The sequence below is a fragment of the Pseudomonas sp. genome (assembly GCF_040514055.1).
Taxonomy (GTDB): Bacteria; Pseudomonadota; Gammaproteobacteria; order Pseudomonadales; family Pseudomonadaceae; genus Aquipseudomonas.
In genome coordinates this window covers 1-55,622 of record NZ_JBEVDL010000064.1, presented here as the reverse complement: position 1 = coordinate 55,622, position 55,622 = coordinate 1, and the positions used below count along the sequence as shown (strand labels likewise).

Below are 55,622 nucleotides of genomic sequence, written 5' to 3'. Positions count from 1 at the left end.
TTGCGCGCCAGCAATGCCCGGCCCTTGTGACGACCCAGGTAGTACCACAATTGGTCGCCGCTGTAGCTGCCAAAAAAAGCCGTCAGCAACACCAGGTCGATTTGCAGGTAGCCGCGGGACGCGAGAAAACCGGCCAATACGAGGATGGTTTCGCCTTCGAAAAAGGTGCCAAGAAACAGCGCCAAATAGCCATAATCCTGCAAAAGCTGTTCGAGCATGCTGGTCACGCTGAAAGGGAAGAGCGCGCAGCCTACGCCTTCCCGGCGTGGGGGAAAAGCTCTGGCCGTTTACGGCGGCGCTGGCCAGAAGGACGCGGCGTGTGTCCTTTGGGTCTGTCACCCCCGCTTGCGACATGCCGTCGCAGCTTCGTACACGTCTGTCATCCGATGGTCATACTGTCGGTTTATAACTGTCACACTCGCCTGCCGTGCGGGTTCTGGAGTCTGCCGTGAGTTCTGCCAACCGACTGTTTCCCGCCACCCGCCTGCGCCGTAATCGCCGGGACGATTTTTCCCGGCGTCTGGTGCGGGAAAACCGGCTGACGGTGGATGACCTGATTCTGCCGGTGTTCGTGCTGGACGGCGAAAATCGCCGCGAGGCCATCGACTCGATGCCTGGCGTGGAGCGCCTGTCCATCGACCTGCTGTTGCAGGAGGCAGAGGCCTGGGTGGCGTTGGGCATTCCGGCCCTGGCCTTGTTCCCGGTGACCCCGCTGGAGAAGAAGAGCCTCGACGGCTGCGAGGCCTGGAACCCCGACGGCATCGCCCAGCGCGCGATCCGCGCCCTGCGCGCGCGGTTCCCCGAGTTGGGGGTCATCAGCGACGTGGCGCTCGATCCCTTCACCACCCATGGCCAGGACGGTATTCTCGACGAACAGGGCTATGTGCAGAACGACGTGACGGTCGACGCCCTGGTCAAGCAGGCGTTGTCCCATGCCGAAGCCGGGGCCCAGGTGGTGGCACCTTCGGACATGATGGACGGGCGGGTGCAGGCCATTCGCGAAACCCTCGAGCTGGCTGATTTTTCCAACGTGCGGATCATGGCTTACTCGGCCAAATACGCCAGCGCCTATTACGGCCCCTTCCGCGACGCGGTGGGCTCGGCCGCCAACCTGGGCAAGGGCAACAAGGCCAGTTACCAGATGGACCCGGCCAACGGCAACGAGGCGCTGCACGAAGTGGCGGCGGACCTCGCCGAAGGTGCCGACATGGTCATGGTCAAACCCGGCATGCCGTACCTGGACATTCTCTGGAGGGTCAAGGAGGAATTCCGCGTGCCGACCTTTGTCTATCAGGTCAGCGGCGAGTACGCCATGCACATGGCGGCTATCCAGAACGGCTGGTTGAGCGAGGCGGTGATCCTGGAATCATTGACGGCGTTCAAGCGCGCAGGCGCCGACGGCATCCTCACCTATTTCGCCATTCGCGCAGCCCAACTGCTGAAAACGTCTTAACCCAGGGCCACCGGCCCTCTCAGGAACGCTCCGATGAATACCGAAGGACTCCCCCCCGCCGACCTGCCGGACAGCGCGCCCGTCGAGGTTCCTGGCGACGCCCTCGTCGCGGACAGCACGACCGTGCCGGCAGTGCTCGAGGCACCCGTGGCGGTCGAACCGGCACCGGTGCCGGCCGCCTATGTGGTGCCCGGCCTGGATGACAGCAGCCTGTACATCCACCGCGAGCTGTCGCAGCTGCAGTTCAACATCCGCGTGTTGGAGCAGGCGCTGGACGAGTCCTACCCACTGCTGGAGCGGCTGAAGTTTCTGCTGATTTTTTCCGGCAACCTGGACGAGTTCTTCGAAATCCGTGTGGCCGGACTGAAGAAGCAGATCACCTTCGCCCGCGAGCAGGCCGGCGCCGACGGCCTGCAGCCGCACCAGGCCTTGAGCCGCATCAGCGAGCTGGTGCATGAGCAGGTGGGGCGCCAGTACGCCATCCTCAACGATATCCTGCTGCCCGAGCTGGAAAAGCATCAGGTGTGTTTTATCCGTCGGCGGCATTGGACGACCAAGCTCAAGGCCTGGGTGCGGCGTTATTTCCGCGCCGAGATCGCGCCCATCATCACGCCCATCGGGCTGGATCCGACGCACCCGTTCCCCCTGCTGGTGAACAAGAGCCTGAACTTTATCGTCGAGCTGGAGGGCGTCGATGCCTTCGGTCGCGATTCCGGCTTGGCGATCATTCCGGCGCCGCGCCTGCTGCCGCGCATCATCAAGGTGCCGGAAGACGTCGGTGGACCGGGCGATAACTACGTGTTTCTCTCGTCGATGATCCATGCCCATGCCGATGACCTGTTCCAGGGCATGAAGGTCAAGGGCTGCTACCAGTTCCGCCTGACCCGTAACGCCGACTTGTCGGTGGACACCGAGGATGTCGAAGACCTGGCCCGTGCCCTGCGCGGCGAATTGTTCTCGCGGCGTTATGGCGATGCGGTGCGCCTGGAGGTGGCCGACACCTGTCCCAAGCAGTTGTCGGACTACTTGCTCAAGCAATTCGGCCTGACCGAAGCGGAGTTGTATCAGGTCAACGGGCCGGTCAACCTGACTCGCCTGTTCAGCATCACCGGTTTGGACAGCCATCCCGAGCTGCAGCACAAGCCCTTCACCCCGGTGATTCCCAAACTGCTGCAGAACAGCGACAACCTGTTCAGCGTGGTCAGCAAGCAGGACATCCTGCTGCTGCACCCCTTCGAGTCGTTCACCCCGGTGGTCGACCTGCTGCGCCAGGCGGCCAAGGACCCCCAGGTACTGGCCGTCAAGCAGACGCTGTATCGCACTGGCGCCAACTCGGAAATCGTCGATGCCCTGGTGGACGCGGCCCGCAACGGCAAGGAAGTCACCGCGGTAATCGAGTTGCGCGCGCGATTCGACGAGGAGTCCAACCTGCAACTGGCCAGCCGCCTGCAGGCGGCCGGTGCGGTAGTGATCTACGGCGTGGTGGGGTTCAAGACCCACGCCAAGATGATGCTGATCCTGCGTCGTGAGAGTGGCGAACTGGTGCGTTACGCGCACCTGGGCACCGGTAACTACCATGCCGGCAACGCCCGGCTCTACACCGATTACAGCCTGATCACCTCGGACGACGGATTGTGCGAGGACGTCTCAAAACTGTTCAGCCAGTTGATCGGCATGGGCAAGACGCTGCGGATGAAAAAGCTGCTGCACGCGCCCTTTACCCTGAAAAAGGGCATCCTCGACATGATCGCCCGCGAGACCCTGCATGCCAGCGAAGGCAAGCCGGCGCACATCATGGCCAAGTTCAACTCCCTGACCGATCCGAAGATCATCCGGGCGCTGTACAAGGCCAGTCAGACCGGGGTCAAGATCGACCTGGTGGTGCGTGGCATGTGCTGCCTGCGCCCCGGGATTCCCGGCGTGTCGCATAATATCCATGTGCGCTCGATCATCGGCCGTTTCCTCGAACACGCCCGCGTCTACTACTTCTATAACAACGGCGAGGAACAGCTGTTTCTGTCCAGCGCCGACTGGATGGAGCGCAACCTGGACAAGCGGGTCGAGACCTGTTTCCCGATCGAGGGCAAAAAGCTGCTGGTGCGGGTCAAGAAAGAAATGGAGGCCTATCTGAGCGACAACACCCACAGCTGGGTGCTGCAACCGGACGGTCGCTACCTGCGCACCAGCCCGACCGGCAACCAGCACGCACGCAACGTGCAGGCGGCGCTGCTGGACAAATTGACCAGCCCGGTGCTTAGCGCACGCTGAGGCGAAAACCGATCCGCGCCAGCCACTCCGCTTCCTGGGCAAAGTCCGCCAGGGTCAGCGGATTGGCGGCCAGCCAGCCCTCGGGAAAGACGATGTCGAGGTGCTGGGGGCCGGCTTGCAGTTGGACCCGGGGCATGGCCTGGGTGCCGCGGATATGGTGGAACAGGATGGCGAAGCGCAGCAGCACGCAAAGGCGAATCAGCTTGATGCCCTCGCCACTGAGCTCGGCGAATTTGTCGGCGGGCAGGTTGCGCCGATGGCCGCGCACCAGCAGGGCAAGCATCTGCTGGTCCTGGCGGGAAAAACCGGCCAGGTCCGAGTGCTCGATCAGGTAGGCGCCGTGTTTGTGGTAATGGTAGTGGGCGATGTCCATGCCCAGTTCGTGCACGCGCGCCCCCCAGCTCAGCAGCTCGCGGTGCCACTCATCGTCAAGCTCCCAGGCAGTGGCCACCTGTTCCAGCGCTGACAAGGCCTTGGCCTCGACCCGTGCGGCCTGCTCCAGGTCGACGTGATAGCGCTCCATCAGGGCGCTGAGGGTGCGCTCGCGGACGTCCTCGTGATGATGGCGCCCCAGCAGGTCATACAGCACCCCCTCACGCAGGGCGCCTTCGGAGTGGTGCATCTGTTGCAGGTCGAGGGCGTCGAAAATGGCCTCGAGTATCGCCAGTCCCGCGGGAAATATCGCCCGGCGGTCCGGCTTGATGCCCTCCAGGTCGAGTTTGTCCACCTCACCCAGCTTGAGGATCTTGCGCTTGAGCCAGGCGACGCCTTCGGCGTTGACCTCGCCATTGCCATGGCCGGCGCCCTTGAGCACCAGGCCGATGGCGCGGATGGTGCCGGAGGCGCCGACCGATTCCTGCCAGCCGAGGCGACACAGGCCGTGTTCGATGCCCATCAACTCCAGGCGGGCGGCGGTGTAGGCCTGGGCGTAGCGGGCTGGGGTGATCTTGCCGTCGCGGAAATAACGCTGGGTGTAGCTGACGCAGCCCATCTGCAGGCTTTCGCGCAGCAGCGGCTCGAAACGTTGGCCGATGATAAATTCGGTGCTGCCGCCGCCGATGTCGGCGACCAGGCGCTTGCCTTGGGCCTGGGCCAGGGTATGGGAGACCCCCAGGTAGATCAGCCGCGCTTCCTCGCGCCCGGAGATGACTTCCACGGGATGCCCCAGGATGGCTTCGGCCCGGCGAATGAACACGGCGCGGTTGCGCGCCTCGCGCAGGGCATTGGTGCCCACCACCCGCACCGCGCCAGCCGGCAGGCCGGCGATCATCTGGGCGAAGCGGCGCAGGCAGTCGAGGCCGCGTTGCATGGATTCTTCGTTGAGCTCGCGCTGATCGTCGATCCCTGCCGCCAGTTGCACCTTCTCGCCCAGCCGCTCGAGGATACGGATTTCGCCATGGTCGGCTTTGGCCAGCACCATGTGGAAGCTGTTGGAACCCAGGTCGATGGCGGCGATCAAGGCAAAATTCTCGGCTGGTGTATGGGGCATGGCAGGTTAGGGTCTCAGTGCTTAAGCGCGCATCCTGCCACGATAGGACCGCCACGCCAACGCGAGTCGCGGCACCATCGTGCCAGTTTTTTGCGGCTCGCAGCGGCGTTCAGTGTAACCCTGTGTTCAGCGGTGGGCGCAGTGGGCGCAGCGGATCGATACAGATTGGCCCCGGGGGCCATAGCGAAGCTCAATCGGCCGCGCCTTTCGGTCACAGGTCAGCCGGGCTATGATAGCGGTCACTTTTGCTTGCGATCCGGAGATTCCCATGAGCGAATTCATCACCAATGTCAGCGATGCCAGTTTTGATCTGGATGTGCTTCAGGCGGACGGGCCGGTGCTGGTCGATTACTGGGCCGAGTGGTGCGGCCCGTGCAAGATGATCGCGCCGGTGCTGGACGAAATTGCCCAGACCTACCAGGGTAAATTGAAGGTCTGCAAACTCAATATCGATGAAAACCAGGATACGCCACCTAAATATGGCGTACGCGGTATTCCGACCCTGATGCTGTTCAAGAACGGCAACGTCGAGGCGACCAAGGTCGGTGCGCTGTCGAAGTCGCAACTGGCCGCCTTCCTCGACAGCAATATCTGAGGCTACCCAGCCAAACCCCGTGCCATGCGGGGTTTTTTTGCGGGCGCGAGACTAGACGCTCCGTCAAGCCGATGTTACATTCGGCCTTGCGACGGTTTCTCCGTTGCCCCCTGCAAGCCGTCGCCGACGCATTCCTACTCGAATTTAGTACGCGATCCTGTCGCCTTCTCCGCGGCGCGGCCTCTTAAGCGAACCGCTTATTCCCCTCCCTTCCTGATTACGTCATTCCCTTATGAATCTGACTGAACTCAAGCAAAAGCCGATTACCGAACTGCTCGAAATGGCCGAGCAGATGGGCATAGAGAATATGGCCCGTTCGCGCAAGCAGGATGTGATCTTCTCCCTGCTGAAGAAACACGCGAAAAGCGGTGAGGAAATTTCCGGTGATGGCGTGCTGGAGATTCTCCAGGACGGTTTTGGTTTTCTCCGTTCCGCCGACGCGTCCTACCTGGCCGGGCCGGACGACATCTATGTCTCGCCCAGCCAGATTCGCCGCTTCAATCTGCGCACCGGTGACACCATCGTCGGCAAGATTCGCCCGCCGAAGGAAGGTGAGCGGTATTTCGCCCTGCTCAAGGTCGATACGATCAACTTCGACCGTCCGGAAAACGCCAAGAACAAGATTCTCTTCGAAAACCTGACGCCCTTGTTCCCCACGGTGCGCATGAAGATGGAAGCCGGCAACGGCTCCACCGAGGACATCACCGGACGGGTGATCGACCTCTGCGCGCCGATCGGCAAAGGACAGCGTGGTTTGATCGTGGCGCCGCCCAAGGCCGGCAAGACCATCATGCTGCAGAACATCGCGGCGAACATCACGCGCAACAACCCCGAGTGTCACCTGATCGTCCTGCTGATCGACGAACGCCCGGAAGAAGTGACCGAGATGCAGCGCACGGTGCGCGGCGAAGTGGTCGCCTCGACGTTCGACGAGCCACCGACCCGCCACGTGCAGGTCGCCGAAATGGTGATCGAAAAGGCCAAGCGGCTGGTCGAGCACAAGAAGGACGTGGTTATCCTGCTGGACTCCATTACCCGCCTGGCACGCGCCTACAACACCGTGATCCCGAGCTCCGGCAAGGTGCTGACCGGGGGTGTCGATGCCCACGCTCTGGAGAAGCCGAAACGCTTCTTTGGCGCGGCGCGTAACATCGAGGAAGGCGGTTCGCTGACCATCATCGCCACCGCGCTGGTGGAAACCGGCTCGAAGATGGACGAAGTGATCTACGAGGAGTTCAAGGGCACCGGTAACATGGAACTGCCGCTGGACCGCCGGATCGCCGAGAAGCGCGTATTCCCGGCGATCAACATCAACCGTTCCGGCACCCGTCGTGAAGAGTTGCTGACCGCCGAGGACGAGCTGCAGCGGATGTGGATACTGCGCAAGCTGCTGCACCCGATGGACGAGATCGCCGCAATCGAGTTCCTGATCGACAAACTCAAGGCCACCAAGACCAACGACGAGTTCTTTATGTCGATGAAGCGCAAGTAACCACCGTTGCACCACACAAAAGCCGGGGAAACCCGGCTTTTGTGCATCCGCAGGGTGCGTCATCCTTCTGAAAGACCGAGTTCGGCGCTAAACTTTGCGACCTTATTTGGCCCGCCCGACACGAGGCTCGAACATGCAGTATCGCGATCTGCGCGACTTTATCCGCGGCCTGGAACAGCGCGGTCAGCTCAAGCGCATCCAGGTGCCGGTGTCCCCGGTACTGGAAATGACCGAAATCTGCGACCGCACCCTGCGCAAGGGCGGCCCGGCGCTGTTGTTCGAGAAGCCCACCGGGTTCGACATGCCGGTGCTCGGCAACCTGTTCGGTACCCCCGAGCGCGTGGCGCTTGGCATGGGCGCCGAGGCGCTCAGTGAGCTGCGTGAAATCGGCAAGTTGCTGGCCTTCCTCAAGGAGCCCGAGCCACCCAAAGGCCTCAAGGATGCCTGGTCGAAGCTGCCGATCTTCAAGAAGATCATCGCCATGGCACCCAAGGTGCTCAAGGACGCGCCCTGTCAGGAGGTGATCGAGGAGGGCGAGGACGTCGACCTCGGTAAGCTGCCGGTGCAGACCTGCTGGCCGGGCGATGTCGGGCCGCTGATCACCTGGGGGCTGACGGTCACCAAGGGACCGAACAAGGAGCGGCAGAACCTGGGCATCTACCGCCAGCAGGTGATCGGCCGCAACAAGCTGATCATGCGCTGGCTCAGTCACCGTGGCGGTGCGCTGGACTTCAAGGAGTGGTGCGACAAGCACCCGGGTCAGCCGTTCCCGGTGGCCGTGGCCCTGGGCGCCGATCCGGCGACCATCCTTGGCGCGGTCACTCCGGTGCCCGACAGTCTGTCGGAGTACGCTTTCGCCGGCCTGCTGCGCGGCCATCGCACCGAGCTGGTCAAGTGCCGCGGCAGCGCCTTGCAGGTCCCTGCCAGTGCCGAGATCGTGCTGGAAGGAGTGATTCATCCGGGCGAGTCGGCGGACGAGGGGCCCTACGGCGATCACACCGGCTACTACAACGAGGTCGACCGCTTTCCGGTGTTCACCGTCGAGCGCATCACTCGCCGTACCCGGCCGATTTACCACAGCACCTACACCGGCCGTCCACCCGATGAGCCGGCCATTCTTGGCGTGGCACTGAACGAGGTGTTCGTGCCGATCCTGCAGAAGCAATTTCCCGAGATCACCGACTTTTACCTGCCGCCCGAGGGCTGTTCCTACCGCATGGCGGTGGTGACCATCAAGAAACAGTACCCGGGTCACGCCAAGCGCGTGATGTTGGGCGTCTGGTCGTTTTTGCGACAGTTCATGTACACCAAGTTCGTCATAGTCACCGATGACGATATCAATGCGCGGGACTGGAACGACGTGATCTGGGCCATTACCACGCGCATGGATCCCAAGCGCGACACGGTGCTGATCGACAACACGCCGATCGACTACCTGGATTTTGCCTCGCCCGTGTCGGGCCTTGGCTCGAAAATGGGCCTGGACGCGACCAACAAATGGCCGGGTGAAACCAGCCGCGAATGGGGTCGGGTCATCGTCCAGGACGAGGCGGTCAAGCGCCGGGTGGATGAGCTGTGGACCGAGCTGGGAATCGACTGATGCGCGTGACTTTGCAACCTTCCGGCGCGGTGCTGGAAACCCTGGCCGGTGAGCCGGTGCTCGAGGCGGCTCGCCGCCTGGGATACGACTGCCCGCAGAGTTGCCGAAACGGCAACTGCCACGTCTGTGCGGCGCTGCTGGTCGAGGGCAGCGTTCGGCAGAACGGCGCGCTGTTGACCCAGGGTGAGCTGCTGACGTGCCTGGCCGAGCCGGTGGAAGACTGCGTGCTGCACTGGGACGGGGTGCTCGCGCCCGGCGAGTTGCCGGTGCGCGAGGTGGTCTGCCAGCTCGCCGAGTGCCAGGCGGTGGGCGGCGACGTGTACCGGGTGCGGCTGCGCATGCCGGCCGGCAAGCCGCTGCGCTACCACGCGGGCCAATACCTGTTGCTGCAGCGCCAGGACGGCGAATACGCCGCCTTTTCGCTGGCCTCGGCGCCCCATGCCGGGCGTGAGCTGGAGCTGCATATCCTGGCGCGTGACGCGTCGACCCAGGTGCTGATCCAGTTCCTGCAGCAGCAAGGGTTGGCCCGGGTCAAATTGCCGTTTGGCGACACCCACCTGGCCGAGCTGCCGGCCGGTCCCCTGGTGCTGATCGCCGCCGGCACCGGCATGGCGCAGATGGTCAGCCTGATCGAGCATTGCCGGGCCGCCGGTTTCCAGTATCCGGTCCACCTCTACTGGGGCGCCCGACGCCCGGAGGATTTTTACGCCGTGCCGCAATGGGACGAGTGGCAGCGCCTGCCCAACCTCTTCCTGCACCGGGTGGTGAGCGAGCCTGGCAGCTGGAGCGGCCGTATTGGTCTGTTACACGAAGGGGTACGCGCAGATTTTGCCGACCTGCGCCACCTGCACGTCTACGCCAGCGGCTCACCGGCCATGGTCTACGCGACCCTCGATGCCCTGGTGTCCGCCGGCATGGACGCGCACCAGATGCGTGCCGATGTCTTCGCCTATGCCCCCCGCTGAGCGGGCGTCCGGCGCCGAATCGGTGGTCAAGGGCGGCGTGGTAGTGCCAGACATGTTTATTTTCTAGTGCCCGCTAAATAATTCTTGTCAGTAAGGGATGCCGGCGATAGCATCGTCTTCGAAGCAGGTTCGCTTCTAATTCCTACTGTTACATGCAGCGATAGGCGCCATGGATTTAAGCGGCGTTGAGCGGTGCATGTGGAATTCGCTGGAGGCACGGATGTCATGGCTAGCACCTTCCATTCCCGTAAAGACCTGGTCCAATTGCTTGAGCTGGCACAGCTCTGCATCAAGGCCAGTAGTAACCGCGACGATGTCGATGGCGTCATCGCCTCGGCCCGTAGCGTCATTCCCTTCTCGTCTCTGATCATCTGCCTGGATACGGCGCCGACGCTGCGGGTGAGCGAAAGGCGTCAGCTGGTCCACTATGGCTGTCGCGGCGACGCCATCGAGCATTATTTCGAGCGCGGTTGGCAGCAGCGCGATCCGGTCGTGCTACGGGCCCAGACGCAGACCCAGGCGTTGGTCTGGGAGGATGCCGCAGGGTCCGAATCCCGCCACCTGTTGAGTGGTCGCGGCCTGGCCTGTGCGGTCTCGGGGCCGGGGCGCAGTGGTTCGACCCTGATCTCCCTGGCCTTGCCCGCCTCCCGGCACCCGGACGAGTACCTCGGGGCGCTGGACTACCTGGCCCCGCACTTGCACGAGCTGTTCAACCGCCCCGGTGAGCTGAACCGCTGCGGCTTGATGGCGCCGGAGATCTCCCGGCGCGAGCTGGAAGTCCTGCAGTGGGCCAAGGAAGGCAAAAGCAACTGGGATATCTCGCATATCCTGAGCATTTCCGAGCGCACGGTGAAATTTCACTTCGGCAATATCTTTCGCAAACTGGATGTGCTCAACCGCTCCCAGGCGATTGCCAAGGCCATGCACTACGGGGTGCTGACCTTCTGAGTGACGACGGCGGCCGTTGGGCCGCCGCTTTCACGTCTGGTCAGTTGCGCTGGGCGGGCTGGGAAGCGATGGGGTAGTGGGGAAAGGGCGTATTGAACTGAATGTTCGGGCTCAGCTGGGTCATCAGCGGATTGACTTTCAACAGCGTGATCTTCCATTGCCCCGGGACGCTGGCCATCAGGCCCAAGGTATCGTTGCTGACGAACAGCTGCGGGCCTGGCGTCGGGTCGAACGGCTGGGGGTCGCTCGAGCGCGCGGTAATGTCCTGGTGGACCAGGGCGTTGAAGTTCAGGGCGATGCTGCCGGTGCCGATCCGCCGTCCGGCCTGGTAATGGCTGATATAGGGTGCCGAAAGCGAAAAGGTGGTGTTCTGGCGGATGGTGGCCAATCCCTGAGTCGCAATGGCCAGGGCCGCCGCCCGGCCGCGGGAGCGCTTGCCGCCAATGTCGATCTCGATGTTTTCATCGACGGTTTCGTCGAAGCACTTGCGTACCTCGTCCATCACCTTGGGGTCCAACTTGTGGTTGGAGGCCTCGGGAATGCACAGAAAAAAGCGCCGAACCACCTGGTTGGCCTCGAAATAGGCGCTCTGCTTGATCAGGCTCTCATTGAGCGCCCCCAGTCCGTTCAGCGACAGTTGCCCCTGAGGGCCCTCGGCGTGGGCCACGCCGGAGAGGCCCAGGACGGCGATGGCGAGCGCGGTGCGCAATGGTCTGTTCACGGTATGTCCTTATGTTGTGAGAAAAAGGCCGAACGAAGACGGCGGCGCGATGGTAGGGCTCGGCGTGCGGATACGGCTATTTCATGGGCTTTCAGGCGGTTGCAGCGGCGTCCCGACGGGCGTGTCGGGCGGCGCCAGCAGGATCCAGTCGCGGACTTCCTGTTGCAGCTGCGAATCCTTGAAAATACGAAAGTGAGCCACGTCCAGGCGCAGGCTGCCGACCCGGGTGGACACCGGTTTGCACTGGTCCAGGCCGATCGACTGCAGGGCGTGGCCAATCTGTTTCAGGGCCCGGCACAACTTGACGTTAAATTGCGCCTCGTTGTCGCCGATCATACGGTGCAGGGTTTCCCGTTCCAGCCAGCCCAGGCTGAGTGGGTCGGGCGGACTCGAGGTTGCCGCGCGCAGGCGCTGCTGCGTTTGCTGGTGGCAGTACTCGCGGGCCAGCAACAGCAACAGGTAGTGGTGAACGCGTTCACCCAGGTCCAGCTCGGTGTCGCCGGCCTCGATGCACAGGCGCACATGCCAGTCGTCACTGCTGACGCGAAAGACGAAACACAGCTCCTCGACGGTCGGTGGCAATGCGAGCGTGGTGGCGGCCGCCTGCAGGCCTGTCGGCCAGCTTGACGGGCGGGCGTGGCGACGACTGTCCAGGCTGCGGTAGGCCAGCCCATTGCGCTGACTGAGGAAATCCCGGTAGCGGTCCAGGCCGACCTGTTGCGGCGTCGGCAGGGCGAAGTGCTCAAGCAGCGCGACCAGCGGTGGCGGTTGGTCCTGTTCCACGCAGCCGACCAGGCTGCAATGGATATAGCGCGCCCCGGCCGCCATCGCCGCCACGGCATTGCCCAGCCCCTGACGCTGCGCGTTGCCAGCGAGAAACTCCAGGCTCAGTCCGCCCGCGGCCATGTCCGCGGCCCGTGGTTGCAGGACCCGGAACAGGTTGCTGACCCCGCGGGCGGTGAGCTGCGAGGCTTCGTCACTGAGGGTCAAGCGGTCGAAACCCTGCTCCAGGGCGAATGCCTGGCAACGTTGCAGTTGCAGGGCGGAGGCCGCGCCGATCCGGCTGAGCATCAGGCGTAACGGCCAGCCCAGCGCCTGTGCCAGGCGACAGGCGGGGCCGAGCTGGTGCAGCGCATCCTCCAGGGGCACGCGTCCTCCGGCCAGGTCCAGGCGCAGGTTCAACCCACAGCGTGGCAGGTCGTTGGCCAGTTGACGCAGTGTCGTTTCCGACGGCGCCTCCCCGGGCGGCGGACTCAGCCACACCCGCAGCGGGGTTTGCTGACGGCGCAACAGCTCCACGATGTCGCGGGTCATCGTCAGCGGTTCGAGCGGCAGCAGCAGGTCAGTGACCTGACTGAGCACCATCTCGCCCAGGCCCTGGCTGATTTCCTCCGGGCTGCTGCAGCTGTGCAGCAACGCCTCGAACCCGTGGGCCACGATACCGGCGAAATGCTCGCCGAGGGCCAGTCGGTTCCAGTCGCAGCTGGGGGTCAAGGGGTTGGCGACGTCGAGTTCATACTGGGGCATGTCAGTGCTCCGAATGGCTGGATTTTTCTACACCGGCTGACGTGTGCAGCGGCCCGAGTTGCTGCCACAGCAGCGTGCCCCAGATCAGGCCGAAACCGGCCATTTTCAGCGGTGACAGCGGTTCCTTGAACAGCACCACGGCGAGGATGAACATCAGGCTCGGGTTCAGGTACTGCAATTGACTGACCGTGGTCAGCGGCAGGTGCCGTAGCGACATCACATAAAACAGCATCGGCAGCGTGGTGACCGCCCCGATGGCCACCAGCACCCCGTACTCGGGCAGACCCAGGGCGTCGCTGGCCGTCGGGTCGAGCGACGCCAGGTAGACCGCCGCGGGCAGCGCTGCCAGCAATGTTTCCAGACTCAACCCTGCCAGGGGCGGTAACCCCAGTTTTTTCTTCAGCGCGCTGTAGCCGGCGAAGGTCAAGGCAATCGCCAGACCGGCCCAGGGCAACTGCTGCAGCCCGCCCGCCAAGGCGATCAAGCCGGCGCCCAGCAGGCAGAGGCCGATGGACAGCGGCTCGCCCGCCCGCCAGGGCTCCTGGAACAGCTGTTTACCCAGCAGCAGGCTGAACAGGGGCGCCAGGTAATAGCCAAGGCTGGCCTCCTGCAGGCGACCGACATCCACGGCCCAGATCACCAGCAGCCAATTGCTGGCGATCAGCAGGCTGCTCAGGGGCAACCACAGCCAATGAGCCGGCACCCGCAGCAGCTGATACAGCTCGCTGAAGGCGGCGCGTCCGCGGTACAGCAGCAACAACAGGCCGCAGAACAGCAGCGACCACACAACGCGTTGGGCGAACACCTGCCAGACCGGCAGGTGCCCCAGGTATTTGAACAACAGGGTGGCCGAGGCCCACAGCAGGTAGGCGCTGATGTTCAGCGCCAATGCGCGGGCAACGAGGCGAGAGGGGGGCATGAATCGGCTTCCTTGCTGAGACTGCGGAACTCAGGCGTGGCTGATACTGACCTTGCCCAGGGTGTCACCGGCCTCGGCATGGGCGTGGGCCAGGTGCACTTCATCGAAGCTGAAGCGTTGCGGGTCCAGCAGGGGTTGCAGCAGGCCGGCGTCCACCAGGCGCGCGATCTCGCGCAGGATAAAACCGTGGTGCTCCATGCCGACGCCCGTGGCCATCGGCCAGGTCATGTTGACGCAGTGCAGCGACAATTTGCGCGCCCAGGCCAGGGTCAGGTCGGTGTTGCCCATGGCCAGCGTGGTGATCACCTGACCACCGACCTTGGCGGCCGTCAGGCTGTCCTCCAGCACCTGGCCGCCAACCGTGTCGACGATCAGGTCGAAGCCTTCGCCGCCGGTGCAACGTTGCACATAGTCGGCGACGGTCTCTTCGCGGTAATTGATGGTGTGGTCGGCCCCGTACAGGCGTGACAACTGGGCCTTTTTTTCCGAGCTGACCGTGGTGAACACCTGAGCGCCGCGCCATTTGGCCAACTGCGCGGCGATATGGCCGACACCGCCGGTGCCGGCATGCACCAGGACCTTGTGACCGGGCTGGATATCCACCCGGTCGATCAAGCCTTCCCAGGCGGTGATGGCGACCAGGGGCAGGGTGGCGGCCTCGGCGGCCGACAGGCTGGCCGGTTGGCGGGCGATCAGCGCCGCATCGGCGAGCATGTATTCGGCCAGGGCGCCTTGGCGACCGCGAATGCCACCGGCACAGCCGTAGACCGGGTCGCCGACCTGCAGGCCGTTCACCGCGCTGCCGACCTCGACCAGGGTGCCCGCGAAATCGCTGTGCAGCACGGCCGGGAAATCATGGGTGAAACCCGGAAAATCACCACGGCGCAGTTTGTAGTCCAGCGGGTTGATGGCGGTGGCGGCGACCTTGACCAGTACCTGGCCCGGCCCGACCTGGGGCATCGGCAGTTCGGCCTGCTCGAAGACGTCGCTGCTGCCGAAGCGGTTGATGACAATGGCTTTCATGCGGCTTTCCTTAAAATGTGCGCGACGAAATGGTCGAGCAGGTCATTGAAACGTGTGGGCTGCTCGACGTGCGGGTTGTGCCCGCACTCCTCGAACAGGCCGACCTCCAGGTCGCAGCCGGGAAAACTGCCCGGGTCGACACAGTAGCGCCAGTCGATAAAGCCATCGGCCGTGCCCTGCAGCAGCAGCGCCGGTACCCCGCTGTCACGCAGCAGTTGGCATTCATCGGCGAAGTCGCCCGCCGCCAGGCTGTTGCCGAGCTGGCTGCGTACCTGCGGGTCGGCGGCATGGATAAACGCCTCGACCTGTGCCAACAGCGGGCTGGGCAGGTGGGCAGCTTGAACAAAGGCCCTGGCCAGGCGATTGACCTGGTTCAGTTGCAGGTTGGCTTGGAAGACCAGCCCTTCGCTGGGGTCGGGCAAAAAGGTCTGCGCGGCGCTGGCACTGTTGAAGGGCGGCGCGGCCACCAGAATCAGCGCCGACAGCCCCGGCAGGCGTGGCAAGGCTTCCAGGGCCGCATGGCCGCCAAGGCTGTGGCCGATCAGGCAATAGCGGTCCAGCCCCAGCCCTTCGACGAATTCGACCAGGGTCTGCGCGAAGCCGGCGAAACTGTAGGCCTGCTGCGGATCCTCGGCCGGCGGCGAGCCCCCGTGGCCGGGGAAATCCAGGGCGATCAGGCGATAACGCTCGCTCAAGGCGGCAAATTGCGCGGCAAAGGCTTCGGCGGCCGAGGAGTTGCCGTGGCAGAACAGCAGCACCGGGCCGTCTCCCTGATTATCCAGGTAGCGGACGCGGCCGGTGGCGAGGGTCAGGTGATTATTCTTCATGGCGCAGGCCTTCCTGGCGATTGCTGAATGCGAGCAGGCACGCTTGCAGGTGCTGACTGAGGGTGAGAATGCGGGCGGGCTCGATCAGTGGGCTGACGTAGGTGAAGCTCAGGTTGAGGGTGTCGGCGAAGCTGGTGACATGCACCGCGACGGCAAAGTTGCCGGCATTGCGGCAGGCCACGTTGAGGTAGTCGTGCAGGCTGAACGCGCGACAGGCCGGCATCTGGATAAGCCCGTGATTGGTCAGTGCGATGCCCTGGGCGAACCGGCTGCCCTGGGTCAGCAGCGCGCCGCGCTGGCGCAGGACGGCCGGGCGGACATCGGGGTTGGCGTGCCTGGCCAGTGTCAGGGACTCGCGCAGCTGCCGTCGGTAGTCGCGCGCCAGGTCCAGCAGCGGCCGCCCGGCGACCGTCAGGTCGTTACCAACCACGCCGATAAAGCAGCCGAGCAGGTCCGCCGGTACCGGGCGTTCGGCGCGCTGGCGCAGCGATACCGCGGTATGCAAGCGGATCCGTTGGCCGAGTCCGGCGGCGCTGCTGGCTTGCAGCAAGGCGGCGCCCAGCAGGTCGTTGAGGCTCAGCCCCAGCGCCCGGGTGCGGCTCTGTAGCCGATGCAGCTGAGGGGCCGGCAGTTCCAGCAACAGCAGGCGGGTTTGGCGTTGCGCCAGCGGCGCACGCTGGTCGTAGCGCGGGGCTTCGAGGTCCTGGCTTGGCTGGGGCGGGGCTGGCGGCAGCAGGAAATGCTCCAGCGCCGCCGGCAGGGGTTCCGCCGTTGGCGTCGCGACCTGGCCCTCGAGCAGGGCTTCGCAGTAGCCCAGCAGCTCGCCGAGCAACAAGGCGAGGCTGACCGCGTCGACAATGGCGTGATGACAGGTCAGCACCAGGTGGTGGCGGTGGCCGTCGGGCTCGCTGAGCAGCGCCAGTTTCCACAAGCCGTGTTGGGCCTCCAGGGGGCTGTTGAGCTCCTGTTCCAGCGCCGCGCACTTGTCTTCGGGGGTGTGCAGCGCTACGGCACGAAGCACCACCGGATGGGCGGTCTGGGCAAAGTAGAGGCGCTCGCCGTCGTCCTGGATACTGGCTTGCAGCAGGCTGTGTTTTTCCCAGAGCAGGGCGGCCGCGGCGTCCAGCAGGGCAATGCTCATGGGGCCGCTCAGGCTCAGCAGGCTGGCCGTCTGAGTAGTACCGGCCAGCTCGTGCTGACAGGCCATGCGGGTTTCCAGCGGACCCAGGGGACGCAGATAGGTCGGTTGCATCACGGCTCTCCCTATCCGGCCTGGCGCGCGGGCTGCAGCGCGGCGGTAAAGCCGTGCAGGTGCAGCAAGGCCTGCCAGAGCGGCTCGGTCTGCTGCAGTTGACCGCAGCTGGCCACGTACAGGTCTGGCCGGACCAGGATCCAGTCGCCCTCACTGAGTCCATAGGCTTGGCGCAGGCGTCGCTGTTCGTCGTACAGGCACAGGTCCGGCGGCAAGGCGCGTCCGCTGTGACCGGCATCGGTCAGCAGGCGAGGCCGGATCAGGCCCTGGCCAGCGTGCTGGAGTCGCTCAAGCAGGAGCAGGGCCTGGCGTATGCCGGCCTCATCGGTCGGCGGCACCAGGAACAGGCTGTGGCGGCCGTCGCCGAGCAGCGCCAGGCTGTCGCTGCCGGGAATGCCCGTGTCGGCGACATAGGGCAGCTGGCGGCCGGCCTGCAACGCCTGGCCGGGCAGTGGCGGAGCATCCGCGGGGCCATAGGCCAGGTTCAGCCCCGAGGCCTCCCAGGGAAACAGGCGAGCGAAGGCCCGATTGCTCATGCGCGGCAGGTACGCCTGTTCGTCGGCCGGTTGATGACGATCCAGGCGGGCAATCAGCGAGGTGGAGCGGTCGGTCTTGCCCAGCAGTTTTTCAGTGTTGCGGTGGCGTTCGTCGTGGTAACTGTCGAGCAGTGCCTCGTTGCCCGCGCCGTTGAAGCTGTAGCCCAGCTTCCAGCCCAGGTTGAAGGCATCGGCGATGCCGGAGTTCATGCCAAAGCCGCCGATGGGGCTGAACAGGTGCGCCGCATCACCGGCGATAAACACCCGCCCGCGGCGAAAGTGCGGCGCGCTGCGGTTGTAGAAAGGCGCGCTGGACAACCAGATGGGGTCCTCCACCTCGAGGTCGGCGATCTGGTAGCGGGCGATGTACTCACGAATCTCCGCCAGGGTCGGCTTGTACCCCGGTGGACACTGCGCGTTGGCCTTGATGACGATGCGGTGGTAGCCGCTCTTGAGCGGCAGCAGGATCAGAAAGCCGTCGTCGCGGACGAAGTAATGCCCCTGGTCGTGGTTGCCCGGCCAGCGGATGCGCAGGTCGGCCAGGAGGAAGTGCATCTGGTAGTCGTAACCCTCGAACGGCAGCCCGAGGCACTCGCGGACCTTGCTCAGCCCTCCGTCGCAACCGGCCACGTAGGCGTAGGTGCGCACTTGCTGGCGGCTGCCCTGGCGCAGCAGCACCTGCACCTCGTTGGCGCGGGGATCCAGGCTCAGCAGTTCGCAATCACGTTCAACCTGGTACCCCAGCTGGTTCAGGCGCTGTTCCAGTATCTGTTCGGTCTCCGGCTGCGGCAGCATGAGGAAGAACGGGTACTTGTGCTGCAGGCGACTGAACCGTGCGCGGGTCAAGGGGCGGTTGCCATACAGCAGGTTGATCACTTCGGTCTTATGCCCCAGGGCGACCAGGCTGTCGGCCAATCCCAGGTCGTTGAGCAGCTGCAGCGAGGCCGGGTTGATGCTCAGGGCCTTGGAGGGCGAGGGTTCCGGGCGGCGCTTCTCGATGATCCGAAAGGGCACGCCGTACCGGTGCAACTGCAACGCCAGCGTCATGCCGGTGGGCCCGCCACCGACTATCAATACGTCCTGTTTCATCGCGCAAATTTCCCTACTCTTGCGATTGATGACCCTGGCCGGACACGACCGTCAAGGCGGCGCGCGTGGCGCACCGCCCTGGTCCGATCAGTCTCCGGTTGGCAGGCCTGTCAGAGGTTGGTGCCCTGGAGGATGGCGTCCGGGTAGCGTTTTCCGGCGATGGCGGTGGGGTCGAAGATCTTGCCCAGCATGGCCGACGCCGCGCCGTCCAGCTTGACCTGCTGGGCTTCGAAGTTGCCGGCCAGGTAGGCGATGCGCTTGGTGCCGGGGATGACATGCAGGTGTGGGTACTGATCCAGCAGCCAGGCCAGGGCCAATTGTGCCGGGGTGCAGGCGAGTTCGGCGCTCATCGCTTCCAGCGCCTTGACCAGTTCCAGGTTGCGGTCGAAATTCTCACCCTGGAAACGTGGCAGCTTGGCGCGGAAATCCGCCGCCGCATCGGACTGCTGGATCTGCTCCTTGTCCAGTTTGCCGGTCAGGAAACCGCGTCCCAGTGGGCTGTACGCCACCAGCGCGATGCCCAATTCCTCGCAGACCGGCAACATGTCCTGTTCCAGGTCGCGCGACCACAGCGAGTACTCGCTTTGCAACGCCGCGATGGGGTGTACCGCATGGGCCTTGCGCAGGGTGTCGGGGGCCATTTCCGAGAGGCCGATGGCGCCGATCTTGCCTTCCTGGACCAGCTCGGCCAGGGCGCCGACCGTTTCCTCGATCGGGGTGTTGGGGTCGCGGCGGTGCACGTAGTAGAGGTCGATCTGCTCGACTCCCAGGCGTTTGAGGGACGCCTCGCAGGCACGTTTCACGTAGTCGCGCGAACCTTCGATCAGCAGTTTGTACTTGTCGCTGGGGTCGCGATAGATGCCGAATTTGCTGGCCAGCAGGATCTCCTGGCGGCGCGCGCCGATGCGCTTGACGAATTTGCCCAGCAGCTCCTCGTTATGCCCGCTGCCGTACATGTCGGAGGTGTCGAAGTGGCGGTAGCCGAGGTCCAGGGCCGCTTCCAGGGTCGCCAGCGATTGCGCGTCGTCGGTCTCGCCGTAGAATTCGCTCATGCCCATGCAGCCGAGGCCGACTGCCGGTACCGATTTTCCAGCCAAAATCCTTTTCATGGGGTGCTCTTCTCTCGTGGTGGGCCAGAGGTGTGGCCCGGGGTGGTCATAGGGGTAGCGCTACGGCACAGGGCGACAGGTTAACGGCCCCGTGCGTGGCTCATCACTGTTCGCTGGTACAGGTGGCGGTTGGCGCGGCGCCCCTGGGCGCCGCGCGACCTAGGCGGCCGCGATGATCGGCCAGCGACGGTGCTGGCTGATCCCGCGCAGGGTGGCGTCCGGGTTGACCGTCACTGGAAAGCCCACGCTTTCGAGCATCGGCAGGTCCGACACGTCGTCACCGTAGGCGTAGCACTGGGCGGTGACGGCCGGATGCGCCCGCAGGTAGGTACGCATGCCCTCCGCCTTGCCCTGGCCGATGGTCGGCAACCCGGTCAGCTGCCCGGTGTAACGTCCAGCCTGGATTTCCAGGGGTGCGGCGATCAGGTCGTCGATGCCCAGCTCGTCCGCCAGCGGCTGCAGGATGGCGGCAAAGGAGCCGGACACCAGCACTGTGCGCAGGCCCTGCCGCTGGTGGCGGCGCAGCTCTTCGAGCATGCGTGGGTAGAACAGGCCCTCGCGGCTGCGCACCTGGCGGTACCATTGCTGGCCCAGTTGCGCCACCAAGTCGACTTCCAGGCCGGTGTACAGGCGGTAGTAGAAGCGATTGATCGCCTCTCGCGGCGCCTGGTCGGCGATCATCTGCTGCAGCTGCCGGCGGTAGTCGCGGGTGGACTCCTCGATCTCCAGGGCCTCGACCAGGAAGTCGAGGAAACTGAACATGCTCTTGATGCTGATCAGGGTCCCGTCGACATCGAAGAAGGCGCAGCCGCGGCCCGGCTCAGGCGCGTTTTTCATGCTGGGCCTCCCCGTAAAGTTCCTGCTCCAGCGCGGCGCGGGCCAGTCCTTCCTCCTTGCTGCTGATAAAACTGTCGGGGTAAGTGCTGAAACGGGTCTTCACCACGCAGCAGACGGTTTCGTTCTGGATCACCGACATGCTGACCTGGAACCTGTGGGTGTCGCGTTTACCGGCCTGGTAGTCCTCGATTTCATAGAGGATGCTGATCGGCAGCGGGAAGACGAAATGCAGGTATTCGGTGTCCATCTGGTTGATCACGAAATAGCTGCTGTGTGGCGTGTCCTTGAGGTAGAACTCCTCGGTCACGGCCAGGAACGCCTGGCGGGTGGCTTCCAGCAGGACCATGCCCTGGATGTGCTGGCCGGTCATGTGGTCGCTCAACTCGGCGCAGTCCTCGTCCAGCCAGACATCCAGGACGAAACTGCTCGGCCCGACGCGTCGCGGCAGGCTGATCATGCTGTTGCGCGGATCATGCTTGTGGGCCAGTTGGCGGCCAGCTTTTTCCGGCCGGTCGAAGGCCAGCAATTGGCGCTTTTTATGGCTCTCCGCCAGGCCCAGCAGACCATCGAGGCGGGGGCTGGAAATGCCCTGGCCCAGCTGCAGGCGCAGGTTGTGGTCCAGTGTTTCGCCTTGCAGCAAGGCCTCGGCGGCGCTGATGGAAAGCACTTGTGGGTGTTGTGCGAATTGTTCGAAGCGATCACCGACGATCAGCATTCTGTTCTGCGACATAACTCAATCCCTCGAGGGCAGTGGCCCTGGCAATATCCTGATTAACCGTCCTGGTTCGGCAGTGGTACTGCATGCAGCCGGCGCCCGTTCCGATAACCGTCGTGAAGCGGGCTGGCGACGTGCACGGCCAGCGACGACCGTGTCGTTAGCTAGCGATTGCTAAACTAATCCTTCGGTCGGCCGGCTGTACATTGCAGGATATTTCAGCGCCTAACACGGCGCGGGGAGGGGACTTTCAGCGGACGGCGGCGGGCCAGGATTGCAGAGCCTGTTCGGCGATCGCGATCAGGCTCGCTTCGTCGGCACCGTCGCGGGCCTGGACCGACATGCCCTGGATGACCGCGGCATAGAAACCAGCCAGGTCGGCCGGTTTGCAGGCCTGGCTCAGCTCACCCGCGCTGCGGGCCTGGTCGATGCGCAGGGCCAACACCTCGCGGGTTTGGCTGCGCAACCCGGCCACTTCGCCAGCCAATTGTCGATGGGCGCTGGCACTGGCCACCAAACCGGTCGCGATCACGCAGCCCGGCGGGTGATGGCCGTTGGCGAACTCGCGGGCGGCGTCCAACAGCACCCGACGGATAAAGCCCAGCCCCGTGGATTCTTCGTGCAGGGCCCGACTGACGAAATTGCCCGGCCCCGCCACGTACAGGCGCAGAGCCTCGAGAAACAACTGTTCCTTGGAGCCAAAGGCGGAATACAGGCTGGGTGGCGCGATGCCCAGGGCCTCGACCAGTTCGGCAATCGAGGTACCCTCGTAGCCGTGGGTCCAGAACAGGGTCAGGGCGGTTTGCAGGGCCTGCTCGCGATCGAATTGTCGCGGCCGGCCGCGTTTTGGCGGAGCAGAGGTGTTTTTCATAGCGGTCATTACAAATGGCTTGACGAGTGCCGTCAAGGGGAGGCAATTTATTTAGCAGTTGATAAAGAAAATGGAGTTTCGTCATGACCAGCAACCTGTTTCATCCCCACGGTACGGCCTCGGACAAAACCCTGCAGCGCTGTGTGCGGTTAAGTCGGCAAGGACGCGGCCTGGTGCCGGTTGCGGGTCTGTCACCCTTGCCGGAACCCGGTCCGCACGAGGTACTGATCTGCATCGAGGCCACCAGCCTGAATTACCGTGACCTGTTGATCGCCTGGGGGCGCTATGGGGGGGTCGAGGAGGGGCGTATCCCGCTGTCCGACTGTGCCGGCGTCGTCCTGGCCCTGGGCAGCCAAGTCAGCGAGTGGCAGAAGGGCGATCGGGTGATGCCGGGGTTTTTCAAAGACTGGCTATCGGGCCCTTTCAAGCCGGCCTATGGGCCCTCGGCCTCGGGCGGCGAAAGTGAGGGCGTGCTGGCGCGCACCGTGGTGATGCCGGCCAGTGCCCTGGTACGGGTGCCGGATTACCTGGATGGCCAGTCGGCCGCGACCCTGCCCTGTGCCGCGGTAACGGCCTGGCAGGCCTTGTTCGAACGGGCGCGCCCGCTCAAGGCCGGCGATACGCTGCTGGTCCAGGGCACCGGTGGGGTGGCCCTGTTCGCGCTGCAGCTGGGCCTGGCGCAGGGCGCCCGGGTGATAGTGCTGTCGTCGTCGGATGCCAAGCTGGAGCGGGCGCGGGCCATGGGCGCCTGGGGCCTGATCAACTACCGCGACGTGGCTGAATGGGATACCGAGGTGCTGCGCCTGACCGAGGGCGAGGGGGTCCAGCACATCCTCGAACTGGGCGGCGCGCAGACCTTCCAGCGCTCCCTGAACTGCCTGGCCTATGGTGGGCAGATCGCCCAGATCGGTTTGCTCAGTGGCAGCTTCGCGCGTCCGGACCTGGGCCGGCTGCAGCGCCTGAATGCCACGCTGGAAGGTATCGCGGTCGGTTCGGTCCAGCACTTGCAACACCTGGTCCGCTACCTGGAGACCCACCGTATCGAACCGGTCATCGACCGCGTCTTCCACCTCGACGAGGTCGAGCAGGCTTACGCCTACCTGGCCTCGGGGCAGCACTTCGGCAAGGTGGTGATCCGCGTCTAGTGGCCTGTTTGCCTAGTTCGATTAGTTAATTTCGCCGCCTGACGTCCTGATACGGCGTTGCTGCTCCTCGCCATAGCCGGCTATGACTCGTCGCAGCGCCTTGTCTCAGAACCCCAGGCATCCGAACTTAAGTTAACCAACTAACCAAACAGGCCACTAGTGGCCTGCTGGGCCCGTTCGTTAGCCCTTTCCGGCGCGAAGGTTCTGGCGCTGCTGATGCTTGCCTTGGCGGGCTATGCGTCGTTACAGCGCCTGACCTCGAACGCAGGAGGCTGGCGGCGACCAGGTGGGGCCACGTAGCTGAGCGAAGCGATATCCATGGGGCGTCCAACGGGACGTCCAGCCCACTTCGCGGAGCCTATGCGCTGATGGGTATCGCTTCGCTCAACGCCATCCTACATACCCCTACGGGACCTCCTCAGAGCACCTGGTCGATCTGGATGATGGGTTGCAGGTTGGTGTATTTGGGGATGTCCGCCAGCACCCAGTCGGCGTGGTCGGCCATCACCCGCTGGAAGTCCTCGGCCGAGCGCACGTGGGTATTAAGCAGACAGTGAAACACCGCGGGCGCGCCGTCGACGGCCTGCAGGCCACGGCGCAGCTCCATGCCCTGGACGTTGTCGCCCAGCAGTTCGAGCATGTGCGGGATATGCACGTTGCGGTAGTAGTCGAAATCGAAATGGCCGTCCGCGGCGTTGGGGTAGAGCACGGTGACGCAGTACATGGTCAGACTCCTGCAGGTAAGGGCGAACCAGTATCGAGGGCTGTTCGAGGCCCGCACCAGTGGCCAAAGGGACAGCTTGTCCCTTTGGCCGTCACACCCTGCCCGCGCCTAGCGAATCGCGACCACCACCTTGCCGACCGCCTTGCGTTGGCCCAGGGTATTGATGGCGTGGGCCGACTCGGCCAGGGGAAAGACCTGGGACACCAGCGGTTTGAGCTGGCCTGTGGCAAACCAGCTGAACAGTTGCTGGAAGTTAGCCGCGTTGTCGGCCGGCTGGCGCTGGGCAAAGGCGCCCCAGAACACCCCAACCACGGCGGCGCCTTTGAGCAGCGCCAGGTTGACCGGCAGCTCGGGAATCCGTCCGCTGGCGAACCCCACCACCAGCAGGCGGCCGTTCCACGCGATCGCGCGCACCGCCTGGTCGAACAGGTCGCCGCCCACCGGATCGTAGATCACGTCGGCGCCCTGGCCGCCGGTCAGGCGTTTGACTTCGTCCTTGAGGCTGGACTCGCTGTAGTTGATCAGCTCATCGGCACCGGCCGCCTTGGCCACGGCAAGCTTCTCGGCGCTGCTGGCGGCCGCGATCACCCGGGCGCCCATGGCCTTGCCGATTTCCACGGCGGCCAGGCCGACCCCGCCGGAGGCGCCCAGCACCAGCAAGGTTTCGTCCGGTTGCAGCGCGGCCCGTTGCCGCAGCGCGTGCATCGAGGTGCCGTAGGTCATGCCGAACGCGGCGGCGGTGGTGAAATCCATGCCCGCCGGAATGGGCAGGACGTTGTAGCCGGCCACCGCCACCTGTTCGGCGAAGCTGCCCCAGCCGGTGAGTGCCATGACCCGGTCACCGACCTTGAGGTGACTGACCTTTTCGCCGACCTCGCGGATTACTCCAGCTGCTTCGCCCCCTGGCGAGAAGGGAAAGGGCGGCTTGAACTGATAGTTGCCCTCGATGATCAGGGTGTCCGGGAAATTGACGCCCGCGGCGTGGACATCCACCAGCACCTCGTTCTTCTTCGCCACCGGGCTGGCCACCTCTTCCAGCACCAGGGTCTCGGCAGGGCCGAAGGCTTTGCACAGCATGGCTTTCATCGGGTCGTTCCTCGGCAAGTGATGGGTTAGGGCCTGTTGACACTATGCGCACGGCAACGCGGCGCGTGTGGCTGGTGTCAACAGGCCCTGGCAGTGTAGGGGGGAGCAGGCGTCGGTCAACGAGCATGGCCTGTCCTGATGGCGCGGCATAAGCATCGGGCTTGGGCTGCGGGGCGCCTATGGCTATGCTAGGGCCTGTTGACACCATGCACACGGCCGCGCCGGGGCCTGTTCGGACCGTTCAAGCAGGCCATGAGCGACTACTTCGCTGAGGACAAACGCCTGTGAAAACCTGGATTGCGCTGTTGCTGGCGATTTTGCTGCCTGTTGCCGCACTGGCTAATGAGGCGGAAAAGCCCGAGGGCGAGGAAGGCGAGGCTGCGGCCCCCAAGGTGCTGTATATCGGCCTGGTACCGGCCTTGGTGGGTAATTTCGGCAGCGGCCCGAAACTCAAGTTCTACAAGGCCGATATCGCCCTGCGGGTCACCGGCAGCGAGGCCGAGGATCGGGTCAAGCATCACGAGCCGCTGATCCGCAATCAGTTGGTGATGCTGTTTTCACAGCAGACCGACGCCACCATGGGCGCGGCCGATGCCAAGGAGCTGCTGCGCAAGGAGGCCCTCAAGCAAGTGCAGGACGTGCTCAACCAGGAAGAGGGCAAGCCGCTGGTGGAAGACTTGCTGTTCAATAACCTGATCATCCAGTAAGGCCCGTCACCGGCATTCAGCCATTCTGTGCCGGGCGAGAAACACCGCGCCGATCACGCCGGGCCGGTTGCCGAGGCGCGCGGCTCGTCAGTCGCCATCGTCCGGGTCCGCCGCGGTCTCGGCCCGGTAGGGGGGCAACGCTAGCGCCTGGTAGTCGTCGAGCGGTGCCCATTCGCAGGTGCGATCACGGCCCTCGCGTTTGGCCCGATAGAGGGCCTGATCGCTGTGGGCCACCAAGGCATCGGGATGGCTGTCCTGGTTGGGGTCCGAGGTGGCGATGCCGATACTCAGGGTCAGTCGACCCAGGGGGCTCCCCGGGTGGGGCAGCTCCAGCTCGGCCACCAGTTGGTGGATCCGCGCCGCCACGTGGCTGGCGCCCTCGGCGCGGGTATTGAGCAGGATAATGGCGAATTCTTCGCCGCCGTAACGGCAGGCGACGTCGCCTTCGCGTTGCAGGCAGCCTTGCAGGACCGCGCTGACCCGGCGCAAGGCATCGTCTCCGGCCAGGTGGCCGAGCTGATCGTTGTAAGCCTTGAAGTGATCGACGTCCAGCATCAGCAGCGCCAGGGGCGCCCCCATACGGCGCAGTCGTCGCCATTCGGCGTGCAACTGACGATCGAAATGGCGTCGGTTGAACAGGCCGGTCAAGCCGTCTTGCTGCGACAGGCGTTGCAGTTGTGCTTCCAGCAGCAGCCGTTCGCTGTTGTCGCGGGACACGCCAATCAGGTATTCATGATCATTGAGGGTGACCAATTGGGCGCTGATTTCCGCGGCCTGGCTGCTGCCGTCGGCCCGGCGCATTTCACGCTGGAAGATCTTCGAGAGGTCATGCCGATGGGCCTGGCGTACCAGTTCGAGCCAGGCATGAAAGCCCGGCAGCAATTGCTCAGGATCGGTTCGCATGCGCTCGACGAATTCTTCGGCGCTAAAACCCAGGCTGCGGTAGGTGGCCTGGTTCATGTGCAGGATCTCGCGGCTGCGGGGGTCGAGAATAAACAAGCCGTCGCGGCTCCAGTCGGTCAAGTCGAGTACCAACTGCAGGCGTTCGCGACTCTCGCGCAAGCTCTGCTCGACGTCCTCGCGTCGCTGCATTTCATCGTTCAGACGGCTATTGCTGATCTGCAGCGCATTGGCGCGCCGGGTATTCTCCAGCGCCAGTGCCAACGCAGCCACCAACAGCAGGCTGATGGTCAGGCTGGCACCCAGGACGAATTGCGGCAACGGGCTGCCCAGCGTATCGACCAGCTTGCGCGTGGGGCTCAGTTGCAGGGCAAAGTGCTGATTGTTCAGCAGGTGCAGCGGCATTTGCTGCTGCAGTTCGACCAGGGTGTCGGCTTGCTCATGGCTGTACAGGGGCTGCTCGTTTTCCAGCAGACGTACGCTGAAGTCATCGCTGGACAGGGTTTCCAACAGTGCATCCATCAAGCCCTCGACGCGGAACACCCCTTGCAGGAAGCCATCGAACCTGAGCTGCGCCTGGTCATCGCGGATAAACAGTGGCATATAAAGGACAAAGCCGCGGCCGCCCTGGACCAGGTCGAAGCTGTTGGAAAACCGCGGCTGGCCGCTGCTCTTGGCCTGCATGGCCAGGGGATAGTTGGGGTGCGCCGGGCTCAGGCGGAAGCGCAAGGCGGCTTCATTGCCCTCCAGGGGCAGTAACCAGCGCATCTGCAGGTCGGCGTCCAGCCACTGGATCGCCTGGTAGCCGGGGAAATGCTCCAGGCTGTAGCGGGCATCGAGCGCCCATTCATCCTGGGGTAATCGATTTCGATGCCCCCACAGCTGCGCCAGACGGCGCAGGCCGTCGACCTGGTCGTTCAGGCTGGTTTCCAGTTGCCGCACCAGGGTCCGGGCTTGATAGCCGACACGTTCGCCCACCCGTTCCTGCTGCACCCGTTGCAGCTGCTGCCATAGCAACAGGCTGGCGCCACACAGCACCAGCATGAGCAGGGCGAGGGCCAGGCGGGCTGGCCAGAGCGGGCGTGCATGCGGCATGGCGAAATCCCAGGGGAGGCCTCACCTGCATAGCACAGTGGCGGCCTCAGCTCAACGCAGGGCGAGGATCGCGGCCCACTGCGGCGGGTCGACCGGCATTACCGAGAGCCGGCTGGCTCGCTGCACCAAGGCCAGGGCTGCCAGCGCCGGGAGGGTTTTCAGCCGGCCCAAGGGGATGATTTCGCCGAAGGTGTCCACATGTTCGACCTCCAGCGCGCTCCAAGGGTTGCGCTCCGGGCTGGCCTTGGGGTCGAAATAGGGGCTATGTGGATCCAGCGCGCTGGGATCGGGGTAGGCCGGCCGGGTGATTCGGCCAATACCGGCGATTCCGGGCTGAGGGCAACTTGAATGGTAGAAATAGAACAAATCTCCCTCTACCATGTCGCGCATGAAATTGCGCGCCTGGTAATTGCGCACCCCGTCCCAACGTGCGCTTTTGACCCGCTGCAGGTCCTGCACGGAAAATTCGTCGGGTTCGGACTTCATCAGCCAGGTGGGCATGAACTTTGCTCCAGTCGGTCGGCTGCGGGCCTTGGGCGGGCCGGCACCTGCTGTTTTTGACAGCCATTTAACATAGGGGTGTGCGGGCCGGTATGCTTACCGTTGCCGTGCAGTTTGCCTGGAAGGAGGGAGGCAATCGATGAAACGTAAGCCAGATTTGTTGTGGATATTGGTCATCCTGTTCAGCCTGGGGGTGGTGACCACGGGTTACACCCAGAGTCTGTGGGACCGTCAGGGCGAGTTGCCGGTCGGTCAGTCCGCGCAGTCCAAGTAACCTAATCCTGGCCCGACACATCGCCGGAGGTCAGGCGTTAGGTGCAAATTGTGTGCGCCCATACCAACCCTGGTCCGTCACCGTGCCCTGCAAGGGTACGTCCCAGCTGGCCATGGCCAGGCGTTGCACCTTCTGGCACTCATGGGCCAGGCCCAATAGTGTCGGTTTGTGCCACGTTGCGCGCCGGCTCCGGTACGCCAGGCTGCGGTCATAGAACCCCCCTCCCATGCCCAGTCGACCGCCTTGCTCGTCGAAGCCGACCAGCGGCAGCAGCACCAGGTCCAGGGTCCAGACCTTGCGCTGCCGCCGGCGGTTGAGCGTCGGCTCCAAAATCCCAAGTCGATTGCGTTTGAGTGCCTCGCCCGGGTCGACGCGTTGAAAGCGCATATGCGTGCGCGGCCAGGCGCTTAACACCGGCAGGTAGGTGGTCTTGCCGCGGTGCTGGGCCGCTCGCAGCAGCGGGCGCGGATCGATTTCGCCATCGCTGGGCAGGTACAGCGCGATGTGCCGGGCACGGCGAAAGACAGGACGATGGGCCAGCTGGCGATACAGCCCCTGGGCGGCCAGGCGCTGCTGCGGCGCGCTGAGGGCACGGCGCGCCTGACGCAACAGGCGGCGCAGTTGAGCGCGTGACAGGTTGGCGGTCATAAGCGGACTAGGCGCCGTGGCAGCACGAAGGATGTACGGCAGGGCTTATGGCGAAGGCCAGAAGCCGGAAAGAAGACCCCCCGACGTGCCGCTGTCGGCTTAGCCCTTGAACCCGAAAGTTCAAGGTGGAGGTTGCAGGAGGCGTTAAGGCTTTCCGTCAGGCGGACATGCACACCGGCCTCAACTTGCAACCCCCGGGTTTGTGCGTATCGGCTCAGGGACATCACCAACTGGCGCACACCTCAGGGAGTAGTCGGCAGTATACCCGATTTCATCCGCGGGGAATCAGCCATGGCTATTATCGGGGTCGGTGGCCAGGGCGTGGTCGACCCGCTCGAGCAAGTCGCGCACCTGCTCACGGGTCGAGCTGGCTTGCCGGTCCAGGTGCTGCTGCTTGTGCAGCAGGTCATGGGTGATGTTCAGGGCGGCCATCACGGCCACGCGATCGGCTCCGATCACCTTGCCGCTGCTGCGAATCTCGCGCATCTTGCCGTCCAGGTAGCGTGCTGCGCTTTCCAGGTTGGCGCGTTCGTCCGACGGGCAGGTGATGCAGTAGTCTTTGTCCAGGATGTGGACGGTCACGGTGTTCGGTTGGCTCATTTCAGTCCTGCTCCAGGGCTTTGAGGCGCGAAATCATCGATTCGACCTTGTGCCGGGCCATTTCGTTCTTTTCGATCAGCTGGGCCCGCTCTTCGCGCCAGGCCTTTTCGTTGGCCTGCAGGACACGTTTGTCGGCCTTGAGCTGTTCGACGCGTTGGATCAGCAGCTCGAACTTGACGGTCAGCGCGAGCAGGTTGGCGTCTTCCATGGATTCTCACCAGGGCTGTGGATGGGCAGAACTATATAGGATCGGGCGCCCCAACGGGGCATCCCGGCGCGGCCATGTGATGGTCTTGGCGCCTTGGCCGGTGCTAGGATACAAGGTCTTCATTCTAGTCATCGCGTACCAAGACGCCCACTTGCCCATGCCCATCCAGAATTCACCGTACAGTGCCTTTGCCTTGCTGCTCGCCAATGCCGGTCAACCGGTTTCACCTGCCGAATTGCACGGCCTGTTGCTGGGGCGCAGTTGCGCCGGGGCGGGGTTCGAAATCGACAGCTGGTTGGTGGATGCCGCCGAACTGCTGGGTGGTGCACCGGTGGACAACGTCCGCCAGGCCCTGATCGGCCTGCAGGCCATGGTCAAGGACGAGTTGTCCGGAACCGACATGGCCGTGGTCCTGCTGTTACCGGGCGACGAAGCGCCGCTGGTCGAGCGGGCGCAAGCGCTGGGTCAGTGGTGCCAGGGATTTCTCGGCGGCTTTGGTTTGACGGCGCGCGCGACCGCCCTGAGCGGCGAAGCGGTGGAAGTATTGCAGGACCTCGCGGCTATCGCCCAGGTGCAAAGTGCCCTGGAAGAGTCCGAGGATGCGGAAGGCGATTACATGGAAGTTATGGAGTATCTACGGGTCGCCCCTTTGTTGTTGTTTACCGAATGCGCCAAACGCGCCGTCGTGGCGCCCACGCCCTCTTTGCACTGAAGCGAGCCTCTCCCCATGATCCCCAAGTCGGAATATGCCCGTCGGCGCAAGGCGCTGATGGATCAGATGGAACCCAACAGCATCGCCATCCTGCCGGCAGCGCCGGTGTACATCCGCAATCGTGATGTCGAACACATCTACCGCCAGGACAGCGATTTCCAGTACCTCAGTGGCTTTCCGGAGCCCGAGTCGGTGGTGGTACTGATTCCCGGCCGGGCCCATGGCGAGTACCTGCTGTTCTGCCGCGAGCGTGATCCGGAGCGTGAGTTGTGGGATGGCCTGCGGGCCGGTCAGGAAGGCGCCGTCAGCCAGTACGGCGCCGATGACGCCTTCCCCATTGGCGATATCGACGACATTCTGCCGGGGCTTATCGAAGGCCGCGAGCGGGTTTACTACTCCATGGGGGCCCATCCGGAGTTCGACCGCCATCTGATGGAGTGGATCAACGTGATCCGCTCCAAGGCCCGCCAGGGCGCCCAGCCGCCCAACGAATTCGTCGCCCTCGGTCATTTGCTGCACGACCTGCGCCTGTACAAGTCGACTGCCGAAGTGAAGGTCATGCGTGAGGCGGCGGAGATTTCCTGCCGCGCCCATGTGCGCGCCATGCAGACCAGCCGTGCTGGCCTGCATGAGTTCCACCTGGAAGCCGAGCTGGACTACGAGTTCCGCAAGGGCGGCGCCAAAATGCCGGCCTATGGCTCGATCGTCGCTGCCGGGCGCAATGCCTGCATCCTGCATTACCGCGAGAACGATGCGCTACTGAAGGACGGTGATCTGATCCTGATCGATGCCGGCTGTGAAATCGATTGTTACGCCAGCGACATCACCCGCACCTTTCCGGTCAATGGCCGGTTTTCCCCCGAACAGAAGGCTATCTACGAACTGGTGCTCAAATCCCAGGAGGCGGCCTTCCTGGATATCGCGCCGGGCAAGCATTGGAACCAGGCTCATGAAACCACGGTGCGGGTGATCACCGAGGGGCTGGTGGAGCTAGGGCTGCTGGAGGGCGCGGTGGACGAGCTGATCGCCCGTGAGGCGTACAAGCCGTTCTACATGCACCGCGCCGGCCATTGGCTGGGCATGGACGTGCATGATGTCGGTGATTACAAGATCGGTGGCGAGTGGCGCGTGCTCGAAGTGGGCATGGCCATGACCGTCGAGCCGGGCATCTATATCGCCAGCGACAACGAGTCGGTGGCGAAGAAATGGCGCGGTATCGGCGTACGCATCGAGGACGATGTGGTGGTGACCAAGACCGGCTGTGAAATCCTGACTACCGGTGTGCCCAAGACGGTCGCCGAGATCGAGGCGCTGATGGCCGGCGCGCGCACCGAGGTTGCCTAGGGCCGTGGACCGCGTGCAGCTGGCGATCATCGGTGGCGGCTTGGTCGGCGCCAGCCTGGCGCTGGCCCTGCAGGACGGCGCCAAGGCCCGTGGCTGGCGCATCGTGCTGGTCGAACCCTTCGCCCCGGGCGCGGCCTATCAGCCCAGTTACGATGCGCGCTCCACGGCCCTGTCCTATGGCAGCCGCCAGCTGTACGAGCGCCTGGGCATCTGGCCCCAGGTCGCGCCACGGGCGCAGGCCATCGAACGGATCCATGTGTCCGACCGCGGTCGTATCGGCGCGGCCCGTCTGAGTGCCGGGCAGGAGGGCGTGCCAGCCTTGGGCTATGTGGTGGAAAACGCCTGGCTGGGGCAGTGCCTGTGGCAGGCCCTGGACCCCGAAGTGGTCAGTTGGCGCTGTCCGGCCGAGGTGGTTCGCCTCGAGGCGCTCGAAGACGGCTACCGCCTGCAGCTCGATGATCACAGCCTGCTGGATTGCGACCTGGCCGTGCTGGCCGATGGTGGCCGTTCCGGGTTGCGCGAGCAGCTCGGCATCGCTGTCAGCCATGCTGCCTACGGGCAGAGCGCGCTGATCGCCAACCTCACTCCCGGCGAGGCACATCGGGGGCAGGCGTTCGAGCGTTTTACCGACGAGGGGCCGTTGGCCCTGCTGCCGCTGCTGGACGACCGCTGCGCACTGGTCTGGACCCGCGCCCATGGGGATGCGACGCGCCTGGCCGGGCTGAGCGAACAGGCCTTTCTCGGTGAGTTGCAGCAGGCCTTCGGTTACCGCCTGGGCGCCCTGCGGCACGTCGGCGCCCGACATCTCTATCCCTTGGCATTGATCGAGGCGCAGGAGCAGGTCAGGCCGCATCTGGTGGTGCTGGGTAACGCCGCCCATACCTTGCATCCGATCGCGGGCCAGGGCTACAACCTGTCGCTGCGCGATACCCTGGTGTTGGCCGAGACCCTGCTGCAGAGTGCGGCCGCGCCCGGTGATCTGGCGACCCTGCAGCGCTATGGCGCCCGTCAGCTGCGCGATCAACAGCTGACCGTGGGCTTTTCCGACCAGGTAACGCGGCTGTTCGGGCGCCCCGACCCCTGGCTGGCTGCGGGGCGTACCCTGGGCCTGCTGGGCCTGGACCTGATACCGCCGGCCAAACGCTGGTTCGCCCGCCAGGCGATGGGGTTGGGTACCCGCCCCGAATGAGCGAGCCCCCTGCCACGCTGGCCCGCCGCGTCCGGCGGCGCGCCTGACAGCCGACCCGCGCAGGCCGGCGGGTCGTCGAACTTTACCCGGATGCCCTGGCGCCTGTTGCGCCAGAGCCCAGCCTAAGGACCTAGAAATGCGAGCGGATCTGATCATAGTGGGTGCCGGCATGGTGGGCAGCGCCCTGGCGCTGGCGCTCAAGGACAGCGGGCTGGACATTCTGCTGGTCGATGGCAGTCCCCTGAGCGTCAAACCGTTCGACCGGCAAGGGGCGTATGAGCCCCGTGTCAGTGCGCTGTCGGCCGCCAGCCAGCGTGTGCTGGAGCGTCTTGGCGCCTGGTCGGCGATCGAACGACGACGCTGCAGCCCCTATGCGCAAATGCAGGTCTGGGACGGCTCGGGCACCGGTCAGGTGCATTTCTCCGCAGCCAGCGTGCATGCCGACGTGCTCGGTCATATCGTCGAAAATCGGGTGATCCAGGATGCCCTGCTGGAGCGCTTGCACGACAGTGACCTGGGCCTGCTGGCCAATGCCCGGCTGGAGCAGCTGCGGCATTCCGGCGACGACTGGTTGCTGACCCTCGGCGACGGTCGTGAGCTGCGCACGCCCTTGGTGATCGCCGCCGACGGCGCCAATTCCGCGGTACGGCGACTGGCGGGCTGCGCGACCCGGGAATGGGATTACCTGCACCACGCGATAGTCACCAGCGTGCGGTGCGCCACGCCCCATGGCGGCACCGCGTGGCAGCGCTTCACCGATGACGGCCCGCTGGCATTTCTGCCCCTGGCCGGCGACGGGCACTGGTGTTCGATCGTCTGGTCGACCCGCCCCGCGGAGGCTGAGCGTTTGATGGCGCTGGAGGACCACGATTTTTGCCTGGCATTGAGCAAGGCCTTCGAGTGGCGCCTGGGTGAAGTCCTGCAGAGTGACCCGCGCCTGTGCATCCCGCTGCGTCAACGGCACGCCAAACGTTACGTGGAAAAGGGCCTGGCCTTGATCGGCGACGCCGCGCACACCATTCACCCCCTGGCTGGACAAGGCGTGAACCTCGGCTTTCTCGACGCGGCGGTGCTGGCCGAAGTGCTGCTGCATGCCCTCGAACGGGGTGAGCCCCTCGCCGACCTCAAGGTGCTGAGCCGTTACGAGCGGCGGCGAATGCCGCACAACCTGGCGATGATGGCGGCGATGGAAGGCTTCGAGCGGCTGTTCCAGGCGGACCCCTTGCCGCTGCGTTGGTTGCGCAACACCGGCTTGAACTGGGTCAATGGCCTGCCCGAGGCCAAGGCGCTGTTCGTGCGCCAGGCGCTGGGCCTGTCCGGGGACCTGCCGGCCCTGGCCCGGCCCTGAGCCGCGCGGCCGACCCGCCGCAATATTCCGTTACGCCTGGGCGTTCACGCGGGTTGAGAAGCTAAATGCTATTCACTATTGTTCAGTTCCTTTATTTCGGTTGTATGAGGCCGTTTCCATGCAGGCAAGCAAAGCTCTTCTCGCCGTTCTGTCACTCAGTGCGCTGACCGGCGGGGTGCAGGCGGCCGACGAAGTGGTGGTGTACAGCTCGCGCATCGACGAGCTGATCAAACCGGTGTTCGACGCCTATACCGCCAAGACCGGTGTCGCGGTCAAATTCATCACCGACAAGGAGGCGCCGCTGATGGCGCGGCTGCAGGCCGAGGGCGAGAACACCCCGGCCGATCTGCTGATCACCGTGGACGCCGGCAACCTCTGGCAGGCTGAACAGCTGGCCATACTCAAACCGCTGGATTCGGCGCTGATCAAGGCCAATATTCCCGCGCAGTACCGCTCCTCCACTGGCGGCTGGACCGGCCTGTCCCTGCGCGCGCGGACCATCGTCTATTCCACCGAGCGGGTCAAGCCGGAGGAGCTGAGCACCTACGAGGCACTTGCCGACAAGAACTGGGAAGGTCGCCTGTGCCTGCGCACCAGCAAGAAGGTCTATAACCAGTCGTTGACCGCCACGCTGCTCGAGGCCCATGGCCAGGCCAAGACCGAAACCATCGTCAAGGGTTGGGTCGATAACCTGGCCACCGACGTGTTCGCCGACGACACCGCGTTGATCCAGGCGGTCGACGCCGGTCAATGCGATGTCGGCCTGGTCAATACCTACTACTACGGCCGTCTGCACAAGGACAATCCGGCGCTCAAGGCCAAGTTGTTCTGGCCCAACCAGGGCGATCGCGGGGTCCACGTCAACCTCTCGGGCGCCGGTGTGACCCGTTACGCGCCGCACCCGGAAGCCGCGCAGAAACTGCTGGAATGGATGACCGGCGAAGAGGCGCAGGCTCTGTTCGCTGGCATCAACCAGGAGTTTCCGGCCAACCCCGGCGTGGCGCCTTCCGCGGAAGTGGCGGCCTGGGGGTCCTTCAAGGCCGACAGCGTACCGGTGGAAGTGGCGGGCAAGCGCCAGGCCGAAGCCATCAAGCTGATGGACCGCATGGGCTGGAATTAAGGCCTACAGGGCAGTGGCCATAAAAGACAGCGGTAAGCGGCAAGCCATAAGCCGCAGGTAACGTCAAAAAGCCTTGGGGCGGCGCTCGACAGCGCCCAGCCTTGCTTGCAGCTTGCAGCTTGCAGCTTGCAGCTTGCAGCTTGCAGCTTGCAGCTTGCAGCTTGCAGCTTGGCTAACCCTTATACTCGGCGCCTCGGCCCAGGTCGGGGCGTTGTCTTTTCTGTCCGTCGAGGATCCCGTGGCCCATTCCGCCCAGCGTCGCTGGTACCCCATCACCTTTGCCATCGCCGCGTTGGTGCTGCTGCCGTTAACCGTGCTGCTGCTGTCCTGGCATGAGATCGACGAGGAAATCTGGGCACACCTGTGGGCGACCCAGATGCCGCGCCTGCTGGGCAATACCCTGCTGCTGGTGACCGGTGTCGGCTGTGGCGTCACCCTGCTGGGCGTCAGCCTGGCCTGGCTGACCAGCCTTTGCGAATTTCCCGGGCGACGCTGGCTGGATTGGGCGCTGATGTTGCCCTTCGCGATCCCGGCCTATGTGCTTGCCTTTGTCTTCGTCGGCCTGCTCGACTTCGCCGGCCCGCTACAAACCCTGCTGCGCGACTGGTTCGGCGCCAGTGTGCGGCTGCCGCGGGTGCGCTCCAGCGGCGGGGTGATCCTGGTACTGGTGCTGGTGTTCTACCCCTATGTCTACCTCTTGGCGCGCGGCGCGTTCCTGGCCCAGGGCAAGGGCCTGATGGAGGCCGCCCGGGTGCTCGGTCAATCGCCCTGGCAGGCGTTTTGGCGGGTGGCGTTGCCAATGGCCCGACCCGCCATCGGCGCCGGTCTGGCCCTGGCCATCATGGAGACCCTGGCGGATTTTGGCGCCGTATCGGTGTTCAATTTCGATACCTTCACCACCGCCATCTACAAGACCTGGTACGGCTTTTACAGCCTGGCCAGCGCCACCCAGCTGGCCAGTCTGCTGTTGCTGGCGGTGATGCTGGTGCTCTATGGCGAGCGCCGGACCCGTGGTCCGGCGCGCCCCGCCAGCGAGCGGCCGCGGGGCAAGGCGCTCTACCAGCTGCGCGGGGTCTGGGCCTGGGCCGCCAGCGCCTGGTGTGGGCTGGTGCTGCTGTGTGCCTTTATCATCCCGCTGCTGCAGCTGCTGGTCTGGTGCTGGCAACGTGGTCGTTTCGATCTGGACGAGCGCTACGCCGGCTTGATCCTGCACACTCTTTACCTGGGCGGATTGGCGGCGCTGCTCACGGTCGGCGTGGCCTTGCTGCTGGCCTTCGCGCGACGCCTGGCGCCGACCCGGTCGATTCGCGCAGCGGTCGGCCTGGCCAACCTCGGCTATGCGTTGCCTGGCTCTGTGCTGGCGGTGGCCATTATGCTGGCTTTCAGTTACCTGGATCGGACCTGGGTCATGCCGCTGTCCCTCTGGCTGGGCGGGGCGGGCAAGCCGCTGTTGCTGGGCAGCCTGGTGGCGCTGCTGCTGGCCTACCTGATCCGCTTTATCGCCGTGGCCCATGGTCCCCTGGAAAATGGCCTGGCACGCATCCGCCCTTCGTTGCCCGAAGCCTCGCGCAGCCTGGGGGTCGCTGGGCCCTGGCTGTTCCTGCGGGTCTACCTGCCCCTGCTGATACCGGCGGTGCTGAGCGCGGCCTTGCTGGTGTTTGTCGACGTGCTCAAGGAGATGCCGGCCACCCTGCTGATGCGGCCCTTCGGCTGGGATACCTTGTCGGTACGGGTGTTCGAGATGACCAGCGAAGGCGAATGGGCACGGGCTGCACTGCCGGCCCTGAGCCTGGTGCTGGTCGGTTTGCTGCCGGTGATCCTGCTGATTCGTCGCTCGGCTAGGCCGAACGGCTAGTCGGCGGTTGAACTACGACCTGCTGGTTGGCGTTTATTAATAAGCCGAAGTTATGCAGCAGACTTGGGCGACCCTGGTAGTCGCCGAAGCGGCTCTCTCGGCGGGCCCCCCTCGGCGACAGGTTGGGCGCGGTGCAGCATGGGTATCGCTGTGCTCAACGCCATCCTACGCAACGAACGCGGCAACCGCTGCCTGCTTGAAACTGCGCCCGTGATGACCTGCCCCGGCCTTGCGGCTACAATGCGCGCCATTCGCTGTGGCCCGTCATTCAGACCGGGCCTGCGGTACGGGTGCCAGTGCCTTGTCGTGACAAGCTCAGCCCCGTATCGATGCCCGTCCACAGCTTCGCCACGCCCGGATGGAGAAACCCATGGGACAGCGTACACCCCTCTATGACCAGCACTGTGCCCTGGGTGCCAAGCTGGTCGATTTCGGCGGTTGGGATATGCCGTTGCACTACGGCTCGCAGGTCGAGGAGCACCATCAGGTGCGACGCGACTGCGGCGTGTTCGACGTCTCGCATATGACGGTGGTGGATGTCACCGGCTCCCAGGCCAAAGCCTACCTGCAGCACTTGCTGGCGAACGATGTCGCGCGTCTCGGCGTGCTTGGCAAGGCGCTCTACAGCGGGATGTTGAATGATCAGGGAGGGGTAATCGACGACCTGATCGTCTACCTGACCGAAGAGGGCTATCGCGTGGTGGTCAATGCCGCCACCCGCGACAAGGACCTGGCCTGGATGCGTGCGCGCACCGCCGGTTTCTCCGTGGACCTGAACGAACGCGCCGAACTGGCCATGCTGGCTATCCAGGGACCCCACGCGCGGGCGAAAACCGCCGAGTTGGTCAGTGGTGCACGTGCGCAGTTGATCGCCGACCTCAAGCCCTTCGAGGGGCTGGTGCAAGGCGACTGGTTTATTGCGCGCACCGGTTATACCGGCGAGGACGGCTTGGAGATCATTCTGCCGGCCGAGCAGGCGCCGGGGTTTTTTACCGAGTTGGTCGGTGCGGGTATCGCGCCGATCGGTCTTGGGGCGCGAGACACCTTGCGGCTGGAGGCGGGCATGAACCTCTACGGCCAGGACATGGACGAAACGGTCTCGCCGCTGGTCGCCAACATGGCCTGGACCATCGCCTGGGAGCCCGCCTCGCGGGATTTCATCGGTCGCGCGGCGCTGGAAACCCAGCAGGCGGCGGGGCCCCAAGCCAAACTGGTCGGCCTGGTGCTGGAAGAACGGGGTGTGCTGCGCGCGCATCAGGTGGTACGGGTCGAAGGGCTGGGCGAAGGTGAAATCACCAGCGGCAGTTTTTCCCCTACCTTGGGCAAGTCCATTGCCCTGGCCCGCTTGCCAGCCACCACGGGCGAGCGCGCCGAGGTGGAAATTCGCGGCAAATGGTACCCGGTGCGTGTTGTTCAGCCGAATTTCGTGCGCCATGGCAAAGCCGTGATCTAACCTGAGCGGACTGGATTGCATCAGCCGTTTTTTTCTTCAGGCGGAGCCTCCGCCTCCCGCGTATTTGAGGACATCGTCATGAGTCACATACCTGCCGACCTGCGTTTTGCGGCCAGCCACGAATGGGCCCGCCTGGAAGCCGACGGGAGCGTTACCGTGGGCATTTCCGACCATGCTCAGGAGGCCCTGGGCGATGTGGTGTTCGTCGAGTTGCCTGAGCTGGGCAAAGAATTGAATGCCGGCCAGGAAGCCGGCGTGGTGGAGTCGGTCAAGGCCGCTTCGGATATCTACTCACCCATCGGCGGCCAGGTGGTGGCGGTGAACGAGGCGCTCGGCGATGCGCCGGAAAGCGTCAACGGCGACCCCTACGGCAGCTGGTTCTTCAAACTCAAGCCCCGGGATGCGGCGGAGTTGGACAAACTGCTCGACGCCAGCGCCTATAAGGCGGCATGTGACGCCGATGCGTGACGGCTGCTCCACGGCATTTGCTAGGGCTGTGCCTGTGTCGTGCTGCAGGTCAGCAAACCCTGATGAGCAAAGACTGGGTCCCTTGCGTCCCCGCTCGAGGGTTTTCCTGCACGCCTAACTCGGCCTTCCGTGGCGACCCGCGCCCCGTCATGCCTGATTTCAGCCCGCGTCAGGTCGACCTGCGGGGCTCGTGTTGCTTAACGTGGATCCACCGGCTCGCTGGCCAGGATCGCGCTGGCCAGCTCCAGGTCGCTGGCGCGCAGCTCCGGTCGCTCGGCGCGCAGGCGCTGCAGTGCTGCCTCGAGGTAGGGGCCACGGATCTGCCCGCCACTGGCGATAAAACTGCCGGCGTCGTCGCGGGCGGCGAGCACCAATTTGTGGTCCTTGAACGTCAGGTAGGTCGACGCCGTGGTGGCGCCGGAGGACAGGATGTCGCGTACCACGCTGTCTGCCAACGCCTGGGTCACAGGCAGGCTCAACAGGGCAACCAGGGCAAAGGCAGGGTAACGGCACATGGCGATGTCTCCGAAGTCAGGTGGACTTTCTTCAGAGTCGGGTGCCGCGCGCAGGTTCCCTCAGTTTGACATCAGATGGCCAGCTTACTGCGCGGCTTCCACCACCAGTCGCACGCCTTGCTGGCCCACCACGCGTACCGCACTGCCCACCGGCAGGTCAGGACCTATCACCAGCCACAGGCTGTCACCGGCCTTGATCTTGCCGCGACCGTCCACTATGGCCTCGTGCAGGACGAACTGGCGCCCCTGCAGTTCACTGCCGCGCTGGTTCAGTCCGGGTTGATCCGACGGCTTGCCGGCGACCCGTTGACGGTGCCACCAGTACAGCGCCGTGAGGATCGACAAGCTGCCGAACAGGACGAATTGCCAGGTCCAGGGCAGCTCCGGGAACAGGTAGGTCAATACGCCCACGATGGCCGCGGCCAGCCCGGTCCACAACAGGTAACCGCCCAGGCCAAAGACCTCGAGAATCAGCAGCAGGCTGCCCAGCGCCAGCCAGTCCCAGAACGACAGGTGTTGCAGGTAGCTCACGGTATTTAGCCTTTGCGTTCGTTGAAGGTGGCCTTGACGATTTCGCTGATGCCGCCGACGGCACCGATGACCTGGCTCGCCTCCAGTGGCATCAGAATCACCTTGCTGTTGTTGGCTGACGCCAGCTTGCCGAGGGCATCGATATACTTCTGCGCGACGAAGTAATTGATCGCTTGCACGTTACCGGCGGCGATGGCGTCGGACACCATACGGGTGGCCTCGGCTTCGGCCGCCGCAGCGCGCTCGCGGGCTTCGGCTTGCAGGAAAGCGGCTTCGCGCTCGCCTTCAGCTTCCAGGATCTGGCCTTGTTTCTTGCCTTCGGCGGTGAGGATTGCCGCGGCGCGCAGGCCTTCGGCCTCGAGGATTTGTGCGCGCTTGATGCGCTCGGCTTTCATTTGCCCGGACATGGCCGCCATCAGGTCGGCTGGGGGGCTGATGTCCTTGATCTCGATGCGGGTGATCTTGATACCCCAAGGCGCGGTGGCTTCATCGACCGTCTTGAGCAGGCGTTCGTTGATCGCGTCGCGCTGGCCCAGCATGGCGTCCAGCTCCATGGAACCCAGTACGGTACGGATATTGGTCATCACCAGGTTACGGATGGCATGTTCCAGATTGTTGACTTCATAAGCCGCCTGGGCCGAATTGATGATCTGGAAAAAGCAGATGGCATCGATTTGCACGGTGGCGTTGTCAGCCGTGATGACTTCCTGGGGCGGGATATCCAGCACGCTTTCCATGACGTTGAGCTTGCGACCGATGCGGTCCATCACGGGCACGATGATGTTCAGCCCCGGTTTGAGCGTATTGGTGTAGCGACCGAAGCGCTCCACCGTCCACTCGAAGCCTTGGGGTACGACCTTGAACCCCATAAACAGGATGGCGACCGCCAGGCCGACGAAAAGAAGGATGACACTGCCGATTTCCATAAGAGTTCCTGTACTGGGCAAAAGGTTTACCAGCTTGGCGGCCTCGAACAGCTTCTGGGCCGTCGCGGACATGTTGAACTATTTCTGCTCGCTTTGGGGCGTCACGCGCAGCACTTCCTCCATGGTCGTCAGCCCGGCCGCGACCTTCTGGGCGCCGGACAGGCGCAGGCTGCGCATGCCATCCTTGAATGCCTGCCGACGCAGCGCGACGATATCGGTGTCGGCGGTGATCAGGGGTTTGATGTTGTCGTTCAATTGCATGATTTCATACACCCCCGCACGGCCACGAAACCCGGTGTCGCGGCATTCCAGGCAGCCGACCGCTTTTTGGGTGCCGGCCGGTCGCGGCGAGCTCCAGGGTTTGGTCAGGGTCTGCCAATCCTCTTCGCTGATGGCTGCCGGTGCCTTGCAATGTGGGCACAGGGTGCGCACCAGGCGTTGCGCCATGATACCGAGCAGCGTGGCTTTGAGCAGGTAGTGCGGCACCCCCAGTTCGAGCAAGCGGGTGATGGCGCTGGGCGCATCGTTGGTATGCAGGGTCGACAGCACCAGGTGCCCGGTCAGCGCCGCCTGGATCGCCATCTCGGCGGTTTCCAGGTCGCGGATCTCGCCCACCATGATGATGTCGGGGTCCTGACGCATCAAGGCGCGCACACCGCTGGCGAAGGTCAGGTCGATATTGCTCTGGACCTGCATCTGGTTGAAGGCCGGTTCGACCATTTCGATCGGGTCTTCAATGGTGCAGAGATTGACCTCGGAGGTCGCCAGCTTCTTGAGGGTGGTATAGAGCGTGGTGGTTTTGCCCGAACCGGTCGGTCCGGTGACCAGGATGATGCCGTTGGGCTGGCTGGTCATGTCCTGCCAGCGGCGCAGGTCGTCTGGGGAAAACCCCAACTGATCGAAGTTCTTCAGCAGTACTTCCGGGTCGAAGATCCGCATCACCATCTTTTCGCCGAACGCGGTGGGCAGCGTCGACAGGCGCAATTCGACTTCGCCGCCGTCGGGGGTCTTGGTCTTGACCCGACCGTCCTGAGGCTTGCGTTTTTCCGCCACGTTCATCCGTCCCAGCGCCTTGACCCGGCTGACGATGGCCATGGTGACCTGGGGCGGGAATTGATACACGTTGTGCAGCACGCCGTCGATACGGAAGCGTACCGTGCCCTGTTCACGGCGGGGCTCGACATGAATATCGCTGGCGCGTTGCTGAAAGGCGTACTGAAACAGCCAGTCGACGATATTGACGATATGGGCGTCGTTGGCGTCCGGCTCCTGGTCGCTGGCGCCCAGGTTCAGCAGCTGTTCGAAATTGCCAAGGCCGCTGTTCTTGCTGTCCTGTGCATTGGCACCGCTGACCGATTTGGCCAGGCGAAAAAATTCCACGGTAAAACGCTGGATGTCGACCGGATTGGCCACCACCCGTTTGATCGGCAATTTGAGGACGTGGAACAGGTCGGCTTCCCAGCGCTGGGCAAAAGGCTGGGCGCTGGCAATGGTCACCCCTTCCGCGCTGACCGCCACGGCCAGGATCTTGTGGCGTTGGGCAAAGGCGTAGGACATCAGTGGCATCACCGCCGCGACATCGATCTTCAGCGGGTCGATACGCAGGTAGGGCTGGCCGGCCAGTTCCGCCAACCACAGGGTCAGGCTTTCCAGGTCGAGTTTCTTGCCGGGTCGGCCGAGGTCATCGAGTTGCTGGCCGGCGAGGAACTCCAACGGATGCAGCTGCGCGTTCGCGCTGCTGCGACGAACGGCCATGCATTGCTCGGCGGTTTCCTGGCTCAAGCGGCCGCGACTGACCAGCTCGCGCAGCACGTCGTTCAAGTCAAGTTGTCGGTCCTGGGCCGATGAGGTGAGGGCAGACATGAGGCTCCTTGTGGGGGGGCGTGATGCGTCGGCACTGCAAGCTACCCGCAGTCCGGCCTTGCGCATCTAGAGTAGCCGTCAGCATGCCCGAATGGGGGAGTGGGCGCGACGGTCCGTGCGATCGTCTGTGTCAGTGCTCGCAACCCTGCAGCACGACGCTGACCAGTACGGCGCCTGTCAGTGGTACGCCACCCTCAAGTCTGTCGGCTCAGGCTGGAACACTGCGCTGGGTCCGCGCACTCGGGCAGGGTTGCAGCAGCACCGACCGTACATCGATCAAGCCGCGCATGCGTTGCGCGATCAACTCGGCGCGGTGCCAACTGACGTCTGGCTGGCTGATCTCAATGGTCAGCAACGGCCCTTGCCGCTGCAGCTCGACGTGCGAAGGCAGCAGCGACTGCTGGGCAAATCCGTTGAGCAGACGGCACAGAATATCTGTTTCGGGCTCGGCGACGATGCGAAAACACACCCGCTCGCGGGCGGGCCCGGCCCAGGGATCTGGGCGTTGCGGGTGGGCGCTGGTGACGGCGGGCAGGGTGGTGGCGTCGGGCATGGGGTGCTCCTTGGATCAGGAAGCAATTTTTCCATGCCGGGAGCGGAATAACCGGTCTTTAACGGCGCTTTATCCTGTATTTTTAGATTTCTAATTCAGGATCACGCATTAGGAGATTAAGTTATGCAGGGCACATTGGACGGTTACGATCGCCATATCCTGGCCCTGTTGCAGGAGGACGCTGCACTGTCGAGCGGGGAGATTGCCGAGCGCATTGGTTTGTCCCAGTCGCCCTGCTGGCGCCGCATTCAGCGCTTGAAGGACGAGGGGATTATCCGCCGCCAGGTGACCTTGCTGGACCGCAAGAAGGTCGGCCTGAACACCCAGATTTTTGCCGAGGTCAAACTTAACGCCCATGGACGGGCCAACTTCACGGAATTCGCCGCAGCGATTCGCGAGCTCCCAGAGGTGCTGGAGTGTTATGTGATGATGGGCTCGGTGGACTTTCTGCTGCGTATCGTCACCGCGGACATTGAGGCCTACGAGCGGTTTTTCTTCGAAAAACTCTCGGCCTTGCCAGGTGTACAGGAGGTGAATTCGACTGTGGCGCTTTCAGAAATCAAGTCCACCACCAGCCTGCCGCTGGGCTGACGCTCGCGGCAGGGCCGGCACCTGAAGTGCCTTGCCGGGCCGGGCCGGGCCGAGCGGGGCCTGGGGCCGTTCTCCGCGGCGGCGAGGGTAACGGGCCCTGAAGCCTTCCGCTTAGCGGGTCAGCTGTTTCCAGGCCCTGTTGCTGGCCAAGGCCTGCGCCTGCTGCGCGCGGGCCTCGAGTGTTTCCGGATCCAGCGGGCGGCTGGCCAGTTCATGCAGTTTGCGCAACTCACCGTACAGTCGGTCGGTTTCCGCGACGTCCAGCACCGAGCGCGCGTGATGCAGCCAGACCAGCAAGCGCTCGATGCGCGGCAGCTGCTCGGCGAGGTCTTCCGGCTGCTGCTGATAGCGCTTGAGTTGCAGGGCCACGCCCTCGTCGGCGATCTGTGTCGGCAACCAATTGCCCAGGGTGGCGGCGCCCTGACGATTGCCGCGATTGCTGCGCTCCAGCGTCCAGCGCCGGGTCAGCAGCCAGCGCGAAGCGTGCAGGGAGAACAGGCCCCAGCGGGTGCCGTTGAGTTCCTCGGCGAACTGCAGGGGCGCCAGTTGCCGCGCCGCGTCCTCGTGCAGGCCGGCCTGCAGCCGTGGACGCCAATCGCCGAGCAAGGCATCCAGAATGCTGCGCAGTTCATGGCTGGCCACTCGCGGTGCCGCCTGGCCGAGACTGGCCAGCAGGGCGCGCAGTTCACTGAGTTGTTCGACCCAATCGACCAGCAGGCGCCAGTGGCCGTTGAAACGATATTGCTCGGCCAGACGCTGGCTGCTGCCCAGCAGGTGCCAGGCGAGCACGGCGAAGGCCTCGTCCAGCGGCTGTTCGGTTAGGATCTCGGGTGTGCTGAGCGACAGGGCGTAACTGCCGGCATCGAACAACCGGTAGCCGCGCTCGGCCTTGCTGATGTCGCAGGGCATCAGCGCCAGGTCGGCGGCCAGCTCGCTGGCCAGTTCCAGCAGGGCCTCGGGTTCGCCTTGGCGCAACTCCAGCTCCAGCTCGCAGATTTCTTCTTCCTGGCCGTCGGCCACCACCTTGCCCAGGTCCAGCGCCGCTTCGATGATCACCTTGGTCTTGCCCCGGCCCCAGGCGATTTCCGCGCGTTCACGGACAAAATCCGTGGTGAACAGCGGTTTGAGGGTTTTCTTGTCCAGTTCGGCCAAAGTGGCGGGCCAGCACTGGTCGTCGAGCTTTTTCAGGTCCAGCTTGGCCTTGGTCAGCGGCCAGTCGAATTCGTTGCGCTCGGACAGCCCGGCCACGCTCTGGCCACGGGTCTTGAGCGTCTGGATCAGCTGGTCGCCGTCGCGGCGAATGCGCAGGGCGATCTTGGCCTGGGCCAGGTCGCGTTCGACGGTGTCGAAGTACTGGTTAAACAGCTCGCGCCGCTCCCAGCCGCTCTTGTTGCGTTTTTTCAGCAGCGGATGCTCGCGCAGGGCCGCCAGGGTTTCGCGGCTGACGCGGAGTTTGATTTCAGTTTCTTTCTGCATGGCCGGACAATCCAAGCGCTGATAACGGAGGCGCAGCCGGGATGACATGGGCTGCTGTAGTCGCGCAGTGTACAGGACAAGCGAGCTTGAACGACCCGACGGTTTATTCCTGGGGGGCGAAGGCTCTATGATGCAGCCTTCGCGTGTGGAGATCACCGATGCCAGTCCCCTCCCTGAAAGCCCAATTCGCCGCGCTGATCGCCGCGCCGTCGGTCAGCTGTACCCAGCCGCAGTGGGACCTGTCCAACTGGGCGGTGATCGAGTTGCTGGCCGGCTGGTTGGGCGATTTGGGCTTTGCCTGCGAGCTGCAGGAAATCACCCCGGGTAAATTCAACCTGCTGGCCAGCTATGGCAGCGGACCGGGTGGGCTGGTGCTGGCCGGGCACAGCGATACGGTGCCCTTCGACGCGGCGTTGTGGCAAACCGACCCGCTCAAGCTGACCGAGGTTGATGGACGCTGGGTCGGCCTGGGCAGCTGCGACATGAAGGGCTTCTTCGCCCTGGTGATCGAGGCCGTGCGGCCGCTGCTCGAGCAACCTTTTCAGCAGCCGCTGCTGATCCTCGCCACGTGCGACGAGGAAAGCTCCATGTCCGGCGCCCGCGCCCTGGCCGCGGCCGGGCGGCCCTTGGGCCGTGCGGCGGTGATTGGCGAGCCGACCGGCCTGAAGCCGGTGCGCCTGCACAAGGGGGTGATGATGGAGCGCCTGGATATCCTTGGGCGCAGTGGCCACTCGTCGGATCCCGGCTTGGGGCACAGCGCGCTGGAGGCCATGCACGCCTGCATCGGCGAACTGATGAGCTTGCGCGCCCAATGGCAACGGGAGTTTCGCAATCCGCAATTCGGCGTGCCCCAACCGACCCTCAACCTGGGCTGTATCCATGGCGGCGACAACCCCAACCGGATCTGCGGCCAGTGCGCCCTGGAGTTCGACCTGCGGCCGCTGCCGGGCATGGATCCCGAGTGGCTGCGTGGCGCGATCCGCGAGCGTTTGCTGCCGTTGGCCGAGCGCCACCAGGTGCAGATAGATTTTGCTCCGTTATTCCCCTGCGTGCCGCCCTTCGAGCAGGTTGCCGATGCCGAACTGGTGCGCCTGGCCGAGCGCCTGACCGGGCATACGGCCGGCGCGGTGGCCTTTGGCACCGAGGCCCCCTACCTGCAGCAACTGGGCTGCGAGACGCTGGTGCTGGGGCCGGGCGATATCGCTTGTGCCCACCAGCCGGGCGAATACCTGGATATGGACCGCCTGCAGCCGACCGTGACCTTGTTGCGTGAATTGATCCAGCATTATTGCCTGCGCCCTGCGGCATGATGTGGACCCCATCGGCATGACCTCGAGGAGACCCGGCGTGCGCGTGCAATTTCGACGATAAAGCTGCACCCGGTTCAGTGTCTGGCCCCTGGGGCCGCAATGCGTTCTTCCGACTGTCTACCGATTGCAGGCTTTTTTGTTATGCCCGACTACGTCAACTGGCTTCGCCACGCCACGCCCTATATCAACGCCCATCGTGACTGCACCTTTGTCGTCATGCTGCCGGGCGAGGGTGTGGATCATCCGAATTTCGGCAATATCGTCCATGACCTGGTATTGCTGCACAGCCTGGGCGTGCGCCTGGTGCTGGTACACGGTTCGCGACCGCAGATCGAGACGCGCCTGGTCCAGCGCGGCCTGATACCGCACTTTCACCATGGCTTGCGCATCACCGACGGCCCGACCCTGGAGTGCGTGATCGACGCGGTCGGCCAACTGCGCATCGCCATCGAGGCGCGCCTGTCCATGGACCTGGCGGCATCCCCCATGCAGGGCTCGCGCCTGCGCGTCGCCAGTGGCAATTTCGTCACCGCGCGGCCGATCGGGGTTCTCGAAGGGGTGGATTACCACCACACCGGCGAGGTCCGTCGGGTCGACCGCAAGGGTATTGGACGGTTGCTCGACGAGCGTTCCATCGTGCTGCTCTCGCCCTTGGGCTATTCGCCTACGGGGGAAACCTTCAACCTGGCCTGCGAGGACGTGGCGACCCGCGCGGCCATCGACCTGGGGGCCGACAAATTGCTGCTGTTCGGGGCCGAGCGTGGCCTGCTGGACGCCAGCGGTAAGCTGGTGCGTGAGTTGCGCCCGCAGCAGGTGGCGCCGCACCTGGAACGCCTGGGCAGCAACTACCAGGCTGAATTGCTCGACGCCGCGGCCCAGGCCTGCCGTGGCGGTGTGCGGCGCAGCCATATCGTCAGTTTCGCCGAAGACGGTGCGCTGTTGACCGAGCTGTTTACCCGCGATGGTGGCGGTACCCTGGTGACCCAGGAGCAGTTCGAGTCACTGCGCGAAGCCACCATCGAGGACGTCGGCGGGCTGATGGAGCTGATCCGGCCGCTGGAGGAGCAGGGCATCCTGGTGCGCCGCTCACGGGAAGTGCTGGAGCGCGAGGTCGAGCAGTTCAGCATCGTCGAGCGCGATGGCCTGATCATCGCCTGCGCGGCGCTCTACCAGATCGCCGATTCCGATTGCGGCGAGCTGGCCTGCCTGGCGGTCAATCCGGATTACCGGCATGGCGGTCGGGGTGACGAGTTGCTCGAGCGCATCGAAGAGCGTGCCCGGGCCCAGGGCCTCAACACCCTGTTCGTGCTGACGACCCGCACGGCGCACTGGTTCCGCGAGCGCGGCTTTCAGCCCAGCGGCGTGGAGCGCCTGCCGGCGGCGCGGGCCTCGCTGTACAACTACCAGCGCAACTCGCAGATCTTCGAAAAGTCGTTGTAGGGCGGGCTCAGGAGCGCAGCGAACAGCCCGCCGTTGGCGGACCTGGCTTTCTCTGCCCCTCTCCCGCCAGGGCGAGAAGGGCGGCGGTGAGGAGCCGCCTAGGCGGTCTTCTGCTGATGCATCTCGAATTGCTCGCGCCCGTCATCCCAGCCGGCTTCCCAGGCGGCGGTTAGCACTTCGGCGCTGTGCTGCGGAGCGTTGATCTGGCCGGTCAGACCGGCCATGTAACCTTGTTGATAAGCCTTGTTCAGGCTTTCCAGGCTCCAGTGCCGGTCGTCATCGGGTAGCGCGTCGGATGACGCCATAGGGAACGGCTCGCGGTTGAGTCAATTGGCTCATGCTAGCTGTCCCGGCGGCGGCGCGGGGGACCTTCGGTGTCGGCGCGGGGTCCGGGATCGCGGATTTGTGACGGGCTGCGCGTCTGCGCTGCCCTTTGCGCACTGCAACGGCTCAGTTGCTGAAGGCGAGGATGCTGGCCTGATAGGCCCCGACGAAGGTATCGAAATCGCCCACTTCACTGGCTTCCAGCTCGGCCTGCTCGCGCAGCGAGGTTTCCACCCGAGCCTCCTGCTCCGCCTGTTCGCTGGCACTCAGCGGCTGGCTGCGGAAGTAGTCGGCATGCAGCCGGCTCTGCTGCAGGGCGAACTGGGTAAAGCTCTGCCCGCTGGATGTCAGGCTGGCCAAGACCTGGGCCGAGGGCGTCAGGGTCGCGTCGACGACCTTGGCCCGCTGTGCGGTCATGGCCTCGTGGTGGGCACTGCCGCCGTGACTGCGGTCGAGCAGGTCGGCCAGGAGCTGGATGTCGTCCAGCAGGTCGCTGGCCCAGTCCTGCAGGCTTACCGCCTGGCCGTCACGTTGCAGTTGCAGGCCAGGGCGCCGGCCTTCCTTGACCACCGTCAGGAAGTTGTCGGTGCAGGCGTGGCATTCGCCGCTGGCGAGCGGCGGGCTGTCCTGTAGCGCGCAGTACAGCAGGAAGGCATCGAGAAAGCGGGCTTCCGGCAGGTCGATACCCATGGGCAGGAAGGGGTTGATGTCCAGACAGCGCACTTCGACGTATTGCACCCCGCGGGCCATCAGGGCCTGGATCGGCCGCTCGCCGCTGTAGGTGACCCGCTTGGGGCGGATATTGGAGTAGTACTCGTTCTCGATTTGCAGGATGTTGGTGTTCAACTGCAGCCATTCACCGTCTTTTTTGCTGCCGATGGCGACATAGGCCGGGTAGGGCGTGGCCACCGCCTGGCGCAGGCTGTCGGTGTAGCTGGCCAGGTCGTTGTAGCAGGGGGTCAGGCCCGCCTGGGCGTTGCTCTGGTAACCCAGGTCGCTCATGCGCAGGCTGGTGGCATAAGGCAAATAGAGGGTGTCGGCATCCAGTTGCTGCAACTGGTGTGGGCGGCCGCGCAGGAAACCGGCGTGCAGGGCCGGCGACGCGCCGAACAGGTACATCAGCAGCCAGCTGTAGCGCCGGAAGTTGCGAATCTGCGCGATATAGCGGGCCGATTGATAGTCCCGTGGGTCGCTGCTGTCGCCTTCATCCGCCTGCAGCAGGGGCCACAGGCGTTCGGGCAGGGAAAAATTGTAATGGATGCCGGCAATGCATTGCATGGTCTTGCCATACCGCAGCGCCAGGCCCTGGCGGTAGACGTACTTGAGGCGGCCGATATGGGAGTTGCCATAGCGGGCGATCGGAATCTGCTCCTCGTCCGGCAGCGCGCAGGGCATCGACGGACTCCACAGCAGTTGCCCGTCGCGGGCCAGCTTGCTGTAGGCGAAGCGATGGGTTTGCTCGAGGTTGGCCAGGGTCATGGCCGGATCCGCCTCGGCCGGGGTGATGAACTCCAGCAGCGACTCCGAGTAGTCGGTGGTGATCTGCGGATGGGTGAGCGCCGAGCCCAGTTCCCGCGGGTGGGGCGTGACCGCCAGCTGCCCGTCGGCATCGACGCGCAGGCATTCCCGCTCTATGCCGTGCAGGCAGTGTTCGAGCAGGGAGAGGTTAGCGCGCGCACCTAGCAAAACCAGGCGGCGGGAGAGAAGCTCGCTCAACATTGGATATCCTTCACGCGTCAGTCGCCCCAATATGGGGGTGGGCCGGGCGGTCTACAAGGGTGATGAAGTAACGGGCGTTTTCGCCTGGTTGCCGTGCGGTGTTGCCTGTTATACCCCGACTCGGCGGACGGGCGTTAGAGACAGGCGACCGCGCCGAGCCTTGGCGCGTCACCTGCCGTCGAGCGGGACGCCGAGCGCCGGGCCGGCCGACCCGGCTGGGCAGGCGGCGCCGGCGGCTATTTTTTCAACGGCTTGGCATTGGCGAACAGGGCTGCCATGGCGCCGCTGGCGGCCGGTTTGGGCTCGTTACGTGGCGCGCTCTGCTGGGCCCGAGGTTGCCCGCCCTGGCGGCCACCGCGTTGCCCCTCGATCTTCTCGCCCGGGGTGTCGCCCATGCGCATCGACAGGGCGATGCGGTTGCGCGGGATATCGACCTCCATCACCTTGACCTTGACCACGTCGCCGGCCTTGACCGCTTCGCGCGGGTCCTTGATGAATTTTTCCGACAGCGCGGAGATATGCACCAGGCCATCCTGGTGCACGCCGATATCGACAAAGGCACCGAAGTTGGTGACGTTGGTCACCACGCCCTCAAGCACCATGCCCAGTTCCAGGTCCTTGAGGGTCTCGACCCCGTCCTGGAACGCGGCGGTCTTGAATTCCGGACGCGGGTCGCGGCCGGGCTTCTCCAGTTCCTGGAGGATGTCGCTGACCGTCAGCAGGCCAAAGCGCTCATCGGTGAATTTTTTCGGGTCCAGGCGCTTGAGAAAGCTGCTGTCGCCCACCAGGGAGCGGATGTCGCGGCCGGTGTCGGCTGCGATGCGCTCGACCAGGGGGTAGGTCTCGGGGTGGACGGCGGAGCTGTCCAGTGGGTTGTCGCCGTTCATCACCCGGAGGAAGCCGGCGGCTTGTTCAAAGGTCTTTTCGCCCAGGCGGCTGACCTTTTTCAGCGCCGCGCGGGTCTTGAACGCGCCATTGGCATCGCGGTGGGCGACGATGTTCTGCGCCAGCGTGGTGTTCAGGCCGGAGATCCGCGCCAACAGCGCCACCGAGGCGGTATTGACGTCGACGCCGACCGCGTTCACGCAGTCCTCCACCACCGCATCCAGGCTGCGCGCCAGCTTCAGCTGCGAAACATCGTGCTGGTACTGGCCGACGCCGATGGATTTGGGGTCGATCTTCACCAGCTCGGCCAGCGGGTCCTGCAGGCGCCGGGCGATCGAGACCGCGCCGCGGATCGAAACGTCCAGGTCGGGGAATTCCTTGGCGGCCAGCTCCGAGGCCGAGTAGACCGAGGCGCCGGCTTCGGAGACCATGATCTTGGTCATCTTCAGTTCCGGCAGTTTCTTGATCAGCTCGGCGGCCAGTTTGTCGCTCTCGCGGCTGGCGGTACCGTTGCCGATGGAAATCAGGTCGACCCGGTGCTTGATGCACAGCGCGCCGAGCACGGCCAGGGTCTGGTCCCACTGATTCTTCGGTACGTGGGGGTAGACGGTGGCGTACTCCAGCAATTTGCCGGTGGCGTCGACCACGGCGACCTTGCAGCCGGTGCGCAGGCCCGGGTCAAGGCCCAGGGTGGCCCGCGGCCCGGCCGGGGCGGCGAGCAGCAGGTCGTGCAGGTTGTGGGCGAACACGCTGATCGCTTCTTCCTCAGCGCCCTCGCGCAGTTCGCCGAACAGGTCGGTTTCCAGGTGGGTGTAGAGTTTCACCTTCCAGGTCCAGCGCACCACTTCGCCCAGCCACTTGTCGGCCGCGCGGCCTTGGTCCTTGAGGCCGAACTGCTGGCCGATCATCAGTTCGCAGGGGTGCAGGGTGCCCGGCGCGACGGTGCCCGAGGCTTCGTCGCCGACTTTCAGGCTGGCGCTGAGGACGCCTTCGTTGCGGCCGCGGAAAATCGCCAGGGCGCGGTGCGAGGGCATGCTCTTGAGCGGTTCGTCGTGTTCGAAGTAGTCGCGGAATTTGGCGCCTTCCTCTTCCTTGCCGGGTACCACGCGGGCGCAGACCAGGGCGTCCTGTTTGAGGTAGCTGCGCAGTTTGGCCAGCAGGTTGGCGTCCTCGGCAAAACGCTCCATCAGGATGTACTTGGCGCCCTCGAGCACCGCCTTGCTGTCGCCCAGGCCTTTTTCGCTGTCGACATAACGCGCGGCTTCGGTTTCCGGGCTCAGCGTCGGATCGCTGAACAGGCCGTCGGCCAAGGGGCCAAGGCCCGCTTCGAGGGCGATCTGGCCCTTGGTCCGGCGCTTTTGCTTATAGGGCAGGTAGAGGTCTTCCAGGCGTGTCTTGGTGTCCGCCAGCTTGATCTCGCGGGCCAGTTCGGGGGTCAGCTTGCCCTGTTCCTCGATGCTCGCCAGGATGCTCAAGCGGCGCTCGTCCAGCTCGCGCAGGTAACGCAAGCGTTCTTCGAGGTTGCGCAGCTGAGTGTCGTCCAGGCTGCCGGTCACTTCCTTGCGGTAGCGGGCGATAAAGGGCACGGTCGAGCCTTCATCGAGCAGGGCCACGGCGGCGGCGACCTGTTGCGGGCGAACCCCGAGTTCCTCAGCGATGCGACTGTTGATGCTGTCCATAAAACCACCTAAGCAGGAGTGAAAGCGGGCACGGGCCGGCTGCAAAAGGCCGGCATTATACCCGGCCGGCGACCCGCGTCCGGGAAAAGCGCGCCGTCGGCCACGGGCCCTGGCCGCGGGGCGTTCGTGCGGCAAGACAAATCTGCTAACAATGGACCCGCTACCCCGGCCTCGCGCTGGGCCATAATGCCGCCACTGTTTCGAGCCCGAGGGCGTTTTGATGACCACCGCCAATGCGCCGGAAGGCGAAAAAATCCTGATCGTCGACGACGACCCGGGCCTGCGTCGCTTGCTGGAGCGTTTTCTCGACGAGCAAGGCTTCCGGGTGCGTGCTGTGGAGAATGTCGAGCAGATGGACCGCCTGCTGTCCCGCGAGCTGTTCCAACTGGTGGTGCTGGACCTGATGCTGCCGGGCGAGGACGGGCTCTCGGCCTGCAAACGCCTGCGCGCCAGCAATAACCAGGTGCCGATCATCATGCTGACCGCCAAGGGCGACGAAAGCAGCCGAATTCAGGGCCTTGAGCTGGGGGCGGACGACTACCTGGCCAAACCCTTCAACCCGCGCGAGCTGCTGGCGCGGATCAAGGCGGTACTGCGCCGTCAGGTGCCCCAGGTGCCCGGGGCGCCGGGCAGCGAGGAGGAGACGGTCAGCTTCGGTGACTATGCCTTGTCCCTGGCCACCCGCGAGCTGATTCGTGGCGATCAGGTGCAGATGCTGACCACGGGCGAGTTCGCCGTCCTCAAGGCGCTGGTGCAGCATGCCCGTGAACCGCTGACCCGCGACAAGCTGATGAACCTGGCCCGTGGCCGCGAGTGGGACGCCCTGGAGCGTTCCATCGATGTGCAGATTTCCCGTCTGCGCCGGATGATCGAGCCCGATCCGTCCAAGCCGCGTTACATCCAGACAGTCTGGGGCGTGGGTTACGTGTTCGTTCCGGATGGCGCCGCCACCAAGTGATCGGCGATTTGTAGGAGCGGGTCTTGCGGGCAACGGGTCAGATGACTTTGCTCGCAGACTCGCGATCCGCAATCTGCGAGCATCGCTCGCTCCTGCAAGTGTGTAGCGGTTATCCATGAAAACCCCCGTTTGGTTCCCCCAGAGTTTCTTCTCCCGCACCCTTTGGCTGGTGCTGATCGTCGTGCTGTTCTCCAAGGCGCTGACCCTGGTTTATCTGTTGATGAACGAAGACGTGCTGGTGGACCGCCAATACAGCCACGGCGTCGCCCTGACGCTACGCGCCTATTGGGCGGCCGATGAAGAAAACCGCACGAAGATTGCCGATGCCGCGACCCTGATCCGGGTAGTCGGTGCTGGCGTGCCGGAAGGTGAGCAACACTGGCCTTACAGCGAGATCTATCAGCGGCAGATGCAGGCAGAGCTCGGTGCCGACACTGAAGTCCGATTGCGCATGCATTCGCCGCCGGCCCTGTGGGTTCGGGCGCCAAGCCTGGGTGATGGCTGGTTGAAAGTGCCGCTTTATCCGCATCCGTTGCGCGGCCAGAAAATCTGGAACGTACTCGGCTGGTTCCTCGCTATCGGCCTGCTGTCCACTGCCTCGGCGTGGATCTTCGTCAGCCAGCTCAATCAACCTTTGAAACGTCTGGTCTATGCCGCGAGGCAACTCGGCCAGGGCCGCAGTGTGCGTCTGCCGATCAGCGACACGCCAAGTGAAATGACCGAGGTTTACCGCGCCTTCAACCAGATGGCGGAAGACGTCGAGCAGGCCGGCCGCGAGCGCGAACTGATGCTCGCCGGGGTGTCGCACGACTTGCGCACGCCACTGACCCGTTTGCGGCTGTCCCTGGAGCTGATGGGCGACCACAGCGACCTGACGGACGACATGATCCGCGACATCGAAGACATGGACGCGATTCTCGACCAGTTCCTGGCGTTCATTCGCGATGGTCGTGACGAGTCGGTGGAAGAGGTGGACCTGAGCGATCTGGTGCGCGAAGTCGCGGCGCCATACAACCAGAACGAAGAGAAAGTGCGCCTGCGCCTGGAGCCGATCCAGCCGTTTCCATTGCGTCGGGTATCGATGAAGCGGCTGCTGAACAACCTGATTGGCAACGCCTTGCATCACGCGGGCAGCGGGGTTGAGGTGGCGGCTTATGTGTCCGGGGACACCAGCGCGCCGTATGTGGTGCTGAGTGTCATGGACCGTGGGGCGGGGATTGATCCGTCGGAGCTGGAGGC

The 55,622-nt window shown here is 64.5% G+C and carries 52 protein-coding genes and 1 other RNA gene (1 of these 53 running past the window's edge); 23 read left to right on the top strand and 30 right to left on the bottom strand.

Annotated elements, in window-relative coordinates:
• Positions 1 to 218, bottom strand: partial view of a DedA family protein gene (locus ABWY06_RS14960; RefSeq protein ID WP_353926355.1) — the 5' portion only. The gene continues 367 nt to the left of window position 1, outside the view; 218 of the gene's 585 nt are visible here — the first part of the coding sequence; its start codon is at positions 216 to 218; the stop codon falls past the left edge of the window.
• Between the two features lie 230 nt (positions 219 to 448).
• On the opposite strand from ABWY06_RS14960, the gene hemB reads away from it, so the two are divergent.
• Both hemB and ppk1 read left to right on the top strand, forming a co-directional pair.
• On the top strand, positions 449 to 1,453 hold the full coding sequence (gene hemB / locus ABWY06_RS14955; protein WP_353926354.1) for a porphobilinogen synthase: 1,005 nt from the start codon (positions 449 to 451) through the stop codon (positions 1,451 to 1,453).
• Positions 1,454 to 1,486: 33 nt separating this feature from the next.
• On the top strand, positions 1,487 to 3,721 hold the full coding sequence (ppk1, locus tag ABWY06_RS14950) for a polyphosphate kinase 1 (protein ID WP_353926353.1): 2,235 nt from the start codon (positions 1,487 to 1,489) through the stop codon (positions 3,719 to 3,721).
• Here ppk1 and ppx read toward each other — a convergent pair.
• Positions 3,708 to 5,210, bottom strand: coding sequence for an exopolyphosphatase (gene ppx / locus ABWY06_RS14945; RefSeq protein WP_353926352.1), 1,503 nt, complete (start codon positions 5,208 to 5,210; stop codon positions 3,708 to 3,710). The genes ppk1 and ppx overlap by 14 nt on opposite strands.
• Before the next feature lie 268 nt (positions 5,211 to 5,478).
• Between ppx and trxA the strand changes: the two genes are divergently transcribed.
• From trxA to ABWY06_RS14920, 5 genes are all read left to right on the top strand, one after another.
• Positions 5,479 to 5,805, top strand: coding sequence for a thioredoxin TrxA (trxA, locus tag ABWY06_RS14940; protein ID WP_353926351.1), 327 nt, complete (start codon positions 5,479 to 5,481; stop codon positions 5,803 to 5,805).
• A gap of 232 nt (positions 5,806 to 6,037) precedes the next feature.
• Complete coding sequence (gene rho / locus ABWY06_RS14935) at positions 6,038 to 7,297, top strand: transcription termination factor Rho (RefSeq protein WP_353926350.1); 1,260 nt, start codon at positions 6,038 to 6,040, stop codon at positions 7,295 to 7,297.
• A 133-nt stretch (positions 7,298 to 7,430) separates the two neighbouring features.
• Positions 7,431 to 8,897: a 4-hydroxy-3-polyprenylbenzoate decarboxylase gene (ubiD, locus tag ABWY06_RS14930; protein ID WP_353926349.1), complete on the top strand. Its 1,467-nt coding sequence runs from the start codon at positions 7,431 to 7,433 to the stop codon at positions 8,895 to 8,897.
• Positions 8,897 to 9,862, top strand: a complete 966-nt coding sequence (locus tag ABWY06_RS14925) for a CDP-6-deoxy-delta-3,4-glucoseen reductase (RefSeq protein WP_353926348.1) — start codon at positions 8,897 to 8,899, stop codon at positions 9,860 to 9,862. The genes ubiD and ABWY06_RS14925 overlap by 1 nt, the downstream gene beginning before the upstream one ends.
• Positions 9,863 to 10,087: 225 nt before the next feature.
• The gene (locus tag ABWY06_RS14920; RefSeq protein ID WP_353926347.1) at positions 10,088 to 10,810 is read left to right on the top strand and encodes a helix-turn-helix transcriptional regulator; all 723 of its coding nucleotides are present in this window, start codon (positions 10,088 to 10,090) and stop codon (positions 10,808 to 10,810) included.
• A 40-nt stretch (positions 10,811 to 10,850) separates the two neighbouring features.
• On the opposite strand, the gene ABWY06_RS14915 is transcribed toward ABWY06_RS14920, so the two are convergent.
• The 11 genes from ABWY06_RS14915 to ABWY06_RS14865 form a co-directional block, all read right to left on the bottom strand.
• Positions 10,851 to 11,531, bottom strand: coding sequence for a hypothetical protein (locus ABWY06_RS14915; protein WP_353926346.1), 681 nt, complete (start codon positions 11,529 to 11,531; stop codon positions 10,851 to 10,853).
• An 81-nt stretch (positions 11,532 to 11,612) separates the two neighbouring features.
• Positions 11,613 to 13,058, bottom strand: coding sequence for a hypothetical protein (locus ABWY06_RS14910; RefSeq protein WP_353926345.1), 1,446 nt, complete (start codon positions 13,056 to 13,058; stop codon positions 11,613 to 11,615).
• 1 nt (position 13,059) lies between these two features.
• Positions 13,060 to 13,977 (bottom strand): EamA family transporter RarD, encoded by a 918-nt coding sequence (rarD, locus tag ABWY06_RS14905; RefSeq protein WP_353926344.1) that lies wholly within the window; start codon positions 13,975 to 13,977, stop codon positions 13,060 to 13,062.
• 30 nt (positions 13,978 to 14,007) lie between these two features.
• Positions 14,008 to 15,000 (bottom strand): zinc-dependent alcohol dehydrogenase family protein, encoded by a 993-nt coding sequence (locus tag ABWY06_RS14900; RefSeq protein WP_353926343.1) that lies wholly within the window; start codon positions 14,998 to 15,000, stop codon positions 14,008 to 14,010.
• Positions 14,997 to 15,827, bottom strand: coding sequence for an alpha/beta fold hydrolase (locus ABWY06_RS14895; protein WP_353926342.1), 831 nt, complete (start codon positions 15,825 to 15,827; stop codon positions 14,997 to 14,999). The genes ABWY06_RS14900 and ABWY06_RS14895 overlap by 4 nt, the downstream gene beginning before the upstream one ends.
• The gene (locus tag ABWY06_RS14890) at positions 15,817 to 17,079 is read right to left on the bottom strand and encodes a condensation domain-containing protein (protein ID WP_353926341.1); all 1,263 of its coding nucleotides are present in this window, start codon (positions 17,077 to 17,079) and stop codon (positions 15,817 to 15,819) included. The genes ABWY06_RS14895 and ABWY06_RS14890 overlap by 11 nt, the downstream gene beginning before the upstream one ends.
• 11 nt (positions 17,080 to 17,090) lie before the next feature.
• Positions 17,091 to 18,704: an FAD-dependent monooxygenase gene (locus ABWY06_RS14885; protein ID WP_353926340.1), complete on the bottom strand. Its 1,614-nt coding sequence runs from the start codon at positions 18,702 to 18,704 to the stop codon at positions 17,091 to 17,093.
• A gap of 110 nt (positions 18,705 to 18,814) precedes the next feature.
• The gene (locus ABWY06_RS14880) at positions 18,815 to 19,813 is read right to left on the bottom strand and encodes an aldo/keto reductase (protein ID WP_353926339.1); all 999 of its coding nucleotides are present in this window, start codon (positions 19,811 to 19,813) and stop codon (positions 18,815 to 18,817) included.
• Between the two features lie 159 nt (positions 19,814 to 19,972).
• Positions 19,973 to 20,650, bottom strand: a complete 678-nt coding sequence (locus ABWY06_RS14875; RefSeq protein ID WP_353926338.1) for an HAD family hydrolase — start codon at positions 20,648 to 20,650, stop codon at positions 19,973 to 19,975.
• Positions 20,634 to 21,380, bottom strand: a complete 747-nt coding sequence (locus ABWY06_RS14870) for an AfsA-related hotdog domain-containing protein (RefSeq protein ID WP_353926337.1) — start codon at positions 21,378 to 21,380, stop codon at positions 20,634 to 20,636. Before ABWY06_RS14870 ends, ABWY06_RS14875 begins: the two co-directional genes overlap by 17 nt.
• 235 nt (positions 21,381 to 21,615) lie before the next feature.
• A complete protein-coding gene (locus ABWY06_RS14865) occupies positions 21,616 to 22,236 on the bottom strand; it encodes a TetR/AcrR family transcriptional regulator (protein ID WP_353926336.1) in 621 nt (206 codons plus the stop codon).
• A gap of 83 nt (positions 22,237 to 22,319) precedes the next feature.
• Between ABWY06_RS14865 and ABWY06_RS14860 the strand changes: the two genes are divergently transcribed.
• Positions 22,320 to 23,381 carry a zinc-dependent alcohol dehydrogenase family protein gene (locus ABWY06_RS14860; RefSeq protein ID WP_353926335.1) on the top strand — a complete coding sequence of 354 codons (1,062 nt, stop codon included), beginning with the start codon at positions 22,320 to 22,322 and terminating at the stop codon, positions 23,379 to 23,381.
• A 418-nt stretch (positions 23,382 to 23,799) separates the two neighbouring features.
• On the opposite strand, the gene ABWY06_RS14855 is transcribed toward ABWY06_RS14860, so the two are convergent.
• Together ABWY06_RS14855 and ABWY06_RS14850 are read right to left on the bottom strand one after the other, a co-directional pair.
• On the bottom strand, positions 23,800 to 24,105 hold the full coding sequence (locus ABWY06_RS14855; RefSeq protein WP_353926334.1) for an EthD family reductase: 306 nt from the start codon (positions 24,103 to 24,105) through the stop codon (positions 23,800 to 23,802).
• Positions 24,106 to 24,213: 108 nt separating this feature from the next.
• Positions 24,214 to 25,191 (bottom strand): NADPH:quinone oxidoreductase family protein, encoded by a 978-nt coding sequence (locus ABWY06_RS14850; RefSeq protein ID WP_353926333.1) that lies wholly within the window; start codon positions 25,189 to 25,191, stop codon positions 24,214 to 24,216.
• Positions 25,192 to 25,475: 284 nt separating this feature from the next.
• Here ABWY06_RS14850 and ABWY06_RS14845 point away from each other — a divergent pair, with 284 nt between their 5' ends.
• On the top strand, positions 25,476 to 25,898 hold the full coding sequence (locus tag ABWY06_RS14845; protein ID WP_353926332.1) for a flagellar basal body-associated protein FliL: 423 nt from the start codon (positions 25,476 to 25,478) through the stop codon (positions 25,896 to 25,898).
• 87 nt (positions 25,899 to 25,985) lie between these two features.
• On the opposite strand, the gene ABWY06_RS14840 is transcribed toward ABWY06_RS14845, so the two are convergent.
• Complete coding sequence (locus ABWY06_RS14840) at positions 25,986 to 27,893, bottom strand: sensor domain-containing diguanylate cyclase (protein WP_353926331.1); 1,908 nt, start codon at positions 27,891 to 27,893, stop codon at positions 25,986 to 25,988.
• A gap of 51 nt (positions 27,894 to 27,944) precedes the next feature.
• Positions 27,945 to 28,394: an EVE domain-containing protein gene (locus tag ABWY06_RS14835; RefSeq protein ID WP_353926330.1), complete on the bottom strand. Its 450-nt coding sequence runs from the start codon at positions 28,392 to 28,394 to the stop codon at positions 27,945 to 27,947.
• Between the two features lie 139 nt (positions 28,395 to 28,533).
• Here ABWY06_RS14835 and ABWY06_RS14830 point away from each other — a divergent pair, with 139 nt between their 5' ends.
• On the top strand, positions 28,534 to 28,668 hold the full coding sequence (locus ABWY06_RS14830) for a hypothetical protein (RefSeq protein WP_353926329.1): 135 nt from the start codon (positions 28,534 to 28,536) through the stop codon (positions 28,666 to 28,668).
• Between the two features lie 30 nt (positions 28,669 to 28,698).
• Here ABWY06_RS14830 and ABWY06_RS14825 read toward each other — a convergent pair whose 3' ends face one another.
• The 4 genes from ABWY06_RS14825 to ABWY06_RS14810 form a co-directional block, all read right to left on the bottom strand.
• Positions 28,699 to 29,316, bottom strand: coding sequence for a 5-formyltetrahydrofolate cyclo-ligase (locus tag ABWY06_RS14825; protein ID WP_353926328.1), 618 nt, complete (start codon positions 29,314 to 29,316; stop codon positions 28,699 to 28,701).
• 73 nt (positions 29,317 to 29,389) lie between these two features.
• Positions 29,390 to 29,568, bottom strand: a non-coding RNA gene (ssrS, locus tag ABWY06_RS14820) — 6S RNA.
• Positions 29,569 to 29,601: 33 nt separating this feature from the next.
• Positions 29,602 to 29,916, bottom strand: a complete 315-nt coding sequence (locus tag ABWY06_RS14815) for a cell division protein ZapA (protein WP_353926327.1) — start codon at positions 29,914 to 29,916, stop codon at positions 29,602 to 29,604.
• Position 29,917: 1 nt separating this feature from the next.
• Positions 29,918 to 30,124 carry a TIGR02449 family protein gene (locus ABWY06_RS14810; RefSeq protein WP_353926326.1) on the bottom strand — a complete coding sequence of 69 codons (207 nt, stop codon included), beginning with the start codon at positions 30,122 to 30,124 and terminating at the stop codon, positions 29,918 to 29,920.
• A 157-nt stretch (positions 30,125 to 30,281) separates the two neighbouring features.
• Here ABWY06_RS14810 and ABWY06_RS14805 point away from each other — a divergent pair, with 157 nt between their 5' ends.
• The 8 genes from ABWY06_RS14805 to gcvH all read left to right on the top strand — a co-directional run bounded on the left by ABWY06_RS14805 (position 30,282) and on the right by gcvH (position 39,613).
• A complete protein-coding gene (locus tag ABWY06_RS14805) occupies positions 30,282 to 30,836 on the top strand; it encodes a YecA/YgfB family protein (RefSeq protein ID WP_353926325.1) in 555 nt (184 codons plus the stop codon).
• Positions 30,837 to 30,851: 15 nt separating this feature from the next.
• A complete protein-coding gene (gene pepP / locus ABWY06_RS14800; RefSeq protein ID WP_353926324.1) occupies positions 30,852 to 32,180 on the top strand; it encodes a Xaa-Pro aminopeptidase in 1,329 nt (442 codons plus the stop codon).
• Between the two features lie 4 nt (positions 32,181 to 32,184).
• The gene (gene ubiH, locus ABWY06_RS14795) at positions 32,185 to 33,369 is read left to right on the top strand and encodes a 2-octaprenyl-6-methoxyphenyl hydroxylase (RefSeq protein ID WP_353926323.1); all 1,185 of its coding nucleotides are present in this window, start codon (positions 32,185 to 32,187) and stop codon (positions 33,367 to 33,369) included.
• Between the two features lie 136 nt (positions 33,370 to 33,505).
• Complete coding sequence (locus tag ABWY06_RS14790; RefSeq protein ID WP_353926322.1) at positions 33,506 to 34,717, top strand: 2-octaprenyl-3-methyl-6-methoxy-1,4-benzoquinol hydroxylase; 1,212 nt, start codon at positions 33,506 to 33,508, stop codon at positions 34,715 to 34,717.
• A 118-nt stretch (positions 34,718 to 34,835) separates the two neighbouring features.
• Positions 34,836 to 35,837: an extracellular solute-binding protein gene (locus ABWY06_RS14785; RefSeq protein ID WP_353926321.1), complete on the top strand. Its 1,002-nt coding sequence runs from the start codon at positions 34,836 to 34,838 to the stop codon at positions 35,835 to 35,837.
• Positions 35,838 to 36,075: 238 nt separating this feature from the next.
• Positions 36,076 to 37,692: an ABC transporter permease gene (locus tag ABWY06_RS14780; protein ID WP_353926600.1), complete on the top strand. Its 1,617-nt coding sequence runs from the start codon at positions 36,076 to 36,078 to the stop codon at positions 37,690 to 37,692.
• 370 nt (positions 37,693 to 38,062) lie between these two features.
• On the top strand, positions 38,063 to 39,145 hold the full coding sequence (gcvT, locus tag ABWY06_RS14775) for a glycine cleavage system aminomethyltransferase GcvT (protein WP_353926320.1): 1,083 nt from the start codon (positions 38,063 to 38,065) through the stop codon (positions 39,143 to 39,145).
• A 78-nt stretch (positions 39,146 to 39,223) separates the two neighbouring features.
• On the top strand, positions 39,224 to 39,613 hold the full coding sequence (gcvH, locus tag ABWY06_RS14770) for a glycine cleavage system protein GcvH (RefSeq protein ID WP_353926319.1): 390 nt from the start codon (positions 39,224 to 39,226) through the stop codon (positions 39,611 to 39,613).
• Between the two features lie 197 nt (positions 39,614 to 39,810).
• On the opposite strand, the gene ABWY06_RS14765 is transcribed toward gcvH, so the two are convergent.
• The 5 genes from ABWY06_RS14765 to ABWY06_RS14745 form a co-directional block, all read right to left on the bottom strand.
• A complete protein-coding gene (locus ABWY06_RS14765) occupies positions 39,811 to 40,128 on the bottom strand; it encodes a DUF2388 domain-containing protein (protein WP_353926318.1) in 318 nt (105 codons plus the stop codon).
• A gap of 84 nt (positions 40,129 to 40,212) precedes the next feature.
• A complete protein-coding gene (locus ABWY06_RS14760; protein WP_353926317.1) occupies positions 40,213 to 40,659 on the bottom strand; it encodes an NfeD family protein in 447 nt (148 codons plus the stop codon).
• Positions 40,660 to 40,664: 5 nt separating this feature from the next.
• Entirely contained in the window at positions 40,665 to 41,585 is a 921-nt protein-coding gene (locus ABWY06_RS14755) for an SPFH domain-containing protein (protein WP_353926316.1), read from the bottom strand.
• A 78-nt stretch (positions 41,586 to 41,663) separates the two neighbouring features.
• Positions 41,664 to 43,448: a type IV pilus assembly ATPase TfpB gene (gene tfpB / locus ABWY06_RS14750; protein WP_353926315.1), complete on the bottom strand. Its 1,785-nt coding sequence runs from the start codon at positions 43,446 to 43,448 to the stop codon at positions 41,664 to 41,666.
• 208 nt (positions 43,449 to 43,656) lie between these two features.
• Positions 43,657 to 44,001: an ACT-like domain-containing protein gene (locus ABWY06_RS14745; protein WP_353926314.1), complete on the bottom strand. Its 345-nt coding sequence runs from the start codon at positions 43,999 to 44,001 to the stop codon at positions 43,657 to 43,659.
• 123 nt (positions 44,002 to 44,124) lie between these two features.
• On the opposite strand from ABWY06_RS14745, the gene ABWY06_RS14740 reads away from it, so the two are divergent.
• A complete protein-coding gene (locus ABWY06_RS14740; RefSeq protein WP_353926313.1) occupies positions 44,125 to 44,592 on the top strand; it encodes an Lrp/AsnC family transcriptional regulator in 468 nt (155 codons plus the stop codon).
• Positions 44,593 to 44,703: 111 nt separating this feature from the next.
• Here the strand turns inward: ABWY06_RS14740 and ABWY06_RS14735 are convergent, their stop codons facing one another.
• Positions 44,704 to 46,068, bottom strand: coding sequence for a CYTH domain-containing protein (locus tag ABWY06_RS14735; protein WP_353926312.1), 1,365 nt, complete (start codon positions 46,066 to 46,068; stop codon positions 44,704 to 44,706).
• A gap of 158 nt (positions 46,069 to 46,226) precedes the next feature.
• Here ABWY06_RS14735 and argE point away from each other — a divergent pair, with 158 nt between their 5' ends.
• Together argE and argA are read left to right on the top strand one after the other, a co-directional pair.
• Complete coding sequence (argE, locus tag ABWY06_RS14730) at positions 46,227 to 47,378, top strand: acetylornithine deacetylase (RefSeq protein ID WP_353926311.1); 1,152 nt, start codon at positions 46,227 to 46,229, stop codon at positions 47,376 to 47,378.
• 141 nt (positions 47,379 to 47,519) lie between these two features.
• Positions 47,520 to 48,818 (top strand): amino-acid N-acetyltransferase, encoded by a 1,299-nt coding sequence (argA, locus tag ABWY06_RS14725; protein ID WP_353926310.1) that lies wholly within the window; start codon positions 47,520 to 47,522, stop codon positions 48,816 to 48,818.
• Between the two features lie 98 nt (positions 48,819 to 48,916).
• On the opposite strand, the gene rmf is transcribed toward argA, so the two are convergent.
• From rmf to ABWY06_RS14710, 3 genes are all read right to left on the bottom strand, one after another.
• Positions 48,917 to 49,123: a ribosome modulation factor gene (gene rmf / locus ABWY06_RS14720; RefSeq protein WP_353926309.1), complete on the bottom strand. Its 207-nt coding sequence runs from the start codon at positions 49,121 to 49,123 to the stop codon at positions 48,917 to 48,919.
• Positions 49,124 to 49,268: 145 nt separating this feature from the next.
• The gene (gshA, locus tag ABWY06_RS14715; protein WP_353926599.1) at positions 49,269 to 50,858 is read right to left on the bottom strand and encodes a glutamate--cysteine ligase; all 1,590 of its coding nucleotides are present in this window, start codon (positions 50,856 to 50,858) and stop codon (positions 49,269 to 49,271) included.
• Between the two features lie 239 nt (positions 50,859 to 51,097).
• Positions 51,098 to 53,425 carry a Tex family protein gene (locus ABWY06_RS14710; RefSeq protein ID WP_353926308.1) on the bottom strand — a complete coding sequence of 776 codons (2,328 nt, stop codon included), beginning with the start codon at positions 53,423 to 53,425 and terminating at the stop codon, positions 51,098 to 51,100.
• A gap of 220 nt (positions 53,426 to 53,645) precedes the next feature.
• Here ABWY06_RS14710 and ompR point away from each other — a divergent pair, with 220 nt between their 5' ends.
• Together ompR and ABWY06_RS14700 are read left to right on the top strand one after the other, a co-directional pair.
• A complete protein-coding gene (ompR, locus tag ABWY06_RS14705) occupies positions 53,646 to 54,383 on the top strand; it encodes an osmolarity response regulator transcription factor OmpR (RefSeq protein ID WP_353926307.1) in 738 nt (245 codons plus the stop codon).
• A 115-nt stretch (positions 54,384 to 54,498) separates the two neighbouring features.
• A partial coding sequence (locus ABWY06_RS14700) for a histidine kinase dimerization/phospho-acceptor domain-containing protein (RefSeq protein WP_353926306.1) occupies positions 54,499 to 55,622 on the top strand: 1,124 nt, incomplete at its 3' end.

Excerpts from the sequence above, each read along its gene's own strand:
- ABWY06_RS14860 (WP_353926335.1), top strand. The coding sequence starts at position 22,320 with ATGACCAGCAACCTGTTTCATCCCCACGGTACGGCCTCGGACAAAACC.
- ABWY06_RS14740 (WP_353926313.1), top strand. The coding sequence starts at position 44,125 with ATGCAGGGCACATTGGACGGTTACGATCGCCATATCCTGGCCCTGTTG.
- gcvH (WP_353926319.1), top strand. The coding sequence starts at position 39,224 with ATGAGTCACATACCTGCCGACCTGCGTTTTGCGGCCAGCCACGAATGG.
- ABWY06_RS14745 (WP_353926314.1), bottom strand. The coding sequence starts at position 44,001 with ATGCCCGACGCCACCACCCTGCCCGCCGTCACCAGCGCCCACCCGCAA.
- argE (WP_353926311.1), top strand. The coding sequence starts at position 46,227 with ATGCCAGTCCCCTCCCTGAAAGCCCAATTCGCCGCGCTGATCGCCGCG.
- trxA (WP_353926351.1), top strand. The coding sequence starts at position 5,479 with ATGAGCGAATTCATCACCAATGTCAGCGATGCCAGTTTTGATCTGGAT.
- ABWY06_RS14735 (WP_353926312.1), bottom strand. The coding sequence starts at position 46,068 with ATGCAGAAAGAAACTGAAATCAAACTCCGCGTCAGCCGCGAAACCCTG.
- ABWY06_RS14855 (WP_353926334.1), bottom strand. The coding sequence starts at position 24,105 with ATGTACTGCGTCACCGTGCTCTACCCCAACGCCGCGGACGGCCATTTC.
- ABWY06_RS14825 (WP_353926328.1), bottom strand. The coding sequence starts at position 29,316 with ATGACCGCCAACCTGTCACGCGCTCAACTGCGCCGCCTGTTGCGTCAG.
- ABWY06_RS14890 (WP_353926341.1), bottom strand. The coding sequence starts at position 17,079 with ATGCAACCGACCTATCTGCGTCCCCTGGGTCCGCTGGAAACCCGCATG.
- ABWY06_RS14920 (WP_353926347.1), top strand. The coding sequence starts at position 10,088 with ATGGCTAGCACCTTCCATTCCCGTAAAGACCTGGTCCAATTGCTTGAG.
- argA (WP_353926310.1), top strand. The coding sequence starts at position 47,520 with ATGCCCGACTACGTCAACTGGCTTCGCCACGCCACGCCCTATATCAAC.
- ABWY06_RS14850 (WP_353926333.1), bottom strand. The coding sequence starts at position 25,191 with ATGAAAGCCATGCTGTGCAAAGCCTTCGGCCCTGCCGAGACCCTGGTG.
- rho (WP_353926350.1), top strand. The coding sequence starts at position 6,038 with ATGAATCTGACTGAACTCAAGCAAAAGCCGATTACCGAACTGCTCGAA.
- ABWY06_RS14815 (WP_353926327.1), bottom strand. The coding sequence starts at position 29,916 with ATGAGCCAACCGAACACCGTGACCGTCCACATCCTGGACAAAGACTAC.
- ABWY06_RS14885 (WP_353926340.1), bottom strand. The coding sequence starts at position 18,704 with ATGAAACAGGACGTATTGATAGTCGGTGGCGGGCCCACCGGCATGACG.
- ABWY06_RS14840 (WP_353926331.1), bottom strand. The coding sequence starts at position 27,893 with ATGCCGCATGCACGCCCGCTCTGGCCAGCCCGCCTGGCCCTCGCCCTG.
- ABWY06_RS14895 (WP_353926342.1), bottom strand. The coding sequence starts at position 15,827 with ATGAAGAATAATCACCTGACCCTCGCCACCGGCCGCGTCCGCTACCTG.
- ABWY06_RS14765 (WP_353926318.1), bottom strand. The coding sequence starts at position 40,128 with ATGTGCCGTTACCCTGCCTTTGCCCTGGTTGCCCTGTTGAGCCTGCCT.
- tfpB (WP_353926315.1), bottom strand. The coding sequence starts at position 43,448 with ATGTCTGCCCTCACCTCATCGGCCCAGGACCGACAACTTGACTTGAAC.
- ABWY06_RS14835 (WP_353926330.1), bottom strand. The coding sequence starts at position 28,394 with ATGCCCACCTGGCTGATGAAGTCCGAACCCGACGAATTTTCCGTGCAG.
- rarD (WP_353926344.1), bottom strand. The coding sequence starts at position 13,977 with ATGCCCCCCTCTCGCCTCGTTGCCCGCGCATTGGCGCTGAACATCAGC.
- ABWY06_RS14870 (WP_353926337.1), bottom strand. The coding sequence starts at position 21,380 with ATGTCGCAGAACAGAATGCTGATCGTCGGTGATCGCTTCGAACAATTC.
- ABWY06_RS14875 (WP_353926338.1), bottom strand. The coding sequence starts at position 20,650 with ATGAAAAACGCGCCTGAGCCGGGCCGCGGCTGCGCCTTCTTCGATGTC.
- ABWY06_RS14865 (WP_353926336.1), bottom strand. The coding sequence starts at position 22,236 with ATGAAAAACACCTCTGCTCCGCCAAAACGCGGCCGGCCGCGACAATTC.
- ompR (WP_353926307.1), top strand. The coding sequence starts at position 53,646 with ATGACCACCGCCAATGCGCCGGAAGGCGAAAAAATCCTGATCGTCGAC.
- ABWY06_RS14785 (WP_353926321.1), top strand. The coding sequence starts at position 34,836 with ATGCAGGCAAGCAAAGCTCTTCTCGCCGTTCTGTCACTCAGTGCGCTG.
- ABWY06_RS14925 (WP_353926348.1), top strand. The coding sequence starts at position 8,897 with ATGCGCGTGACTTTGCAACCTTCCGGCGCGGTGCTGGAAACCCTGGCC.
- ABWY06_RS14790 (WP_353926322.1), top strand. The coding sequence starts at position 33,506 with ATGCGAGCGGATCTGATCATAGTGGGTGCCGGCATGGTGGGCAGCGCC.
- ABWY06_RS14900 (WP_353926343.1), bottom strand. The coding sequence starts at position 15,000 with ATGAAAGCCATTGTCATCAACCGCTTCGGCAGCAGCGACGTCTTCGAG.
- ubiD (WP_353926349.1), top strand. The coding sequence starts at position 7,431 with ATGCAGTATCGCGATCTGCGCGACTTTATCCGCGGCCTGGAACAGCGC.
- ABWY06_RS14810 (WP_353926326.1), bottom strand. The coding sequence starts at position 30,124 with ATGGAAGACGCCAACCTGCTCGCGCTGACCGTCAAGTTCGAGCTGCTG.
- ABWY06_RS14755 (WP_353926316.1), bottom strand. The coding sequence starts at position 41,585 with ATGGAAATCGGCAGTGTCATCCTTCTTTTCGTCGGCCTGGCGGTCGCC.
- ABWY06_RS14880 (WP_353926339.1), bottom strand. The coding sequence starts at position 19,813 with ATGAAAAGGATTTTGGCTGGAAAATCGGTACCGGCAGTCGGCCTCGGC.
- ABWY06_RS14710 (WP_353926308.1), bottom strand. The coding sequence starts at position 53,425 with ATGGACAGCATCAACAGTCGCATCGCTGAGGAACTCGGGGTTCGCCCG.
- ABWY06_RS14910 (WP_353926345.1), bottom strand. The coding sequence starts at position 13,058 with ATGCCCCAGTATGAACTCGACGTCGCCAACCCCTTGACCCCCAGCTGC.
- ppx (WP_353926352.1), bottom strand. The coding sequence starts at position 5,210 with ATGCCCCATACACCAGCCGAGAATTTTGCCTTGATCGCCGCCATCGAC.
- gcvT (WP_353926320.1), top strand. The coding sequence starts at position 38,063 with ATGGGACAGCGTACACCCCTCTATGACCAGCACTGTGCCCTGGGTGCC.
- ppk1 (WP_353926353.1), top strand. The coding sequence starts at position 1,487 with ATGAATACCGAAGGACTCCCCCCCGCCGACCTGCCGGACAGCGCGCCC.
- ABWY06_RS14805 (WP_353926325.1), top strand. The coding sequence starts at position 30,282 with ATGCCCATCCAGAATTCACCGTACAGTGCCTTTGCCTTGCTGCTCGCC.
- ABWY06_RS14830 (WP_353926329.1), top strand. The coding sequence starts at position 28,534 with ATGAAACGTAAGCCAGATTTGTTGTGGATATTGGTCATCCTGTTCAGC.
- rmf (WP_353926309.1), bottom strand. The coding sequence starts at position 49,123 with ATGGCGTCATCCGACGCGCTACCCGATGACGACCGGCACTGGAGCCTG.
- pepP (WP_353926324.1), top strand. The coding sequence starts at position 30,852 with ATGATCCCCAAGTCGGAATATGCCCGTCGGCGCAAGGCGCTGATGGAT.